The 49,280-nt window shown below is 45.5% G+C and carries 39 protein-coding genes and 1 pseudogene; 27 read left to right on the forward strand and 13 right to left on the reverse strand.

Features of this window, described 5'->3' with window-relative positions; genetic code table 11:
• Positions 1-258: 258 nt before the first annotated feature.
• The 6 genes from IKG78_RS19500 to IKG78_RS19525 all read right to left on the reverse strand — a co-directional run bounded on the left by IKG78_RS19500 (position 259) and on the right by IKG78_RS19525 (position 14,012).
• Positions 259-1,575, reverse strand: coding sequence for an FISUMP domain-containing protein (locus IKG78_RS19500; RefSeq protein ID WP_290947024.1), 1,317 nt, complete (start codon positions 1,573-1,575; stop codon positions 259-261).
• 8 nt (positions 1,576-1,583) lie between these two features.
• A complete protein-coding gene (locus IKG78_RS19505; protein WP_290947025.1) occupies positions 1,584-2,855 on the reverse strand; it encodes an FISUMP domain-containing protein in 1,272 nt (423 codons plus the stop codon).
• A gap of 145 nt (positions 2,856-3,000) precedes the next feature.
• The gene (locus tag IKG78_RS19510) at positions 3,001-4,179 is read right to left on the reverse strand and encodes a hypothetical protein (protein WP_290947027.1); all 1,179 of its coding nucleotides are present in this window, start codon (positions 4,177-4,179) and stop codon (positions 3,001-3,003) included.
• 12 nt (positions 4,180-4,191) lie between these two features.
• Positions 4,192-5,229: a hypothetical protein gene (locus tag IKG78_RS19515; protein ID WP_290947030.1), complete on the reverse strand. Its 1,038-nt coding sequence runs from the start codon at positions 5,227-5,229 to the stop codon at positions 4,192-4,194.
• Positions 5,230-5,628: 399 nt separating this feature from the next.
• Positions 5,629-7,704, reverse strand: coding sequence for a transketolase (locus IKG78_RS19520; RefSeq protein ID WP_290947033.1), 2,076 nt, complete (start codon positions 7,702-7,704; stop codon positions 5,629-5,631).
• 119 nt (positions 7,705-7,823) lie between these two features.
• A complete protein-coding gene (locus IKG78_RS19525; RefSeq protein WP_290947040.1) occupies positions 7,824-14,012 on the reverse strand; it encodes a VWA domain-containing protein in 6,189 nt (2,062 codons plus the stop codon).
• A gap of 114 nt (positions 14,013-14,126) precedes the next feature.
• Here IKG78_RS19525 and IKG78_RS19530 point away from each other — a divergent pair, with 114 nt between their 5' ends.
• The 3 genes from IKG78_RS19530 (at position 14,127) to IKG78_RS19540 (ending at position 18,499) form a co-directional block, all read left to right on the forward strand.
• A complete protein-coding gene (locus IKG78_RS19530; RefSeq protein WP_290947043.1) occupies positions 14,127-14,747 on the forward strand; it encodes a hypothetical protein in 621 nt (206 codons plus the stop codon).
• A 23-nt stretch (positions 14,748-14,770) separates the two neighbouring features.
• On the forward strand, positions 14,771-17,320 hold the full coding sequence (locus IKG78_RS19535) for an NPCBM/NEW2 domain-containing protein (protein WP_290947049.1): 2,550 nt from the start codon (positions 14,771-14,773) through the stop codon (positions 17,318-17,320).
• A 267-nt stretch (positions 17,321-17,587) separates the two neighbouring features.
• Positions 17,588-18,499, forward strand: coding sequence for a glycosyltransferase family 2 protein (locus tag IKG78_RS19540; RefSeq protein ID WP_290947057.1), 912 nt, complete (start codon positions 17,588-17,590; stop codon positions 18,497-18,499).
• 114 nt (positions 18,500-18,613) lie between these two features.
• Here IKG78_RS19540 and IKG78_RS19545 read toward each other — a convergent pair whose 3' ends face one another.
• A complete protein-coding gene (locus IKG78_RS19545; RefSeq protein WP_290947068.1) occupies positions 18,614-21,283 on the reverse strand; it encodes an FISUMP domain-containing protein in 2,670 nt (889 codons plus the stop codon).
• Positions 21,284-21,291: 8 nt separating this feature from the next.
• Entirely contained in the window at positions 21,292-22,650 is a 1,359-nt protein-coding gene (locus IKG78_RS19550) for a hypothetical protein (protein ID WP_290947072.1), read from the reverse strand.
• 96 nt (positions 22,651-22,746) lie between these two features.
• Here IKG78_RS19550 and gmk point away from each other — a divergent pair, with 96 nt between their 5' ends.
• A complete protein-coding gene (gene gmk, locus IKG78_RS19555; RefSeq protein ID WP_290947075.1) occupies positions 22,747-23,307 on the forward strand; it encodes a guanylate kinase in 561 nt (186 codons plus the stop codon).
• Between the two features lie 124 nt (positions 23,308-23,431).
• On the opposite strand, the gene IKG78_RS19560 is transcribed toward gmk, so the two are convergent.
• Positions 23,432-24,442: a hypothetical protein gene (locus tag IKG78_RS19560; protein WP_290947079.1), complete on the reverse strand. Its 1,011-nt coding sequence runs from the start codon at positions 24,440-24,442 to the stop codon at positions 23,432-23,434.
• A 431-nt stretch (positions 24,443-24,873) separates the two neighbouring features.
• Here IKG78_RS19560 and IKG78_RS19565 point away from each other — a divergent pair, with 431 nt between their 5' ends.
• From IKG78_RS19565 to IKG78_RS19585, 5 genes are read left to right on the forward strand one after another with little or no spacing between them, the layout of a single operon-like run.
• A complete protein-coding gene (locus IKG78_RS19565; RefSeq protein WP_290947082.1) occupies positions 24,874-25,092 on the forward strand; it encodes a hypothetical protein in 219 nt (72 codons plus the stop codon).
• Between the two features lie 21 nt (positions 25,093-25,113).
• On the forward strand, positions 25,114-26,058 hold the full coding sequence (locus tag IKG78_RS19570; protein WP_290947085.1) for a hypothetical protein: 945 nt from the start codon (positions 25,114-25,116) through the stop codon (positions 26,056-26,058).
• Between the two features lie 11 nt (positions 26,059-26,069).
• Entirely contained in the window at positions 26,070-26,369 is a 300-nt protein-coding gene (locus IKG78_RS19575) for a hypothetical protein (RefSeq protein ID WP_290947089.1), read from the forward strand.
• Between the two features lie 4 nt (positions 26,370-26,373).
• A complete protein-coding gene (locus tag IKG78_RS19580; RefSeq protein ID WP_290947101.1) occupies positions 26,374-27,267 on the forward strand; it encodes a hypothetical protein in 894 nt (297 codons plus the stop codon).
• Positions 27,268-27,322: 55 nt separating this feature from the next.
• On the forward strand, positions 27,323-28,198 hold the full coding sequence (locus IKG78_RS19585) for a DUF6544 family protein (RefSeq protein ID WP_290947105.1): 876 nt from the start codon (positions 27,323-27,325) through the stop codon (positions 28,196-28,198).
• 52 nt (positions 28,199-28,250) lie between these two features.
• Here the strand turns inward: IKG78_RS19585 and IKG78_RS19590 are convergent, their stop codons facing one another.
• Together IKG78_RS19590 and IKG78_RS19595 are read right to left on the reverse strand one after the other, a co-directional pair.
• Positions 28,251-28,475 (reverse strand): hypothetical protein, encoded by a 225-nt coding sequence (locus IKG78_RS19590; protein WP_290947110.1) that lies wholly within the window; start codon positions 28,473-28,475, stop codon positions 28,251-28,253.
• Positions 28,476-28,508: 33 nt separating this feature from the next.
• Positions 28,509-29,414: a PD-(D/E)XK nuclease family transposase gene (locus IKG78_RS19595; RefSeq protein WP_290947113.1), complete on the reverse strand. Its 906-nt coding sequence runs from the start codon at positions 29,412-29,414 to the stop codon at positions 28,509-28,511.
• 232 nt (positions 29,415-29,646) lie between these two features.
• On the opposite strand from IKG78_RS19595, the gene IKG78_RS19600 reads away from it, so the two are divergent.
• From IKG78_RS19600 to IKG78_RS19660, 13 genes are all read left to right on the forward strand, one after another.
• The gene (locus IKG78_RS19600; RefSeq protein ID WP_290947116.1) at positions 29,647-30,048 is read left to right on the forward strand and encodes a hypothetical protein; all 402 of its coding nucleotides are present in this window, start codon (positions 29,647-29,649) and stop codon (positions 30,046-30,048) included.
• Positions 30,049-30,138: 90 nt separating this feature from the next.
• Positions 30,139-30,378, forward strand: a complete 240-nt coding sequence (locus IKG78_RS19605; RefSeq protein WP_290947178.1) for a DUF4160 domain-containing protein — start codon at positions 30,139-30,141, stop codon at positions 30,376-30,378.
• A 7-nt stretch (positions 30,379-30,385) separates the two neighbouring features.
• Positions 30,386-30,799, forward strand: a complete 414-nt coding sequence (locus tag IKG78_RS19610) for a DUF2442 domain-containing protein (protein WP_290947126.1) — start codon at positions 30,386-30,388, stop codon at positions 30,797-30,799.
• A 45-nt stretch (positions 30,800-30,844) separates the two neighbouring features.
• Entirely contained in the window at positions 30,845-31,777 is a 933-nt protein-coding gene (locus tag IKG78_RS19615; protein WP_290947130.1) for a hypothetical protein, read from the forward strand.
• Between the two features lie 46 nt (positions 31,778-31,823).
• Positions 31,824-32,009, forward strand: a complete 186-nt coding sequence (locus IKG78_RS19620) for a hypothetical protein (protein ID WP_290947133.1) — start codon at positions 31,824-31,826, stop codon at positions 32,007-32,009.
• Positions 32,010-32,082: 73 nt separating this feature from the next.
• Complete coding sequence (locus IKG78_RS19625; protein WP_290947137.1) at positions 32,083-32,316, forward strand: hypothetical protein; 234 nt, start codon at positions 32,083-32,085, stop codon at positions 32,314-32,316.
• Between the two features lie 200 nt (positions 32,317-32,516).
• Positions 32,517-33,158 carry a hypothetical protein gene (locus IKG78_RS19630; protein ID WP_290947140.1) on the forward strand — a complete coding sequence of 214 codons (642 nt, stop codon included), beginning with the start codon at positions 32,517-32,519 and terminating at the stop codon, positions 33,156-33,158.
• Between the two features lie 70 nt (positions 33,159-33,228).
• Positions 33,229-36,198, forward strand: a complete 2,970-nt coding sequence (locus IKG78_RS19635; RefSeq protein WP_290947144.1) for a DNA methyltransferase — start codon at positions 33,229-33,231, stop codon at positions 36,196-36,198.
• 17 nt (positions 36,199-36,215) lie between these two features.
• Positions 36,216-36,959: an RtcB family protein gene (locus IKG78_RS19640; RefSeq protein WP_290947147.1), complete on the forward strand. Its 744-nt coding sequence runs from the start codon at positions 36,216-36,218 to the stop codon at positions 36,957-36,959.
• On the forward strand, positions 36,857-37,399 hold the full coding sequence (locus tag IKG78_RS19645) for an RtcB family protein (RefSeq protein WP_290947182.1): 543 nt from the start codon (positions 36,857-36,859) through the stop codon (positions 37,397-37,399). The genes IKG78_RS19640 and IKG78_RS19645 overlap by 103 nt, the downstream gene beginning before the upstream one ends.
• Before the next feature lie 96 nt (positions 37,400-37,495).
• A complete protein-coding gene (locus IKG78_RS19650; protein WP_290947150.1) occupies positions 37,496-38,398 on the forward strand; it encodes a radical SAM protein in 903 nt (300 codons plus the stop codon).
• Positions 38,399-38,414: 16 nt separating this feature from the next.
• Complete coding sequence (locus tag IKG78_RS19655; protein WP_290947152.1) at positions 38,415-39,668, forward strand: radical SAM protein; 1,254 nt, start codon at positions 38,415-38,417, stop codon at positions 39,666-39,668.
• Positions 39,669-39,726: 58 nt separating this feature from the next.
• Complete coding sequence (locus IKG78_RS19660; protein ID WP_290947156.1) at positions 39,727-40,308, forward strand: hypothetical protein; 582 nt, start codon at positions 39,727-39,729, stop codon at positions 40,306-40,308.
• A gap of 29 nt (positions 40,309-40,337) precedes the next feature.
• Here the strand turns inward: IKG78_RS19660 and priA are convergent, their stop codons facing one another.
• Positions 40,338-42,395 (reverse strand): primosomal protein N', encoded by a 2,058-nt coding sequence (priA, locus tag IKG78_RS19665; protein ID WP_290947159.1) that lies wholly within the window; start codon positions 42,393-42,395, stop codon positions 40,338-40,340.
• A 126-nt stretch (positions 42,396-42,521) separates the two neighbouring features.
• Between priA and IKG78_RS19670 the strand changes: the two genes are divergently transcribed.
• Both IKG78_RS19670 and IKG78_RS19675 read left to right on the forward strand, forming a co-directional pair.
• On the forward strand, positions 42,522-45,455 hold the full coding sequence (locus IKG78_RS19670) for a DUF349 domain-containing protein (RefSeq protein ID WP_290947163.1): 2,934 nt from the start codon (positions 42,522-42,524) through the stop codon (positions 45,453-45,455).
• Between the two features lie 150 nt (positions 45,456-45,605).
• Positions 45,606-46,568: an L-threonylcarbamoyladenylate synthase gene (locus IKG78_RS19675; protein WP_290947166.1), complete on the forward strand. Its 963-nt coding sequence runs from the start codon at positions 45,606-45,608 to the stop codon at positions 46,566-46,568.
• Here IKG78_RS19675 and IKG78_RS19680 read toward each other — a convergent pair.
• Positions 46,560-47,303 (reverse strand): SDR family oxidoreductase, encoded by a 744-nt coding sequence (locus IKG78_RS19680; RefSeq protein WP_290947169.1) that lies wholly within the window; start codon positions 47,301-47,303, stop codon positions 46,560-46,562. The genes IKG78_RS19675 and IKG78_RS19680 overlap by 9 nt on opposite strands.
• Before the next feature lie 252 nt (positions 47,304-47,555).
• Here IKG78_RS19680 and IKG78_RS19685 point away from each other — a divergent pair, with 252 nt between their 5' ends.
• From IKG78_RS19685 to IKG78_RS19695, 3 genes and pseudogenes are all read left to right on the forward strand, one after another.
• Positions 47,556-47,921, forward strand: coding sequence for a helix-turn-helix transcriptional regulator (locus IKG78_RS19685; protein ID WP_290947172.1), 366 nt, complete (start codon positions 47,556-47,558; stop codon positions 47,919-47,921).
• A gap of 40 nt (positions 47,922-47,961) precedes the next feature.
• Positions 47,962-49,035: a 23S rRNA (adenine(2503)-C(2))-methyltransferase RlmN gene (gene rlmN, locus IKG78_RS19690; RefSeq protein ID WP_290947175.1), complete on the forward strand. Its 1,074-nt coding sequence runs from the start codon at positions 47,962-47,964 to the stop codon at positions 49,033-49,035.
• Positions 49,029-49,280: pseudogene (locus tag IKG78_RS19695) on the forward strand (thiopurine S-methyltransferase); the annotation flags it as partial. The gene rlmN and the pseudogene IKG78_RS19695, both read left to right, overlap by 7 nt.

Genomic DNA, 49,280 nt, shown 5'->3' on the forward strand with positions numbered 1-49,280 from the left:
AGAACGTCGAAAAGTACTGATTTCAGGACTATTAATCGCCCACAGGCCTTATAGAACAAGGGGTAAACATGAAATCGGGTCTCCAAATGACACTTAAATGAAAATGAGGCCTTGTTCAGGTCTCATTTTGACACTTAAGCCCATTAAAAATACTTTGTAAAGAATTTGGGAATACCAAAAAAAATCACAAACCACCCCTTGCGGGTGGTTTGTTCTTATGATGCATCACGAATCCATTCCTAAAGCACTTTATCAAAACTAATCCATAACGCAGCGGACAGAAAAGGCACAATACTTATTGAAAGGCCCCAACTCAGCTTCGGCTTTAAAATACCAAAGCCACAAATGATACCCATGATCTTGGTTCTTTTCCGAGGAAGTCCATAAAAAGCCATAACGATGCAAATTGGTATAACCGTTACCGCAGTAATCCCCCGCAGGGAGCATCGCGAAGCCGTATTCATCAGTGCCAGAATTGTTTTCGTCTTCCAGCCAATCATCAACAGACTTCAACTTGATTGCCGCTTTTGATTCTCCCCCCGCAATGTCGATTAGGCGTTTCATTTCGTCCTTGTTAGGCAAATGCCAGCCTTTGGGACATACGCCACGAACAGTGTCCTTTGGCACACACTTCACACCTTGGCCGCAACCGGCCCCATCGGTACTAAACCACGCCGCACTATCCATAGCGGCACTCCACAAGTACAAGCGGCCATATTTTCCGCACGACGCGTTAAGTTTCTCCTTATAGCAATAGCTCGATGAATCCGCATCCGTACCGTTTTTTGTTTTCTGATGATACCGATAATTCAAATTTTCAGCCATCCAAACTTTAGAATAGCGGTAACTCCAACTTTCAATTGTTACTGTTTTATAGACGTGCCCATCACGCAAATCGGTTAACGTACTGTTCTCAGCATCGTAAATACTTTCATCGGGGCCAACGGAACTACTGGACATCGATGAGCTCGAAGCGAAAATAAACAAGTCTTTTCCATGAAGTAACACCCCCACAGAATCCTTGCCACAGACAACCTTATACCCGCTCCCGTCCTGCAACGCTTGAACAGAACAAGACGCCCCATCATTACCAGAATTACCCGAATCACCCGTTTTTCCCTTTTCGCCCTGAATACCGGAGTCGCCCTTGTCACCAGACTCCCCCTTTTTTCCTTGTTCACCATCATCACCGCGGTCACCTTTTTCTCCCTGGACGCCTGGATCGCCCTTGTCGCCTTTCACGCCTTTTTCGCCTTGGCGACCCGCATCACCGTTGTCACCCTTAGCGCCATCATCACCTTTGGGACCCGTCGGACCAACAGCACCGTCTTTGCCTTTAAACACCGACCATTCCCTATCAGCACAGTAATAGACCTTGGACGAGTCTTCTAGAAAAATCATCGAACCGTTATTATCGACCATACATTCTGGTCTTGATTCACCGGATTTTACAATCTGCACTCCGACAATCTCGTTCACTTTTGTAACTTCGGTAACATCATCTGAGCAAGCGCAGAAAAAAAACATTAGCAGAACAGCGATATACGCCATCACTCGGCTCCACAAAATCTTCATACCCACTCCTAGTAGTCCTTGATGCAACGAACAGAAAAGGCCTCGCTTTGCACTTTTATCCCACCATATTTAAAATCAGCTTCATCTGCATTTATATTAACTACATAAGCACCAGTACCACTAGATTCCTTAGTCGTCCAAAAAAATGCAGTTTTGCCCAGCAATTCATACGTTACATTAAGGCTCCTCTTGCCAGCAGGGCGTGCAGAAAAACCGTAAGAATCAATTCCATTACTATTATTATTCCAACCCGAGGTTGCTTTCAGCCGATAACCAAGAGAATCAGCACCACCAAGTTCATCTATCATATGAAGGAATTCCTCATAACTTGGCAAATGCCACCCTTCAGGGCAAACTCCCCTTACTCGTGTTTTTATATCACATTTAACGGAATAACCACAGCCCGCAGCATCATTGCTGAATTGAGCCGCGCTATCTGCCGCAGCACTCCATATATATAAACGACCAAAATTGTTACAATTCGAAGAAGAATTATTGTAGCAGTAACTAGAAGAATCAGCATCTCCACCCCCAGCCGTTTTCTGATAATACCGATAATTCAAATTTTGAGCCATCCACACTCTCGAATAATCTGTCGCGGTAATAGTCGTTGTTTTATAAGTTTGTCCATCACGAAGGTCCGTTAAAGTATTTTTATTCGCATCGTAAATGCTTGTGGGTTCGTACTCAATTGCTTTTCCATGGTGCAACACACCCACCGAATCTCCGGCACAAATAATTTTATAGCCGCTACCGTCCTGCAAATCCTTTACAGTACAAGATTTCCCTGCCGCGCCATTATTTCCAGATTCTCCCGGATCCCCTTTGGGTCCCTGCTCTCCGGTATCACCTTTTTCACCCTTGTCACCTTTTTCGCCCTGAAGACCGGGGTTTCCCTTGTCCCCCTTCTCGCCTTTTTCGCCTGGATCGCCTTTTTCGCCTTTATCCCCCTTTTCTCCCTTTTCACCCTGAATGCCAGGATCGCCCTTTTCCCCTTTTTTACCATCATTGCCCTTGGGACCAGCCGGCCCCACAGCACCATCTTCCCCATTCATCACAGACCATTTTTTATCAACGCAATAATAGACCTTGCCAGAATCTTTGACAAAAATCAATGAACCATCGTTGTCAGCAAAGCACTTAGGCATCGCCTCTCCAAATTCCAGCACGGGCATTCCCGTAACTTTGTTTACTTCGGTCACTCTGGTGATGTTTTCATCACAAGCTAAATAGAAAACGGCTATCAAAACAACCGTAAAAACGCTCCACAACTTTTTCATATAGTTTCCCTCGTATTTGCTAACAAAATATATAAAAAATTTCCGCATAGGAAGGAAGCTATTAGCAACCGATAAGGAGCTAACATGAGAAAAAGGAACCGATACAAATGTCGGTCCCTTCGATTTAATAAAGACAGAATCTTTTTTACTTCAGCCAGACACCTTTGCTGCCACGATTCTTGCCCACTTCCACAGAAACGGTGTAACGGCCACGGGAAATCTTGGTTGCATCAATGCGAGCGACATTGTAGCCAACTCTTGCGTTGTCTACACGCACACTAGCCGCACGGGTTCCATCCGCATTGAAGAAGGCGACAACAGCATTACCGCCTTTTTTCAGTTCAAACGCGACCATGTTGCGGCGGACTTCAACAATTCTTACTCCATTGTCGTTTTCGTCGGCGTAATCGTTAGCGGATTCGTTGCCGTCTGCCAAATCAGCAGAAGAGCCGAAGTACGGAGCATCAAAAATGTACGAGATGGTGTCCCCGGTTTCTAAGATTACAGAAGCCGTGTAGGAAAGGCACGGCTGGTAGGTCGTAGAATCTTTTTCTTCCAGACAATACGCTTCCGCAACACCGTTGATGTCGATATCCTTTATCTCGATAACGCTGTTATCCACGCTTGAGTATGCCTTGTTGAACTTTTCAGAAATCAGCTGATTCAGCGCAGTCATATTTTCCATGTAATCTTCGGAGGTCGGGACATATTCATCAGATACCTTCAGATTGGACATGCAAGCCACAACCATTTCCGCAACACCTTCCACGGATACGTAGATACTCATCTTATCCTTTCCGCGAACGACACGGTTGTTCAAAACGCGAACGAAATTAAAAACATATTCAGCGACATCGCTGGTACCGTCACTGTATTCATCCATTTCGGTATCCATCACCAAAAAGTCGAACTGCTTAGCGACATCTACGGGGAACAAGGACGAAATCAAGGCCGCAGCAACAGTCTGCGGATTCTTTTCAACAAGGCTCAAGTCCACCTTCACACCGTCTTCATTATTAACGGCAGCAAGGATATTTTCAGTCTTGTCGAAAACATGGTATTTATTCTGCACGAGAGCCTTTTCCATTGCACTGAAATCCGTAGCCCCAACGGATACAGAAACGACGGGGGCACGGGAAGCATCCTTTTCTGAGCCCATCTTCATCAAGCCCTTCTGAGTGATATCTCTCGTACGGTAACCATCGACAGCCCTCCTTTCCTTCAGGAAAGTCTTGGAGTTGTCAGAAAAATTAACGGATGGAGCAGCCATTGCAGACAAAGCAAAGGAACAGACCAAAACAATTGATGTAATAATTTTATTCATGATAAGACCTCATTAGTATCTTGGATTACCGTAAACGGCTTTTTTTCTGCCCAATGCTAAAGCTGATGAAGAATTAACCCTCATCGAATACTGATAAATGCTATTGTAATACTCACCATAGCCTTTAAACTGATGATGTTTTCCATCGTCACCAATCGCCGTTCCCGATCTAAAAATTACGGCCGGTTCAATACCACTCGCATGGTCATTGTATATATGACTCCATACAGCGTACTTGTAGGCTTGCCAAATTCTCATCTTTTCGTTGTTGACCCATTGATCGGCAAATGTTTCATAAAAACTAAGATCAGCAGCCTTTTGGTTTTTCGTCAACAAAGCAGGCACGCGCGAAGAATACCCGAACATAGCATGAAGTCCATTCTTAAAGGCTTTTACAAATTTAGAATAGTTTATATACTGCGGTTTTGCCTCCTTGGAATCCTCCCAGCCGTCATTGTTTATTACATATTTTTCGTCGGTGATGGGTTCCTGTGACATAATCGTAAGCTCTTTACCATAAACTTTTGTTTTGTAATATCCATAAATTCCACGACCTTTATCATCCGTGTAAAAGCTAAGGAAATTACATGCATCGAAAAAAGCAAAATACGTCTCTTCGGAAAATTCCATATCCTCAACCGGAAGATTATCGTCATACATTATCGCTATATTATTCGTACGAATAACATGTCCATTATCATCTAAGCCAAACGAAGTATCTCCGTGACCAGAAAAAAACACAATATTATAGTCACCATTTTTAATTTTATTTTTAAAATTCGCTACCGTAACTTGTGACGACGTTGTGTTTGAATAGATATTTTTAAAAGTCGTTTTTGAATACTTCTTGGAAACATGTTTTTGCAATGATTTCCTAAAACCCGTTGCAAAATCAATATTATACGGAAGATTATTCTCGCCCATTTTTGAATAATCAGAAATACCAAACGTAGCAATATTTAGATTTTCCAACCGCCCTCTATATGGGGTGGATGAACGAGCAAAACAACAAGCCACCACTACTAATACAGCGATAAGCACTCTTTTCATTTATCATCCTTTTTTAATTCAGACAACATTATCTGAACGGGGTGCAAATATAATACAAACTACAATTAATTTCAACTAAAAAAATTAAATAAACTATTATTAATTACAACATTTATAAATTTAAGCAAAAAAAAAACATAAAAATAATACCTTATCAAAAACATATCGTACAATTTAAAATTGAGTTTCCCTATAGAAAAAAAAAACGCTGAAGGCGACTTTTGCATTATAAACAACAAATCCCGGCACCATACCGGGATGACAGTGAAAGAATGTGGCTAGGGGTTTTATAAGCAGTGGTTAGGGGGTTGTAGATAGAAAAAGCCCCACTGGAACAGCGGGGCAAAATTTCAATGGATCCTATCAGCTCGTTGAGCCTCCAGGATGACAGGGAAATGCTTAAGCGTTCGCTTTCTTGAAGTCTGCGACGTTTTGAGCAAATTCAGCGAGGTATTCCTTCGCGGCAGCCACGACGGCTTCCGGAGTGTAGCCAAATTCCTTTTCGAGCACGCCAGCCGGAGCAGAGGCGCCAAAGCGTTCGAGACCGGAGACCTTGCCGAAGCCGCCCACGATTTGGGCGAACAAGAGCGGAAGACCGCTGGACTTTGCAAACACCGGAGTCCACGGAGCAATGATGCTGTCGCGGTAGGCCTTGTCCTGAGCCATGAAGAGGGCCGGGCTAATCATCGAAACCACGCGAACCTTGAAGCCTTCGCCACGGAGAATTTCAGCAGCGTCGTGAGTCAAAAGCACGTCAGAACCGTTAGAGACAAACGTCAAATCCGGGAGGGCGGAACCGCAATTGTCGCTTACGATGTAGGCACCCTTGCGGCAATCCTTGGAAGCTTCGTAACGCACGACGCCAGGGAGCGACTTCACGTTCTGGCGGGTAAGGATAATCGCAGTCGGGCGGTCGTTGTTTTCAAAAGCCATTTCCCATGCGGTCACGGTTTCGAAAGCATCTGCCGGACGGAGCACGAGCATTTCGGACTTGCCGTCTTTACGCTTGAGGCCTTCGAGCAAACGAATCTGCGTTTCGTGTTCAATCGGCTGGTGTGTCGGGCCGTCTTCGCCCACGCGGAAACTGTCATGCGTGTACATGAACTTGACCGGAAGCCTCATGAGAGCTGCCATACGGAGAGCGGGTTTCATGAAGTCGCTGAATACGAAGAACGTAGCGCAGATCGGATAAAGACCGCCGTGCAATGCGATACCGCAGCAGATAGCGCCCATCGTAAGTTCTGCAACACCCACCTGTACGAAAGCACCCTTGAAATCGCCAGCGCGGAAAATGCCCGTCTTGTTGAGGAATGCCTGCGTGTTGTCGGAGTTGGAAAGGTCTGCGGAGCTGCAAATGCAGTTCTTGACGTTGTCTGCAAGGTAGCCGAGCACAGCACCAGAAGTCACGCGAGTCGCAACGCCTTCCTTGATTTCGAGCTTGGAGAGGTCGAGCTTCGGAGCCTTGCCGGAGAGCCATTCCTTGAGAGTTGCAGACTTTTCAGGATTTGCATTGTCCCAAGCGGCCTTCGCCTTTTTCCATTCAGCAACTTCCTTGCGGAGTTCGGCCTTGCGGGCTTCAAAACCAGCCTTCACGTCATCAAAAATCTTGAATGCATCGGCGGGATCGCCGCCGAGGTTTTTCACGGTTGCGTCGGTAGAAGCGCCGGCAGCATTGAGCGGCTGGCCGTGAGTCGAAACGGCACCTTCAAAAGACTTGCCGTCTTCAGCGATAGCACCCTTCGCCATGGTGGTGTGACCGATGATGATAGTCGGTTTTTCAGTTTCTGCCCAAGCTTCCTTGAATGCCTTGCGGAGTTCTGCAACATTGTGGCCGTCAGCCACGTCAATCACGCGGAAACCCCAAGATTCATACTGCTTCTTGAAATCGTGGCTCATCACGTCTTCGACTTTGCAAGAAAGCTGCACTTGGTTCGCGTCATAGAAGAATATGAGGTTCGAAAGCTTGAGGTGACCCGCAATGCGGCCTACGCCGTAAGCGATTTCTTCTTCGAGACCGCCATCAGAAACGAGGCAAACCACCTTGTGCTGCAAGATATCGCCAAAACGTTCGACCATGAAGCGTTCGGCAATCGCATTACCGAGGGCGACAGCGTGGCCGATTCCCAGCGGACCCGAAGAGTTTTCAATACCGAGATTGACATCGAGTTCAGGATGCCCTGGAGTACGGGAACCGAGCTGGCGGAAGTTCTTCAAGTCGTCCATGGAGAGGTTTCCCAGCATGGCCAATTCGCCATAAAGAAGGGCAGACATGTGACCTGGATCCATAAAGAAGCGGTCACGGGCTTCCCAGTTCGGGTTTTCAGGGTCAAAGCGGAGAAATTCCGAATACAGGAGAGTAATAGCATCTGCTGCACCCATGGCACCACCCGGATGGCCGGACTTAGCCTTCTGCACCATGGCAGCGGAAAGGATTCGAATGTTGTCAGCCGCTTTTGTAACGAGCCTATCTTCCACTTTGTTAACCTCTCTTTAAAATCTAGGGCGATGAGCCGCACCTAAAATTAGCGACCCAAATTTAACTTTTTTACAATTTTCTCTCAAGGTTTTAATGCATAAATCACGATAAAACAATCTTATTTCTTTCTTTTTATGCCCGTTTTGACCAAACGGAACTCAGAATGGCCGTCCTTGAACTTGAAATTGATGTGCCAGAAATAAACTCCGGTCCCCACCTTACGGCCTCCATCGGAACGGTTATTCCAATCCAAAAAGCCCGTTTTTGCACGATGGCCCTCATTTTCACGGATTTTTTCGCTCATTTCGCCCTTGTCGCCAAACGCTCTCGTGAACGAAGTCACCACATTCGAGTACCCGTCAATGATAGTCACATTCGCCTTGTAAGGCATGATACTTGCAACTTTAATGACAGAAAGCGTATCCGGCACACGGCTCCAGTCATGCTCGTCAGGAGCAATCCATTTCGCCTTCGAATGCACGCCACTCACTGCAGGCGTAGGAGTCACCTCGTACAGATACTGATTTCCGTTATCACCTTCGACTTCAATCCCGCCACGTCCCATAGAGTTCTTGCGCCCATCAACGTAAGACGACTTGGGGCTAGTCCTAATGCAACTTTCCGTCATGATGCTGTAGTCGCCAAGAACGAACGCCCAAACAAGACCTGTCGAATCCCTTTCAATCCATTCCGAAATTTTAAACGAACGCTCCTCAGAATCCTTACAATCAGAAGAATAAGTAAACAGCTTTCTCCACGCAGCTTTTTTTCCATCACCTTCTCCACCCATATTCTGGACGGGTTCGGACAATGTGATTTCCAGCGTATCCGGCGGCACCTCATTCACGCAATCCAAATATTCTTCAATACCGATAACACCGGCTCGCTTGACCGCCTTCACGGGGACGGCACCAATCTTATCCTGAATTTTCACCTTCTGCGAGAATCCGCCCTTGGGCTTTGTCAACCTGAGATAAGGCGCATTAGCCCCGTCCGAAGACGTAACCCCATAATCAAACGGTTCCTCCAATCGAGCTTCAACCCAAGAACCGCCATCTACCACGCGGAACTTTTTCTTGGCCACGCTACGCCATGATCCACCCACTTTGTTCCAATACAAAGTGTCAACGCCTTCAATGCCATCCTTGTTGGGCACGGCAAAATGAATTCGGATGGAATCGGCACGACCATCTTTATCAGCATCGTAAATTTCAGCCTTATCTGCCGCGATATAGTTCGAGAACACCACTAAAGAATCGCGTTTGTTCCCCAAATTATCGTTATTGACTTTAGCCGTAATAATAACGCGATTATGGGCAGACTCCATATCAAACAAAGCATCAAGTTTTGAATTTTTAAGATCGTTCTTGTCATAGACAAAATTGAACGTTCCGCTATATTCAAAGGTAGAAGAGTACTTGTCCGTTTCGATAGCCTTTATCCGCAGTGAATCGCCCTTGTCCGTCAGCAACAGCACATCCAAAGTATCAATTTCATGGATAGACTCGCTGAATGCGGTCAAGCTGATTCGGAAGTTTGCGGACTCCCCTGTTTCCACAGAATCGAGGTCATTTTTGCCAGATTCGTCGAGGAACTTATAGCTAAATTCCACAGGATCGTTCAAATCCACTGTATCGCGTGCAATAGTGCCGTAAAGCGGGTCCTTGTATTCCGCAATAAGAATATCAAGTCCACTACACGAAATCGCTCCATCGCCGCTCTTTGGAGTACGTTCGTTCTTCGGAATGTCATTGCGTTCATAATAGCCGGGGCTTACTTCATAGAGTTCGATTTTTTCTTCATCACCTGAAAGCATGCAAGAAAGGTTGACCTTTACCGTATCCGTCACGTTCGAGAAATCTTCCGTCACCAAAGTCAACTTGATTTTATTCGTTTCTCGTGAAATCGAATCCTGCGTAGAATCCGCATTCACGATTCTAATGGTATCCGGAACATCCGGGGCGCGGTATTTGCGACCGCATACAGCCATAAAGGAATTTTGCGCTCTCGGCCAGCGGGCCGATGCTCCGACACCATCAACGGCTCGGACATAAAATTCAATGATGCCGTTTTCAAACGAACTCGACGGAACTGAAGCCTCCCAATAGCCGTTCACCTCCTTCATCAAAGTTTCGTCAAAGAGAACCACCATGGAATCCTTGTAATAAAACGTTGCATGGTCAATTTTGTCGTCATCATGGATTAAAAAACGCAAGGTCGCCTTGCCCCCCACTGTATCCACGCAAGTGAGCAAGTTCATACTGATAAAGGGCGCATCGTTCTTGACCGGAATCGTGTAAGGTTCCTTTGACGGATTAGCAACCGTAGGAGTCTTGCCGGTCAGGCCGTTTGAATCGGTCGCCACGACGTAAAAATCAATTCCCGGATACCGCACCATGCTATCAGGAACAACATATTGCCATAGGCTATCGTTTTTACGGGTCATCGCATACGGATTAAACGAACCGTTAGACAAGTTTACATCTCGCATATAAAGGCGAACGTCCGTAACCCCCGTCTTGGAACGTACATAAACATCAATCGTAAGACTCTTGTTTTGCTGCTGTTCTTTTCCCACCAAATCCCAAGTGTCCGGAGTCAATTCGACAACTGGCGGCGGAGCGTCTTCGTTCCAGTAAGCCGTATCGGCAGCATTCTTGTTCATGAATTTTGTCTTGACTTCGACCATGTGCGAATCCCCGTCCCAAATTGCATCCGGACTCTGGTAACAAAGGACATAGCGAGATTGCACGGAGCCGCGAATGGTCGTGTAAATTTCAGACAACTGCGATGCACTCGGGGCATCTGTATAAGTACCGCCCGTTTGATCGGCCAAATTTTTCAAAACCGTATTGGAGCCCGTAGTTTCCACACCGATGGAGTAGATGCTCGTATTGAGGCTATTGGCAAGATCGGCAACCTGACTTGTTGTCACGCTCTCGGAGCCATTCTCGCCATCCGAGAAAATAATCACCGTCGTCGGGTTCGTTTCGCCGATAATCTGTTGAACGCCCAACTTGGCACCTGTATTGATGTTGGTGTTGCCGGAATCCTTCAAAGCTTCTACCGCCTTGAAAAGAAGCGCCTTGTCCGAAGTCATGGTCTGGTGCACTTTTGCACTGGCACCACCGTTAAAGCCGACAATAGCCGTCCTGTCATAAGGTCCCATTTCGTTGATGAACTGACGAATGGCATCTCTAGCCGCATCCATTCGGCCATTGGTCCTCATGGAGCCGCTTTCATCGACAACGAGCGCGACGGACACGCCGGTAAAGTTTTGAATCGTCGTCGTTTGCGTCGGTAGCGTCACATTGTCTTGAGAGAGAATAAAATCCGTAGAGTCAAGCCCAACAATCGGCTTTCCGTTATTCTTATCGACGACAGACACTTGCGCGCAAATGCCGGGGTGGTTGCTCAAGTCAAGGTTCGTAATCGTCACTTCGGGAACCGTCGTGGAATCCAGCACATAATTCGCTCTTATATGGCAATAACCTGATTGCGTCTTAACGGAGACTCTTGAACTGGACGGATTGTCAATCGTTACATTTCCCGTCACTTTAGACCAAGAATCAAATACGTAACCGCCAAACGGAAGCACATACAAAGATGTATCTTTTCCCGGAGCGACATAGACATTGCCCGACGGGACGGCTCGTCCACGAGTCGATTCCACGTACAGCAAGTTCGGTACAATAATCTGCGCCGTGAAATTCTTGTCGCGAGACACCGTTTTCACGGAATCCGTCACAGAAAGATAGTAGGTCTTGCCCGGCGTCCCATGGATGGGCACATAAGTTTCTCCATTGAGAATATAAATTTCTGATTCTGTCATAAAAAGCGGATCCGTTCCATAGAACACGCTCTGTCCCTTAACAGAATCCAATTTCAGCAAATAGTAATTCGTATCTGAGGGAGTCCAGCTAAACCGAACAGTTCCCGGAACGCTGTCGGAATAATGATGACGCTGGAAATTGAACGTTTTTTCTGTACTCGTCAATGGATAAATCTCGCCATGCTTAAACGTGGCCTTTATCGTCACCGATTCCGTTGCATAAGCGACCGTCTTTAAATTATACGGATCGTCAACAGATCCATTTCCCGTTACAAACACCCACTTGTCAAAACGGTAACCACTATTTGCTGTTGCCGTAATGGGGTAAGCGGCCCCTCTCCAAGCCGTCGGATACCCAGTATCCGGCACAACCTTGCCATTGCCATCTGTAATGAGCTCGATACCGATTTTAGATTGCGAATAATTCACCCAGAACGATTTTAACGTATCTGCAGTATTGTAATTTTTCACGATGTAAAACACGGAATCCCCGGCAGAAAGGGTCAGCGGATCAAATCTGGACGTTACCCCTGTAGTTCTCGTCGTGTAAGAATTAAACTGGCCGGTCGTATAACGTTCGATAATCAAAGGCATGTCCAAACTGCGGAAAACGAATGTATAGGAACCTGCCGCAGGGGCGACAAATGAAAACCTTACGCCATAGCTAGGCAATCTAGAGTAATAGTTGTCTTTGAGCGTATATTTAGTGGCGACATCCGTTATTTCATAAACTGTACCCTGGATAAATTCAGCCTTGACCGTGCAATCCCCGTCAGGGATAATAGAAGTGTACATCTTGGTCGGGTCAAGAATCTTGCAGGATCCCGAAGACACGCTCCACTTGTTAAACTTAAAATTCACGGAGCTCGTCGTAGCCCTTATAGGAACCGTATCTCCAACTACGTAAGTTGAATCATAAGTGTAGGAGTTCGCACCGACATATGCATACCCCACGCCCGAAGTATCCGTCCGCAATTTGACGGTCTTTAACGCTCGAACCCAAACGCTATCGCCCAGAAAATCTTGCGTATTTGAAATAAACTGGAAATACCTCTTTTGACCAGCATTTACGCTAATTCTTGTTCTGCATTTTCCATTAGAGCAATACGTACTGCTATAAGAATAGAACGTGGAATCCGCTGTAAAATTGTATATGTAGGATGCATGGGAGGTTTTCATCTGTATGACATAAAGTCCATCCGTCGTAGGTTCAAGATAAGCACGGATTCCGTAAGTATTTCTTCGACTGAGGGTACTGTTGTTCACAAAAGTGTAACCCTTAAAATCTTCGGTCAGCTTATATAAAGGCAACCTGGTCGTATCAGGCTTAATCACTGCCGACTCTTCAAGAATGAACCGGGTAGAACGCAACGTACTGTCAACAAACTTTCCTTTGCCGGACAACACAGTCCATTTATTAAAATGCGCCCCCGTATCCAAAGTCACTGATACAGACAAGGAATCACCAAAGGCAAGCGTATCGACTCTCGTCTGACCGTCAATTTTTACGGTCCCAGCCCGGAGCGCCACCACAGAAACAGAATCGTCCCAATACGAAGTTGCATTCGGGACAACGCTTGCATAGAATTTTTCGCCAACAGACGAGGCCACAACATTAAAAGAGGTTTTTGCCGATGTAGTGACAGACCTTTTCGTCATCGAGAACGAAGAATCCGAGCCGTAAAAACGGTATGCACCATAAAGACCGTACGGTTGGAAACGCAATGCATATAAGCCTGATGTCGGGGCTTCGTAGCGGAACCTCATGCCGCCACTTGGCGATTTTTCATAAAAGTCATTATAGCCAACGTAAGTCTTGGGCTTGTCGGTCACATCAATTATCTTTGCGGCTCTGCAAAACAATTTGATTTTCGTATCCGCATCAACCGTATCCCGAATAGAATAAGCTGTAGAATCTCTAAACCTGTGCGAACCACTCACAAAAGCCCACCCGTCAGGGCGATACCCCACTTTAGCGGTAGCTTCAAGATAAACGACATTCCCTTTCAAAACATTCCGCGTCGAAACACCCGTAGAGCATTCCGGGGACGTACCTTCGACCGTAACTTTTAATGTCGGCACAGATGCGTAACTCATGCGAAAAGACATCAAGGAATCACGTTCATAGACGCTCACCACCTCGTAAAAAACGGAATCACCGGCAGCAAGCAGAAGCGTGTCCGTAGAAGACGTGGTGACTGTTTTTGAAAAGCTGTAACTTGAAAATGCACTCGTCGTATAGCGCGTAAAAAGGCTAGACTCGGTACTGTCCTTTTTATAAGTAACGACATATCCGCCATCTGCAGGTGCGACGAAAGAAAATCGAACGCCCCCCGTCGAAGTCCCTAAATACGAATTTTCAAACGGTGTATATGTTTGAGGAGTATCCGTTATCGGAAATACAGTGCCATGCTCTTCTGCGGCATGTGCAAAAAACGCCAAAAAAACAACGAACAACGTTGTCCATCGATTCATATTACCTCTTCCAAGTATTTTTTTTAATCCTTAATATAACAAAAAAAACATTTTTACACAAATCATTTCAAAAAAATTTTATAATTTATCATTCAATACAAAAGAGTACGCCAAATGACATCCCTATTCAAAAAAAAATATCTGGCAGCAGCAACGCTTGCCCTTGGAATCTGCACATCGGTAAACGCCATGGAAATCCGCCCCTTGGCTCAATTTGATTTCTTTGCCGATGTCACAGCCCACAAAAGAATCGAAAACGTCAAAGAAGAAAAGACTTGGAATAGCAATTCCTTGTTCATAGTCGGCACGGAACTGCTTTTTTCGGCAGAATTCGCACCATTGCGTTACGGAATCGGACTAGGATACAAGAGCAGCCAAAAAAAAGGCAGCAAAACATTAACGCCTGCGTTCCTACCCATTTGGGGAAATTTTTCTTTCGGTTTTTACGGTAAGGACTGGCTCGCCGTTCCATACGCAGTCGTAAGAGCAGGAACCATGGGTGCACTGACTGGAGAAGGATGCTGGTGGGAACGCCCCTTCAATTTCTTCGTAGTAGCAGGCATTGGAGCTATATTCCCCTACAATATCGGCTTCGAAGTCAACTTCGATTATTCCTCAGTCCACAAGTCATTTGAACACCGCGATACCAAGTTCCGAATTTCTTCGGGACGCATCGGACTCCAGCTCTCTATCGGTTTCGAACTGACTCACGAAAGGATTTACACCTCTGACTAATTTGCTTTATTTATATTTAATCCATGAAAAATTACATTCTTAACCTGCTTAAAAATTTACTTCATCCTGCCGGTATTGCAGGAACCGTCATCGCTCTAGCAATTCCATTCTTTATTTACCTCGCACCAAACATCAAGCACCGCGAAACTATCCGGCAGCTTGACTTGTACCTTCCTCTCCCGCTTTTTTGGGTACAGCTCGTTGCAGGCATCGTCCTCTTTTGCCTTTTAAGCAAAGATTTTCGGGAATGGGTCAAAGGAATCCTCCCCGAAAAGCCTGTAAGCCTTATGGTAATCGTCTTTACGGCTGTAGTAACCATTTTTGCTGGCATGCAAATCGAAGCACGTCACCGCGTCCAGAGTGACGAAAGCGTATTCATGTCCGTCGCCCAGAACATGTACTACAACCACGAATCCGCTACCTGCAACCAAGGCGTATTCGAAAACGGCGGCCTTACTTGCAAATCGACGTCGAACAGTTTCAAGACAAAAGGGCTTTCGTTCCTGTACTACCTCGGCATGCCGCTTTTCGGCAACGATCTCCGCTGGATTTTCAATGCGGAATTCGTGATGCTCCCGCTTTCGTTCTTACTCATGTTCCTCGCAGTTGTCGCATGGACGAGGCAACCGCTCCTTGCGTTCTTGGCATCGCTCCTCATGGCACTGCAACCGACGGTGCTGTTCCAGTTCCGCTCGATGTCCGTCGAACCGCTCTACATATTCCTCTCCGCGCTCTCGCTTCTCGTTTTCAAGTGGGCTTACGATAGGAACACTGTAAAGCACTGGGCTCTTTTGGCGCTCGTCCTCGGATTTTTTGCGCAGACACGCCAAGAAACAATATTCTGCCTCTTTGCGTTTATCCTCTTTGCATTCCCGAAACTTTTGGACAAGCAAGATGCAAAAGCTCCCGTTTTCTTTGTCGTGCTATCGCTGTTCTCTGTGCCTGCGCTCCTCACCATCAGCTATTTCCAAGGGTTCGGTTTCCAAGGGGGCGAATTCGAAGCCCACGGTCACTTCTTTGAGGACCTCGCCAAGAACTGGGAAGTGATGACCACAAAGCTCGGCAATAACGGAGAACTCACGAACCCGTTCCTCAGCTACTTCAACTACTTGTTCGCGATCGGAGCCATTTATTTGGCCTACCGTGCGATTAACGATGCAAGGAAGAGCAACTTCTATTATCTTAAGATTCTCGGATTCTTGCTCCTCTACCACCTGCAGACTTATGTGATTCTCGAAAACGTTTCAGGCGACTTCAGCATCGAAATCAACCAGCGCTACAGTCTCGTGATGCTTCCCTCGATGGCTTTTGTCGCAGCCCTCCCGGTAACACACATGGTCCAGTATTTCGCAACCACAAAGGATAAGGAGCAAAGTTCCACCAACGTTTTAGTCGGCATTCTAATAGCCGCTGTCGCATTCACCGGTTGGACATTCCATTACAAGAAAGATTTCAACAACAATATCATGTATAACAGGAACCATCTGACCATTGAAGAACATGAAATTCTCGGATGGCTCAAGACACTGCCCCCAGCAGACCGATTCTTCATTTATGGTCGTCCATGGCACTTCGTCGGTTACGGAATTTCGTCCATCCATTACGACAACGCCCGCCAGATGAAAGACAGCGAAATGAAGGACCTCATCGAAAAGTACAAGGGCGAAGTCTATTACATCCGCGGGCTAGACTGCTGGAACAGCCAAACCTACCACAAAAAAGCCGTGGAACACCGCATCGCGACGACTTGTGACGTCTTTGAACGCGAAATGGATATGACAGGAGTCAAGAACATCTTGGTGACGAACAACTACTGGGTGCAGATCGCGAAGTTCAACGGACGCAAGAACTACAACCCGGAAAAAATCATCAAGACCGGCGATATTGAAGCTGTTCCCGCCGACTCCGCTTCGAAATCAACCTCACTCAAAATTCACTACGATCTCAAAGAACAAGGCAAAGCCGCCGCTAACTGGGTTTTCATGCTCTTTGTCAACAATTCCACAGTAAAAAAAGGCACCTACAACTTCGGCTCGTACGATCAAGAAATCGGGGCAGAACTGTTACAGCCGGGCTTTAACCAAGTGCGTTTTGTCGTGCAAGACAACGCGACCCACAGCAAGCTTGCCGATATTTCGAAATTCTACTTTGAAAAGGCAAACGGAGCAGTAGCCCTCGTCGATTGGCCCATCGAAAGCCACCAGCAGGGATGGGGCAGCATGCACAAGAACGAAAGCATCGAAGGAAACCGTTTCAACATCAACGGGCTGCGCTTTGACAACGGGCTTGGAATCCACGCCGCATCGACCACAGTCTTTGACATTGACAAGAAGTACTCGACACTCAAGTTCTCTACAGGGCTTGACGACGAATCGCTTTGCGGCAACGGAGTTGCTGTGGAAGTCCTCGGCGACGGGAAATCGCTTGCAAAGACCGATTTCTTCCAGAACGGCACTCTGCAAGACGTTGTGGCCAATGTTACTGGAGTGACGAAGTTGACCATCAAGACCATCCCCAAGGAAGGTATCGACTGCACGCACGTAGATATCATCAACCCGGTATTGGTGCCGTGATTAGACGAGAGACGAGAGAGGATAGACGAGAGACGACAACCAATAAAGGCGAGAGACGCGACCAACAAAGTTGGGCATGACCGAGCCGATTGGTTGGGACTTGAGTGAAGCGAAAGTCCAAAGACGAAAGAGAATATGGATCCTATCGGCCTTCGGCTCCAGGATGACAGATTCTAGGATAACTGATCCCGGAACAAAGTCCGGGATGACAACGCAGCAACTAATGACTATTGACTAAAGACTAATGACCAACCCCTAAGAACTAACATGCTTTTATCTGTAATTATTCCTGTTTTTAACGAAGAAGAAATTGTGGCCGAGACGTTCCGCGTCTTGGAGGAAGAACTCAAGGACATCGAGCACGAACTCATTTTCGTGAACGACGGTTCCAAGGACCGCACTCGCGAAATCCTAGAAGAACTGCTCCCGACAACGCCAAGCAACAAGATTATCAACTTCAGCCGTAACTTCGGGCACCAAGCCGCATTCAGTGCAGGCCTCGACCATGCACAAGGCAATGCAGTCGTCATTATTGACGGAGACCTTCAAGACCCGCCAAGCCTTATCCCGGTGATGATGGAAAAGTGGCGCGAAGGCTATCAAGTTGTCTATGCGCAGCGCAACAAGCGTGCCGGAGAAACGCTTTTCAAGCGCTTTACGGCTTTCTGTTTCTACCGCCTCATCGGCAAGCTCACGAGCATCGACATTCCGCCAGACACCGGCGACTTCAGACTCATGGACCGCTGCGTCGTCGATCAGCTCAAAAACCTCCCCGAACGCAGCCGCTTCTTGCGTGGGCTCGTGTGCTGGGTTGGCTTCAAGAAGATTGGCGTCAAATACGACCGAGCAGAACGCACGGCAGGTACATCGAAGTATCCGCTCAAGAAGATGTTGCGTCTCGCGTTCGACGGCATCACAGGTTTCAGTTCCGCACCGCTCAAAATCAGCTTTTACATGGGGCTTGTCGCGACGGTTGTCGGATTCGCTTTGCTCGTCTGGTCGATTCTCGAAAAGTTCCTCTCCCCTGCCACCACCGTTCCCGGCTGGGCTTCGCTCATGACAGCCATCGTGTTCTTCGCAGGCGTGCAGCTTTTGACGATTGGCATTCTCGGCGAATACATCGGACGCATCTACGACGAAGTCAAGCAGCGCCCGCTGTACATTGAGGATAAGAAATAGACGAGAGGAGAATCCTGGATGACTGGATGAAAAAAAGCCGCCCTGCGGGGGCGGTTTTTCAGTTCTTTAAACGCATTAGTTTAATTGGATTTATTAATCGCATATGCAGAAAAGCTATTTGCAGCCTGGACTTCGTATTAAGCGAATTGGATGATATTCAACTATAGGGAGTTTAACTATAGATCCAGTGAGATCTTTTTTAATACAATATGCATCCGCCACGTTATCTGGAGCATTAGCTGTAAACAACCAGAAACACGACGCATATTCAGAATCTTCCGCAGTTTTGAAAGACCCAGAATTCACAAAATGGCCCGATGGAACAAAATCAAATTCAGAGACATTCGTCCCTCCCATTCCAACAGATGCAAGTTTATCTGCACCACCAACCGTTTCCAATAATTTATTAATATCAGCTTCTAACGGAAGAACCCAGTTACTTTGGTATTTGCCGCACGCATTATTAACATCTCCTACAGAACTATTCCAAGTAAAATAGTTGCCGTATTCCCTACAAAGAGCATCATTTCCATTATAACATTTTGCTTTACCGCCAAAGTTGTAATAATAGAGCAGGTTCTCCGCCATCCAAGTCTGGTCGCCTATTGTTACAGTCACGTAAGTACTGTCATAGAAGGTTTCCTTTGAAAGCTTAATCGACAGAGAAGAACTTCTCGGATTATTAAACACATTACCAGGTTGCACACAACGAATTGGTAACTTAATCGAATCCTTTGCAAAGCTTATATTTACACTGACAATTTTACCAGCCCCACCATTTTTCTTGAGCGAAAAGACTTTGGCATAACCACCTGTAGTGTCGCTGGTCCAATACATGCCCTCTTCGCCTACTTTGTGCCATTTAGTATAAAGGAAATAACCCGGCAAAGCATCACTATCACCAAAAGACGTACTATCTTCTAAAAAACGTGACTTGTTAATTTCATCTGCACGCGGCAAGCGCCACCCATTCGGGCAAGCTTTCCGGGCATTTTCCCATGTAAAATATTTGCGTCCTTGACCATAGAAATCGGTGCCAGAACCACCAAAATAACCACCCAAAAGATTGTTTTCCAAATCCTGGTTCATCCAAATAAGACCGTTGTGCCTCACATAACTTGAAGTGTATGTTTTATTATTGATCACATAAGTGAAGCTACCGCTCGACCCGAAACTGGACGACGAAGATGAAGCCGCAGAACTGCTCGATTTTACAGAACTGCTGCTTGCTGGTTTTGCACCCTTTATGCAGCGGACGGATCTACGATCATTTATATTGCCTTCTATAAATTCCGGATTTTTGTCTTTCCCATATACACTCACAGAACGCGCTTCAGAGTCACCTATTTTTTCATTTGTCCAAAAAACGGCGCCATTCGTCAAACTAGAATAGTACACGACACCACCTGATATTGAACCTCCCCCAGCAGGAAGCACAGAAAAGCCAGACGCATCGTCTCCATTGCCGGCCGTATTAGAATCCCAGCCCGACGTTGCCTTGAGGTGTGTCGCAACATCCGTTCCCACCGACTTAAACAGTACAGCCCATTCCGTCGAATCCGGCAAGTGCCAGCCTTCGGGGCAAGCGGTCGTAGCAGCATTCCACAAATAAAGACGACCGTACTTATCACAATTTTTGGCAGAATTCATATAACAGGAACTACCATCAACTGCATAATTCAGGTTTTCCGCCATCCACTCCTGATCACCGATTTTGACGGTCCTATACTTTTGTCCATTGTATTCAATTTCGCCGTAATTCTTCCCTGAAGGCGGAGTGTAGCTAGACATCGGAGCTGTTGAAGAAGACGAAGACTTGGCCGAACTGCTAGACAAGCGCTCGCCTTCCACGCAGCGGACGGAAACCGAGTGATTTTTATCGAAATCTGTTCTAAAAGTAGCGTCCTTAGCACTATAGAGAAGATTGACAACATACACAGTATCTCCAGCCTCTGTAGAACTCATAAAGAAAGCATTCTGGTCTTTATATCTAAAACTTGACCCCTGGGATTTTATGCCACCAGGGAGAGCCGAAAAGCTAAAGTCGTCAACACCAAGATCAGCAGAACTTTCATCCCAGCCGGTTGTCGATTTGAGATGAGTTCCCGCTACGTTTCTTCCACCCACAGACTTGAATAGGACTTCCCATTCCGTTGAATCCGGCACATGCCAGCCTGCAGGGCAAAGATCTGATGCATTATAACCATTCTTTATCGTATAAAGACGACCGTACTTTTTGCAATTTTCATCAGAATTTTCATAACAATAGCTGTAGTCTGCTTTATACTTCAGGTTTTCCGCCATCCACACCTGATTGCCAATCTTGACCTTCTTGTAAGTCTGGCCATCGCGACTATCCTTAAAGCAATCAATGTTACCCGTTTTACATTGAGTGTCTAAAATTTCTGTGCTGGAGGTGCCTTCGGAACGGCTCGACGACAAGGCCTTACCTGATGAAGAACTGACCTTGACACTAGAACTTGTTGCTGATACAGGACGAGCAGAAGACGAACTCACCTTCGCGCCAGAATTAGTTGTCGAACTAGAAACGGAGACTGAAGTGCCGGCAGAAGACGAGGAGTCGTCTGTTTCTTTTGTATAATCCAAAGCCCCGAACGCATCGTCAAATTCTGACTGGTAATCGGTACAAGCGGAGAAATACATTACAGCAGAAAACGCAGCAAGTACACTTATTAGACGCATGGATCCTATCGTTCGCCAAAGGCTCACTCCAGGATGACAATTCATTCTTTCGTCTCTCGTCTTTCGTCTTTCGTCTAACATATTCCCTCCTAAAATGCGATACTCAAGCCAAGACCAAGGCCGCCTAAAATGGCAATGCCGATGCCGGTCATGCGAAGTGTCTGGTAGCTGCCGATGTCATCGTAACGGCTATCAAATTCACACTTCGAAGTTGGCTTTTTCTTGCTTTCGTCCTTCGCTTTACTGTTATTGACAATCGCAAGCGTCGTACCGGCAATAAGCGTTGCTGCCGAAACGCCGACGAGCACCCACCGCATTTTTCCTAGCTTGCTCTGCTTTGGCAAGCCGTTATCCACTTTGTCGCCCGGCAGTACTGCTGAATTGCCAGATTGCACGGAATTGCCAGAGTTGGCCTTGGAATCGCCTGTCTGCACGGTGCTTGCATTTTTCGTCCCGACGTCTTCAGAAGAAACGTTTTTCGTATTCATCTTCGGCATCGAATTGATGGCAGAAGAATCTCGGCTCCAGATCCAGCGGCCAACGAGGTCGTCGCTAGCCTTTTCAAATTCCACGCGGCCTTTGTAAGCCGCCATTTCTCCATTGCGCCCTTTCGGGAAAATGACAGCTTTTTTCTTCATGTTCACTAGCATGTGGGCGTTTTGTCGTCCTGAAGGAATCTGAGTCACGTTAAAAAGCTCAGCCCCGCTCAAATAATACGCGCCAGCCACCGGCCTGTTCAAGTCCAAATAAAGCGAAAGGTCCGTCGAATCGAGCACGACCTTCAAGTTCGTCTTTGTATGCACAAGCGAATCGTTCATGTGTTCGAGAGCCTGCACGAACAGCGGAGCAAACTCGTCGCCAGACTTGCGAAGCACGATGTCGCCACACTTGGATAGCCAGAGTTCCGCAAAATGCTTTTGCTGGTCCATGCGGCGTTCATCATAACGCAGCTTGAAATTGTACGAAGCATCGAACGCCCCCGAATGCGAAAGCGGCTCCAAATCCACGCTGCCTTCGATTTTCAAAAGATTCTCTTTAGAAGCGACAATTCGCGAAAAAGCATCAGTACAGGCATCAATCTGCTGTGTTCGCTGTTCCAAATTATCAGCCATGGTCATCACGCCCAAACGCAGCTCGCCGGTGACTTCCATGTAACGGGACTCGAATTCCGGGAGTTCAACCGCATAAAAGTGGCCGCACTCTTCGTCCAGTATATCGTTGATGGAAATCATGCTGCATCGGTCATTCATCTTCGCGATGCGGTTTGCGCGATTAATCAAGGAATCCACTTCGGGGTTGTTGCTACCGATGCCCGCTTTCAACTGTCGCAAGTCATTCTGAATCGCCTGAAACTCGGACGCATCTTTTACGAAAATGGAAACTGTAGGGTCGGCAAATGCTATCCCCACAAAGCACATCAAAGTTATAAGAGAAATATAAGATTTCATGTAGTAAATATAAAAGTTTGCTCAGCAGACAAGGCAAGGGCGGTCGCGAAAAACGAGCACTTTGGCAATTTTTCAACCATTTAGTATATTTGAATCATGAAGAACAAGCTTTTCGTTATGAGTGCCGCGAGCGGCGCAGGGAAGACCACCCTCAAGGACCTGGTCATCAAGGATTTCCCGGATATCAAGTATTCCATCTCCGCAACGACACGCAAGCCACGCGAAGGCGAAATCGACGGAGTCCACTATTTCTTCAAGACTAAAGAAGAATTCGAGCAGATGATCAAGGACAACGGTTTAATCGAATGGAACGAAGTCCACGGCAACTACTACGGAACACCTAAGAGTTTCGTCGAAAAAACTCTCGCCGAAGGGAACCGCGTGCTGTTCGATCTCGACGTTTTCGGCAAGGTGAACTTCGACAAGGTCTATCCTGACGCAACGGGCATTTTCATCATGCCGCCGAGCGACGAAGAACTGGAACGCCGCCTCCGTGGTCGTGGTACCGACAGCGAAGAAGTCATCCAGCTCCGCCTCGCAAACGCCAAAAAAGAAATCGAATTTGCAAAGACCAAGGGCAAGTACGAATACACGATTATCAATGACGACCTGCAAAAAGCCGCAGACGAACTCCGTGCTATTTTAAGCCAGAAGTAAATTGGTTGATGGACCGATGAAATTCCCGCCCCTCACTCAAAAAACGAGACTTGAGGCGGGAATTTTGGATGAGGTGTAAATTTCGCCAAAGCAACTGCGACTCAGCTTTTACACGAGTCCGCAATTAAAATTTTATCCGCAATACAATCGCATTTTCGAAGTAATCGGGATTTGCCCCCAAACGCCACAGTTTGGAATCATAAGCAAATAAATTCGGACGAGCCTTACGCAAAATTGCAGCAGCCGTCGCACGCAGATACCCCGCCTTGCTCTTGGTTTGCATCCCCTTGAGAACCGCACCCAAGTCATCAATGCTCACGCTAATGGCGTTATGATCATGAGGATTATACGGTTCCGCTTGCACTCTTGTCGTGAGCGAATCGTAAACCGCTTGACTTTTAGCCCCAACCCTAGCCGAATCGTCAAAGAAGTGAAATGTCACCGCAGCTTTTGCTGCTGATTCGAATTTTTCAATGCTAGCAACCCACGGATGGTTCGTCGCACCGACAATGCCAATTGTAAAATCTGCACTTTCACAATCCTTGAAATAGCGGACAAACATTTCTTCAGGTGATTCTTTGCTTGGATCCGGTTTGAGAACATCGCGAGCTGCCGCCAAGAGAATAGCAGAAACATCCGTTTCTCCAGTTGCAATCGGAGCATTCGCCTTGTAAACTTGTTCAAATCCGCTGTCGCCACGGAAACCGCCATAGACATTCGCAAACAGAGCTTCAGCCGCCACAGGCTTTACGAGATGCAGCACGAGCGGCAAGAAGTTTGCAAACACCGTCGGACGGCGACGCAAAAGTTCCGCCACAAGCAAGCCATCGCGTTCTTGAACCGCAAGCAACAACGCCCCCACATGCAACAAGAACGAATACTGGGAGGCATCCAGATTCTTGATGTCGTGCGGCAAATAGACATTGACTGTCGCCTGCAATTCCTTGGGCAAATAGGTGTACCACGAAGGCGTAAAATAGGCACTGCCTTCAACGCACTGCATGTGCGAAAAATCATATTCTACAGCAGGAGCCGATCTCGCATAATCGAGAATCCCCGTTACGCTGCGTGTGAACGCATAAACCATCGCATTTTTGGACGATTCAACTTTGACATAAAACATTTCGTTTGCCATTGCAGGCCTCCTTTCTGAGGGTTACAAAGTAAACTTAGATTTTAGCAATGTCATATTATGACAATTTCAAAATTTCTAAAAAAATTTCCTAATTCAAATATCTTTCTCGACATAACAAGTTCTAGAAACATCTAAAATTAAGGTATATTTAAAGCATGTTCGTTATACTATTGTTTTCGCTCTTATTTCTAACCGGATGCATTTTTGAGGCACCATGCGCATTTTGCAGTGTAGGATTTCGCGGAACAATTGACAACCTTGATTCTAATCAAGATTTACAAATGAGATTGGCGAGTCCTGATTCTACAGAATCAGAAAGATTTGTTTTCGAAAAAACAAAAGACCCCCAAAATGAAGATCATTTAAACAACCAAATATATCAAAACGGGAACCATTTTTCATCCAATTTTTTCATCCACACAAGTTGCACCTTGGAACCCTGTATAATCGAATGGCTTGTTGACGGGAAAGTAATCAAACGAGCACAAATTCAAGAAATCCGTGATAGAGGGATCTTCTTTGACGACATCTATTTAGAAGTCACGACTCTGGAAGACAATAAAAAATACAAAATCGGAACTCCAAGCGACTCTAAGCAGTGCCCTCATTCATGGTGCGTTGATTTTGACCACTTGCCGAACAATCCCTAATGCCATACGACAGATACTGAAATGAAGATTTTCTACCACCTTCCCGGACTATTTGAATTTTACGAACTTTACAAGGCGTTCTTGCCGCTATTCCGCGAGCACCGGGAATATTTTTACGATTGGTGCGAAATCGGTTCAATATACGGCGCGCCCAACGACTGCTTATGGGGTGGCGGGCGCGTCGGCTTTGGCGATGCGCAACCGGACTCTGTTGCAGCCCTCATGAAAGAATACGGAATTTCCGCACGGCTCACTTTCAGCAATTCATTGATTCGCGAAGAACACCTCGCCGATAGAAAGTGCAATAAGTTGTGCGAAATATTTGAAAGCGGCGCAGATACCAATGCAGACAAGAGTCGCGAGAATCCCAACGTAAACGAAATTCGTACGAATCAAAACAGCATCATCGTTCATTCCGACCTGTTGCTAAATTACATCAAATCAAAGTACCCCAATTATTACTTTGTCTCTTCAACCACAAAAGTCATTACGGATTTCGAGCAGTTCAAAACAGAGCTAAGCCGCGAAGAATTCCGCTATGTCGTTCCCGATTTCAGACTCAACAAGCAATTCGACAAATTGAACGTACTCACAAACGAACAAAAGCAAAAGGTCGAATTTCTGTGCAATGAATGTTGTTGGTTCGGCTGCTATGACCGCAAAAAATGCTACGAGAACGTGAGCAGGAAAAGCCTTGGCGAAAACTGCGAAGACCACATTTGCGTCTCGCCCACAGCCCAAAGGGGCTACCGCTTCTCCGATGCAATGAAAAATCCCGGTTTTATTGGAATCGAGGACATTCAAAACATCTACGCACCTGCGGGATTCCGCCACTTCAAAATCGAAGGTCGCAGCCTCGGCAGTGCCCTCATTTTAGAATTTCTACTTTATTACATGACAAAGCCCGAGCACCAGCTCAAAGTTCGTGAAGAAATTTATCTGGACAGTACGTTAGATTTATTTTAAACGGAGATCAAATGAGTTCTACTATAACGGCAGCAATCATAATAATTACGTTATCTTCGTTTATCATAGCAAAGATTCTTAAAAAATTTGCAAAGAAGGCGTCTCCCTATTTGCTATTTGCCATCGCAGATATCATCATAGGCCTTTTGATATTAGGCTTTGCCATCTACGATTTCAATACCGCCGAAGGAGAATTCGCAGGAATCTTAGGCGAATTGGCTTTGCTGATTGGAGAGCCGATTGTCGTAGTACTTTTAATTATAGATGCCATTGCATGGTACATGTCGCGCAGAAAGATTAAGAAGGATTGAAATTATGGAACCGACAGAAACATTATTCATGACTATTTTAAAGATTGTACTTATTATCATTTTTTCGATAATTCCATTTTTATTAGGCGTTTTCGCGAACATTTCTACCAAGCATCACAGGGCATTTCTCATTACGGGGAGAATCGTATCGATTCTACTAGCCATATTCATTGCCGTCATTCTTTCGTTTTTCATTACATTTGCGATCGATGAGTCGCATTCCACACAGCAAACATATATTTTAGCTTGCTACGCTTGCGGACTTACCGTTGCATTTCTTCCTTTATCTACGTTTTACTTTACTACATGCAAAAAAACAAAAAAGCAAAGAGTCCGTTATCTCATCATTTCTTTTGTTACATTTTTCTTAATCCTTTCAGGATTTGAATTTCTACACAACCGAGCTTTTGGATACGTTTTTCAAACGGAACGTTATGAACTATCCATAAATGAATTTTATACAGACCACCCTAAAGCCGATAAGAACAGTGATATCAATATATTCGCATCTATGCAAAACGGAGTAAGTGTGTTCACAGCGAATATCTCCGTATATAAAGATTCCATCATACTAAAGACAATAGAAAGCAATTATATTGGCGACGGCAAATCGGAAATTGATTCATGTTATCGCAACAATTTGCCTCCAGACTTGATCCAAGACATCATTGAAGAAATCACCTACTATCAACAAGAGATTGAATATAGCCTTTTTGCAGATATGTGCCTTCATCCATCAGCAACTATTGACCTTGTCAACAATAAAAACGCAACAACAATAAAATTGCACCTTCCAGACATTGATGAATTTCATCCCAACGCCCGACGTTTAGTAAAAAAAATCAACAGTCTTGTAAATGATTCTAAAATTGACCCTACAAAAGGTTGTTCCAATTAATTTCAAACATTCAAAAAAAATCATGCAAAAAATGAAACCCGCAAAGAGATTTTTCATGACTATCCTGATTATCATCGCTGCCATTATTTTGCTTTTAGCAATTTGGTTCAATATTCCCTATTCACCCGTCAAGACGCTGTTTCAGAACGATGTCGAGGCTAGGTTGCAAAGTGCCGCGACTCTTACAAACGCAAACGCCGACAGTTCCGCGACAATCTCCAGAACGCTAGACTCTGCGGCCATCGCAAGCCTCCCACCCCTCATTCAAAAATATCTGAAAACGAACGGTTACATCGGCAGCAAAAGGCGTACGCACTTAACCATGGAATACAAAGATGTCGATTTTGGCATGGGCGTAAACAAGCCGCGACTCAAAATCGATTACACGCATGTGGACTTTGCCGATTCGCCAGACAGACTCGCTTTCATCGACAGCAAGATGTTCGGAATCCCGTTCCAAGGCTACGATTACTACATGAACGGCAAAGGCGGCATGAAGGGAGTTCTCGCGAAACTCTTTACGCTATTCGACCAAACAGGCCCGGCAATGGACAAAGCTTGCCTCATCACTTATCTTGCCGAAGCATTCTTTTTGCCAGAAGCTCTCCTGAAAGATTTCATCACGTTCAAGCAAGTTGACGACCACACCGTCGAAGCGACAATCACAAACAAAGGCGTAACTGCAACCGGAATTTTCCATTTCAATGACGCTTACGAAATGACCTCGTTTACAACAAATAATCGCGGTCAAATTTCACCCGACGGGACCATAGAATACACCCCATGGGAAGCGCAATGCGAAAACTACAAAACCTATTCCGATGGCATCAAGCGTCCCACCGTTTTCCGCGCCGTGTGGAAAAACAAAGACAGCGACTTCGTCTATTTTGACGGAGAAATCAGTAAAGTGAACGGAGCAAGGCTAAAGTAGCAGCCTGACAGAAACGGGCAAAAAAGCAGTCTGCCCAAAAAAATTCAGGACATTAGCGCTGAGTTCGACGCTTCCGTATTTCTTCCTGCGGAATTCCTGAAATGACCGCGATTTTCTCGATAGGAATATCATTAGCAAGCATCGCATCGACCATTTCATAGCGAGTTTCAATTTTAGCACCAGCCAAACGGCATTCAATCTCTTCTTTTGCAATCATTTCTCGCTCCAGTTCGGTCAAGGTGGTTTTGTCCAAGTTCTCGATTTTGATGCGTTTCAAGGCTTCGTTGACGATTCCGTTCCCAAAGTTTTATTAAATTTCGGCAGTTTTACTCTTTTTAGAGAGTAAATCTTCTTTACGTATTTTGAAGAGTTCTGCCGCTTTTTCAGCAGTCAAAATGCCTGCATCGACCATAAGCTGTGCAGATTCAAGAATTCCATCGCCTTTTCCTTGTAAATAAGATCCTTGTTTTTCGTAAAGCAAATTTGTCATTCCGTCAACCTCATTCAAAAGCGTTTCGTCCGTGTACCCTGTCAAAGATACATCCTTGATGAAGTCCTTGTCAAGAAGGTTCTTCAGTTTTTCAATAGGGATTTCCTTTTCTTCGAGTACGGCACGGAAAATTCGAAGCATTTCGGCCCTATTTGTTATTTCCCGCTTTTCGGGTTTCGTGCGATCATCGATTGTGAAAAATTTTTCTACTTCCACAAGGTAAATGTCCAATTTTTCGTAAAAGAAATGCCGATTGCGAGCGAGCTGGGAATGGTGCAAGTAAGTGTTTCTTTCCAAAGGAAACTGGTTTTCTGTCAGAATCGAAAGTACATAGATATGTGGCAAGTTATAATCTTGCGATTTTTTGACCGTTCGAGAAATCACTCGAGATGTGTAGTAAATAAGCCTATCAACGAACAGGGTATTAAAATTCTGCTGGACTTCGATGAGAACAGGGTTGCCAGCTTCTGTTGTTCCATAAATGTCGAAAATCGCGGTTTTATCATTGAGAACCCCCGGACTCTCGGGAACACCTAAGGTAAAGGTTTTGATGGCATTTTTTCCATTCAAATCAAGCATTGCGTTCAGAAACTTCACCGTACGTTCAGGTTTAGCCTCATTCGCCATAAGCATTTTAAAAATGCCGTCGCTGAAAGGGTAAACGTTAGTGTAGTTTTTTCGATACTCGGGTAAACGTTCAGGATGTTTATGAAGATCTTTAACCATAGCGAAAAATTCGTCTCGTGTCACAATTATACCTCCGTTAAGTTTAGAGGCTCTAATCTACAACGAAAAAAATCGAAAAGCAAAACTTTGCAAATTTTGCAATCAGTTGTTTGCAAATACGTTTATTTTGCCAACTATAGAATTACTTTGACGAGAAAGTTTTTATCTCATGGTTAAAATGTCAGAATTAGACATTACAAGATTATATATTTGATCAAAAGGATAATACAAAATGCAAAAAGAATATTCAGAAAACGATTTTCCGCAATCATTGCGATGGCAAAACATTGATAAGTTCTTGAAGAAATTCCTGCACCGACTTGTCAACGAAACAACACCCTGCGAAACAATCATAGATGAAAACGGTCATGAAATCAAAAAAGTTTTCCGCCGCAAAAGATTTATCTGCTGGTACTCTCGCGTATTCGAAATCAACGAATTTTACCATACATACGGGACACCCGGCATCTGCTTTCACGGATACTTGCCCCAAAACGATTTTGGCGAACCTGAATTTGATAGCGTCGAACCCGGCTACGGCTACTATGATTTTAGAATCAAGAGTTTAGAGCACTTTAAGCAGATTCTCGAAGCCGTGATCAAGGCAGATGAGTATTTTGCCACAGTGGAATAATTCAACAAAAAGGTCTCATTGAATCCCATTTTGAGCAGGGTTAAACAAGAAAAGTATTGACGGTTATTAAATAATAACCTATATTAAAGTATTGGCAAGGTATTCGAAAAAAACGGTTTTTCTTTCTTCTTCTACATGAACGAACATGTGCCAGTGCACGTCCACGTAATGCGTCAAGGGAAGAAAGCAAAAATAGAGATCATTGATGGCAAGGCGGTTGTGAAGCTTCCTGGCAGGCTTTCCGCTGCGGACTTGAAAAAGGCAACAGCACTCGCAGAAGAAAACCGCGAACTTATCGAAACCAAGTGGCATGAAACATTCGACAAGTGAGGTCAAGATGGAAATTACTGAAAAAGATGTAAAAAGAATCTGGGTAGATGATGATGCTGTCTGTGTCGAACTGAACGATGGCCGTGTCGGTCGAGAACTCATCCGCGATTATGAACCGCTCAGAAACGCGACAAGAGCACAGTTGGAGAACTGCCGCGTGGATCTCGACGGAGTGTGGTTTGACGATCTTGACGAAGGTCTTGAGCTTTCTGGATTTTTCGCCCCCAAAAAGATGAACCCTGTGGGAAGAGTCTTTTGGATGTTCCCGGAGCTGAATGCCGCAGCTTTTGCTCGGAGGCTTGGCATTCCACAACCACTTTTTGCAGCCTATATAAACGGTTCTAAAAAGCCATCTGTCGCCCGAAGAAAGAAGATCAGCGATGAATTGCACCGCATTGGACGAGAGCTGGAGTCAGTCTGATTCAGGCATAGGTATTTTTGCTACTGGAAGCAAAGGAAAACTATAATGGGAGCTTATATAAATCATACAAACTTGGTTCATGTAACGAACGAGACACGGACTGACGGTTGTTTCGAGTTGCTCGGGTATAAGGACATTGATGACCAGGTAATCCGTGCAATCGTTGACAACAAGAAAATTGAACGTATTCAGATTTCATATTTATTGCCAGACAAAGCATACCAGATAATAGACGATATTCTTTCTTTACGACCAGACATCACTTTCAGGCTTTTTGGTTTTTATGATGAAGATAAAGTAGATATTTCGTTCCTTTTGAAAATGCCTCATCTGAAAAACCTTTGTATCGACCGTATAGATTTCAGAAATGATCAACAAAAGATTAATTTTGATGTGCTGGTCCGATTACGATTAAAACAATTTTATATCGATTGTTTTGATTTGAGAAACTACGAATTCATCAAATATCTTTCAGACGATTTGGAAGAATTGATTATTATCGCTGATACGATGGGGCCGGGAGTCGTATTTGACTGTGCATGGCTTTTGAAATATGTAAATCTGAAGAGTTTATGGCTAGGCAAGAAAGCGAAAAAGAATATTGAACTGTTGAGTCAACTTCCTAAGCTCAAGGACTTGACTTTAAGGGGAATTAAGATTGCGGACTTTTCGTTCCTTCATAAGATGAATCTGGAAAAACTGGCACTTTTTTGGAATTCAAATAACGACTTGCATGAATTGGGAAAGCTTAAGAATCTTCGTGAGATTGAACTTTGGCGAATAAATAAGCTGGACGATATTTCATTCATTGAAGATATGACAAACCTTGAGATCATAAGACTAGAGGATCTTAAACACGTTACCAGTCTTCCAGATTTAAGCAAGCTCACGAAGCTCAAAAAAATAGTCCTCAACGGAACCGGCATCGATATGAAATCATTACCTGACAGTATTAAGCCCTATTGCGCCTCTTTTTGAGCGGTGTTAAAACGAAAAAGTGGTATATTATGGGGAGAGGTTGAATATGAAAAGCATCGAAAACATGGATTATGAAGAACTTTTTGAGTTGTGCTATGATTGGTCAAATCATGATGCAGAATGTTTTTTGGACTGTTCGCTCAAAGACAACACTCCTGAACATGTAAGAAAAGCTTTTGCTGAAATGAAAAAAATGCAAAAGGAATTTGAAAAACAAGGACTCACCGTTTAGCTTCTCCTTTCAATCGAAGGTTTTTGTCTTATAGGAACTCTTTAGAGCTCAGTTAAAACAATAGAGGTTAATCATGATTACGGTCGACAAAGAAACAAGAAAGTTTGAGTTCTACAAGGAAAACGAAGGTGATAAAATCTGGTGGGTCGATTATGTCGATTATCGCGGTTTCTTTGCTGTATCGTTTGATAAGAAAAAGATCTTGTTTATTTTTGGTGATTATCCTCAGAACTTCACCAAAGAAGAAAAAGCTCTGTTTGACAAAGAAAATCCTTATTGGGCAGATTTTTTCGATAAAAAGAAATAGTCTTTGTAATTATTTCATACTCCTTGTGTGTTCAAAAATCCAAGTAGCTCCCTAAATTTTGGGGAGTCTTTTAATTTTTCAATGTCAATCAAATAGTCGTGCAATTTAAGTCTTATAGGGGCTCTTTTTGAGCGGTGATAAAATCGAAAAAAGCTAGCAGTTAGCCCTCTTGCTCCGCAATAAGGCGGCAATATATATTTGTGGAAAAACACAAACAGGCAACAACATCCATGAATCGCTACTTAAGCACCCTACTCAAGTTTACTTCAAAAGACGCTCATTACCCGCACCTTTGCGGAGTTCACTTTAACATTTCTAACGGGATCGCTTGTGCAACAGACGGTCGATCCGCACTTATGCTTTCAGCAACGTCAGATACAATCCGCAGTTTCTGCAACGAATTGGCTACAGAAAAAGGATTAAAAACATCCCAAGACGAAGTGACTATCATAAAACTGAAAAAAACTTGGTCCATAAATAACAATCCATACCCAAACTTATTCCAAATAATCCCCATAGGCCACTACGAAGAGTGGAATGGTTTTGCGTTTTACAACAACATAGAGTTTTCCAAGAGGATAAAGAGCATCGCAAACCTATGTGGTTCATATCCAGATTTTTCAACAAGCCAAAAATCTCCTTACAAAGCCTTACAAAACTACTCTACAAAGAAAAAGGGAAACGAAACGATACACATACTCACCAGCATCATGCCATCCAACATTGAAGAGCACTTTGAGGAAGAAAATTTCGAAATAAAATACAGCAAAGTTTTGGGTTCAAATAAGCCGAATATGGAAGAAGTCGAGTACTGGAAAGAACTTCAAGCAAAATTCAAATAAAGGTAACTTTTGACACTTTGTGCCATTTATATTTATTATATTCGATAGTATGATTAACACGCAGAAAAAGATGACTGAGAAAGAAAAGAAAGCAGCCGCCAAGGCATTTGTAGAACGTTGGTCCAGCAAGGGCTATGAGAAAGGTGAATGTCAAAAATTTTGGCTTGACTTGCTATGCAATGTGTTTAACGTGCAGGATTTCGCAGAATTCATCTTTTTCGAAGAGCAAGTCAAAGAACGTCTCCAAGATAAAACCATCACTAATTTTATAGACGCCTACATTCCTTCGACGCGCGTGATGATCGAACAAAAATCCAGCGACAAGGACTTGCGTAAGCCGATAAAGCAAAGTGACGGCCGATATTTGACGCCTTATCAGCAAGCAAAGAAGTATGTGGCAGATTTGCCGCTGAGCCAGCACCCCAAATGGATTGTCTCATGCAATTTTACGGAATTTCTGATATACGACATGGAGCATCCAAGCGGAGAACCCGAACAGATTTTATTGAAAAATTTGGGTAAAGAATACCACCGCTTGAATTTCTTGGTGGATGCTCGCAGCGAAAACATTAAACGCGAAGTCGAAATTTCCATCAAAGCCGGTGAAATCGTTGGAAAAATTTATGATGCCCTATTACCCGAATTTGGCAAAAATCCAACAGCAGCAGACCTTCACGCACTGAACGTCTTGTGCGTACGTCTCGTTTTTTGCCTTTATGCCGAAGATGCGGGAATTTTCAAAAAAGAGCAATTCTATAGCTATCTTAAGAGTTTCCGCGCCGAAAACATGCGCGTTGCCCTCCGTGAACTTTTCCGTGTTCTTGATACAAAGCACGAAAATCGCGACAGATTCATGGAAGAAAAGCTTGCAGATTTTCCATACGTAAACGGTTCGCTATTCCACGAAAAAGAAGGCGAAACGATCCCGCCTATTTCAGAAAAGACCGCCGAAATTATTTTGACTCACGGAAGCTTAGACTTTGACTGGTCTGAAATCAGCCCCACGATTTTCGGAGCAGTTTTCGAAAGCACATTGAACCCCGCTACTCGCAGAAGCGGAGGAATGCACTATACTAGCATTGAAAACATCCATAAAGTCATCGATCCGTTATTTTTGAACGATTTAAACGCAGAATTTTCAACAATTTGCGAAACAAAGACCGCCAAAATTCGCAATGAAAAATTGGAGAATTTTCAAAAGAAGCTCGGTTCACTCAAATTTTTGGACCCAGCCTGTGGTTCCGGTAATTTTCTTACAGAAACCTACGCCAGCCTTCGTAAGCTAGAAAACAAATGCGTTCAACTTCGTCTCGGTTCAGACCCCGCATTTGACGTGTATGGAGACGAATTCAAGCCTCAAGTGAACATCAACCAGTTCTACGGCATTGAAATCAACGACTTTGCAGTAAATGTGGCTAAGGCGGCACTTTGGATTGCCGAGAACCAAATGATGGAAGAAACCTCACAAATTCTCCACCGCAATTTGGAATTTTTGCCTCTAAAAACCAATGCAACCATCGTCGAAGGCAATGCCCTAAAGATGAATTGGGAATATTTGCAAGAGAGCGATCCCGAACCCACTCTGTGGGCAGATAAAGTCAATGTTGTTTCTCCCAAGGACATCGATCCAAAGAAAATGATTCTTGCCGAACCAGGAAAGCACTACGATGCAGTAACCGTTATAACAGAAGACTTGCACATAGGAAAAGCAGCAGAACAACCTCGCAAGAGAAATCATTACGATTACTTAATCAGCAATCCCCCATTTGTGGGATACGGTTTACAAACCAAAGAACAAAAACAAGAAACGCTAGACATTTTCGTTGACAAAAACGGCAAGTCCTACAGTTCAGCAGGCAAAATAGACTATGTTGCCAACTGGTATTTCAAAGCAGCCAAGCTGATTCAAGGAACAAATACAAAATGCGCCTTCGTTTCCACAAACAGCATCACACAAGGTGAACAAGTTGCAGGCATTTGGAAACCTCTTTTTGACAGGTTTAAGTTACAAATTGATTTTGCTTACCGAACATTCCGTTGGGACAGCGAATCCGAGCAAAAAGCACACGTTCATTGCGTAATTATAGGCTTTTCGGCAAACGATACTCCGCAACACCCCAAACGAATTTACCTTGCCAACGGGAAAACCTGCGAAGCAAAGTCTATCAACCCTTATTTGATGGACGCACCGAACATTTTTGTAGAAAGTCGAAAAAATCCGCTGTGTAACGTTCCTTTAATGACAACAGGCAACCGTCCTGCCGATGGTGGACATCTCATTATCGAAGCGAATGAATACGAAGATTTCATCAGCAAAGAACCCGATGCAAAACAATTCATCAAACGTCTTATCGGTTCTGAAGAGTTCATCAATAACAAACCACGTTACTGTTTATGGCTCGTAGATGCGACTCCGGCACAAATCAAAGGAATGCGTGAAGTTTACAAACGTGTTCAGGCTTGCAAACTTGACAGAGAAAAATCACCCGATGCAGGGCGACAAAAGCTTGCGTTAAGACCGGCTCTTTTCCGAGAAACAAACAATCCCGAAAACTATATTGTCGTGCCTGCTGTTTCATCAGAAAAACGTCGTTACATTCCGATAGGAATGCTAGATAAAAATACAATTCCGACAAATCTTGTCACAATCATCCCCGATGCAACACTTTATCACTTCGGTGTACTCATCTCAAGTGTTCACATGGCATGGATGCGTACCGTTAGTGGTAAACTAAAAAGCGATTACAGATACAGCAAAGACATTGTTTATAACAACTTTCCTTGGTGCAATCCAACGGAAGCACAAAAAGCAACTATTGAAAAAACGGCACAAACAATTCTTGATGTACGTGCGAAATATCACGACAGCAGTCTTGCCGATCTTTACGACGAGCTGACAATGCCCACAGACCTTCGCAAAGCCCACATCGACAATGACAAGGCCAATATGGAAGCCTACGGATTCAATACTAAAATGACTGAAGCAGAAATCATAATAGAATTGCTCAAAAAATATCAAGCACTTGTAGATAAAAAGTAGTCAAAGAGGGTTCACACATGTTCACCATCGAAGGCAAATACGGCAAGGCTTCAATTTATTTGAGCGACAAATCCGAACTGGAAGAGGCTTCCGTCCAACAGTTGAATGATTTGCTGAACATTCCGTATGCCGAAGGGGCGAATATCGCCATCATGCCCGACGTACATGCCGGAGTCGGTTGCGTCATCGGCTACACGCAATCCATCGAAGGCAAGGTCATCCCGAATCTAGTCGGTGTCGATTTGAATTGCGGCATGTTGGTGCGTAAAATTGCGAAGAGTTTTGCATTCGACTTCAAGACGCTCGACAAGCTGATTCGTCACGAAATTCCGCATGGCTGTTCGCACAGGCGTGAGCCGCACCCCTATGCGGACAATGTGGATTTCACGGGAATTTTCACGCCCGCGAACGAAGAATATTTAAAGTTGTCCGTCGGCACGCTTGGCGGCGGCAACCATTTTATCGAAGTTGATGTCGATGAAAAAGGCGACCATTACATCGTCATTCACTCTGGCTCTCGACACTTGGGCGTTGAAATTTGCAAATACCACCAAAAGCAAGCATGTTTCCAACGAGATGAACGTGCAAAAGACGAACGCGAAAATACATCAAGTTCGCACAAGAAAACCACACAGCCCCAAACGAACAGCCGCTTAAAATTCCAGATCATTTGGCATGGCTCGAAGGCGAAGCTCTTGACCATTACATTCACGATGTCCAAATCGCGGAACAGTTCGCCCATTGGAATCGCCGTGCCATGATGGATACAATCTGCAATGCTCTCGGCATCAAACGCAAGCACATTCTTGACGAATTCGAGACGCTCCACAATTACGTCGATACCGTTGACCGCGTCATCCGAAAAGGTTCAATCCGCTTGCACGACGGAGAGCGTGCCATCATCCCGATGAACATGCGAGATGGTTCGCTTATCGTTTGCGGCAAAGGCAACACTGCCGCGAACAAGTCGGGGCCACACGGAGCAGGCCGCCTCATGAGCCGCACGCAAGCCCGCGAAAGCCTTAAAATGGAAGATTTCAAAACGTCCATGAAGGGCATTTACACGACAAGCGTCTCGACCGAAACCATCGACGAAGCGCCAATGGCATACAAGCCAATGGACAAGATTCTTGAAAACCTCACCGACCTCTGCACCGTCGAAACCGTCATCAAACCCGTGTATAATTTCAAGGCATCGTGATGCCTTCGACAAAATTACGTCAAAAATAATTTCGCAGGACATATTTTCATCCTGCGAAATTTTATATAATAAGACATATAACAAAAATTGAGAATCATGAAAACATCTTCATTTTTATACTTCGCCAAATTTTGGCTAAAAACAGTTCTTTTCAAGAAAAAAGATCCCATTCTCGGTACAGTCATCGTCTCGGATCGCTGCAATCTGAAATGCAAGCATTGTTCCGTAAACAATATTACGGCAATCATGCATCCTTTTGCCCAAATCAAAAAAGAAATGCAGACTTTATACGATATGGGAGTCCGAATCCTGTTTTTCTGCGGCGGCGAGACGTTCTTATGGCGAGACGGCGATTTAACCGTCCGCGATTTGGTGATTGAAGCGAAGAAAATGGGGTTCATGATTGTAAACGTCGTCACGAATGGAACATTCCCGATCGACTTGCCAGAAGCGGATTTAATTTTATTGAGTCTTGACGGCGACAGAGAACGCCACAACGCCATCAGAGGCAACACGTTCGACACCATCATGGAAAATGTCAAAAATGCGACATCAGACAACATCTGCTTTTACATGGCCATCAACCAAATCAACAAAGACGCTGTGCGAGACGTTTGCAGGATTGCAAAAGAAACGAAACATGTCAGGGCAGTTTCGTTCAATTTCCATACGCCGTACCCCGACACACGAAACCTATTCTTATCCCGTGAAGAAAAGGAATCCATAAGCAAAACCATCTTGCAGATGATGGATGAAGGAGCACCGATATTTAACCTGAAAGCATCCCTTCCTTATCTTGTCAACAATACATTCCCGACTCCTTGCCATCAATGTCTAGTCATCGAGAACGGCAAAATTTCTGTATGCGGAAGATGCATCGACGTGCCGGGACTTTGCGAAGAATGCGGATATTTCTTTGTCGCGGAATACACACTTCTCTTCAAAGGGAACCTCAAAATCGCATTCGAAGCGTTAAGAACTTATCTAAAATACGTATAGCATCAAGTAAGATTTCATGAGTTTAATAACCACTTTTACAAGATCGTGGCTGACCCGTTCTCTCAAGCCGTTTCTGTTCCAGAACGAATACGACAACATTCTCCCTTTTGAAGAATGCGAAAACCTCGGCCTGTACGTCCACATTCCTTTTTGCAAAAGCATCTGCAACTTTTGTCCATACTGCAAAATAATTTACAACAAAGCGTTATGCGATAAATACATCGATTCACTCATCAAAGAAATCCATAAAGTCGGCAGTCAATACAAAGGCAAAAAGGAAACGACTAGCTTGTATTTTGGCGGCGGCACACCCGCTTTAATCGCAGATAGAATTGGCGAAATCATCGAAACAATTCAAGAGCATTTCATCATCACAGAAGGAATTGGCGTTGAGTTGCACCCGGACAATGTCAATGTAGAAACGCTAGAAATGCTTAAGGCTGCGGGCATCACAAAAATCAGCATTGGCATCCAATCTTTTCAAGAAAAATACCAAACTGTACTCGGGCGAAAAAATGTTGACGCAAACAAATTAAAACCAGCGCTACAAGCAGTCGAATTCGAGACGGTCTCCATGGATTTTATATTTGCGCTCCCGGACCAAACATACGAAGACATCAAAGCGGACATAGATACGGCATTTGCAAGCGGTGCAAACCATGTGGCGATTTATCCGTTCATCGATTTCTCTTTCACGAAAAGCAAAGTGAAAGCAATGAACAAAAAACAAAAAAGAGACTTGCTAGACCAAGTAACGGCGTACTTTAATCAAAAAGGCTACCATCGCAGTTCCATTTGGACATTTTCAAGCAAAGCAGACGCCAAATATTCCTCTATGACTCGCGATAATTTTCTTGGCTTCGGATGTTCCGCCACGTCATTATTCAAAAAGCAATTCAAGATCAACACGTTCTCTGTCGAAGAATATTGCAAGCGGATTGACAACGACGAACTGCCGACCTCCTTGACCATCCGCTTTACACCACGGCAACGGATGGTGTATTACCTCTTTTGGACGCTTTACAGCATGCATCTGGACGAAAAGAAATTCGAGAATTTCTTTGGCGTGTCGTTGAAAAAAATGTACGGCTTTGAATTTTTGTTAGCGCAAAAAATGGGATTTTTGACAAAAGAAAATGGCATTTACACAGTCACAACGAAAGGTGCATTTTACTACCATTACTACGAACAGTTCTATACGCTTTCGTACATCGACAAGATGTGGGGAATCATGCGAAAAGAAGCGTTCCCCAAGCGTATTGAATTTTGACCGCAAAAAAAGATATATTATAGATACTGAATAGCAAGTACAAATCTAGGGGGAGATTTTGAAACGACTTTTATTCCTTATCATCGTAGCATTGTTGACGTTCGCAAGTGCAAACATGGTCGATGAGCTTGTATTCGACAACCAAGAAAGTAATGTACGAATCATTCTTTTCCGTTGCAATAAAGCATTTATCGCCTACAAAGAAAACGAAAAGAAATGGATTGGTTTATATACGAAGCCTAAAGATATCCATCTGGAAGACGGCGAATTTGCAGACATCACAGCAGATGTCGAAAAAGTTTACGGAGGCATCGTCGGATTTACAGGTGAATTATATCTAACCAAAATCAAGAGTTCACAAACCGTAGCCTTTGAAGAACTTGTCAACAGGGGCGATATTGCAGATTACGATCCTATGCAATACCGGTTTGGCGGAGCGCGTATGATAAGAACGAAAAAAGGTTTGTATTGCGTCGGAAGCGTTTATGGGAAATACCAGCTATATAAAGACGGGAAAATTTTGGGAACGTACAATACAGCCTTGGAAGTCGAGAACGCAACAGGATTACATGTTTTAAAAGACCCAAGCGTAAAACAAGAACAAGTTTATAAAGCCAACGAAGTGTTGAACGAGAAATAACAAAACAACTAGGCAAACAATACTGAGTTTTATTCAAATTCTGTTTTGATTTCTACGCCGGGAACCCACGGTTTTGCGGCATTGAGAATAGGTGCAAGCACCTTACGCACAGCCGAAAGATTTTGCGTTTTAATATAAAGCTTGACCCAAAACACGTTTTGCACTTTGGGGACAAACGCATCAACAGGTCCAAGCACTGTCATCGACGATTCTTTGCGCAAAATTTCTTCCAGACGTTTTACCGTATCGCGGAGCAAATCTTCATCACGCGCACCGCAACTGATTTCGACCAACTTGCAGAACGGCGGATAAAAAGCCATCTCACGGTTTGAGGATTCAAGATCAGCAAAACCCTCAAAGTCATGGCGTATGGCATATTGCATCACGGGTTCTGTCGGGTTTAGCGTTTGGATGAACACGCGACCGCCTCCCCCTGCACGCCCCGCACGGCCTGCAGTTTGGCTCAACAGCTGATACAATCTTTCGGAAGAGCGAAAATCGGGAATGCCAAGCCCGGAATCCGCGCCGACAACCCCGACTAGCTTTACGCCCGGAAAATCGTGACCTTTCGCGACCATCTGCGTTCCAAGCAAAATGTTGTACTCACGATTCCTGAACGATGTCAGGATTTTTTCAACAGAACCCACATTCTGCGTCGTATCGCGGTCCATGCGAATTACCTTGGCATCGGCAACCCATTCATGAATTTCTTCTTCAAGCTTTTCAATCGCGCCACCGACAAATTCATACGTTTCAGCGCCACATGATGGACACGGCATATCTAAAGGATACAAAGCCGCACAGTAATGGCACATCAACGCATGGTACTGTTTATGATACACAAGCGGAATATGGCAATGCCTACAATAAAGCGTTTCGCCGCATTTAGTACAAACTCTAATTTTTGAATAACCGCGGCGGTTCATGAGGATAATCGCCTGGTCGCCGCCCGCAATACAATCCGAAAGCGCTTCACGCAAAGCAGGAGACATGAGTACGCCTTTTTGCTGGCGCACCTTCCCCATATCGACAACCGTCACATCCGGGAGCGGTGCCGCCGTCGCTCGATTCTTGAGCGTCAAAAGCTTGAGGTTTCCCGCCTTCGCATTGCGGTACGTTTCAAGGCAAGGTGTTGCGGAGCCAAGCACGACGAGCGCCCCATGTTTTTGCGCCAAGTGGAACGCCAAGTCGCGTGTGTGGTAACGTGGAGCCGGATCCTGTTGTTTAAACGATGAATCGTGTTCTTCGTCCAAAATAACAACATCAAATTCAAACGGCGAAAGAATAGCACTGCGAGTTCCCAAAACCACATTTGCAGAACCATCCAGCACAGACAAATAACCTTCACGTTTTTTCGGAGCCGACAAAGCCGAATGCAGCACGACCACGGGAATATTCAAATAATCCGCAAACCGAGCCGCCGTCTGAGGAGTAAGTCCTATTTCGGGCACCAAGATCAGCACGCGTTTTTTCCGAGCCAATGCCTCGCGCACCAATTCCTGATAAACTCTCGTCTTGCCACTACCGGTTACACCATGCAAGAGCGTTCCGCGAAAACCTGTCCGGTCCAAATCCTCTACAAGACTGGCAAGCGCCGTCTTCTGTTCGTCTGTCAAGGGGGGCAAGTCCGAACAAACCGCCATTTCAGGTCCATTAGAGAGAGCCTCGCCCCGTGGTTCAGCTTTTTTTTCAGCAAACAACGCATCGAGGTACTTGTCGAAATCAGCTGGCCAAAACACGTTCAAAGCACGCATAGGCGTACTTACATAATACTTAGCGACCCACTCCAGCGATTCCATATAACGTTCGGAAAAGACATACCCGGATTCGTGCGGGCACGCATAACGCACATCAAACGCCGGCTTTTCACTATGCACACGGCTCACCAAAGCAAGCATCGGTTTACGGCGGGCAAGTTGCACCCATACGACACTTCCACGAGTAATGTTTGCATTTTCGGGCACCCCATAAGTAAAGACCGATGGCGCAAGCGGAATATAGACCTCGCAAAAAAGCGAAACAAGCGCCGAATTACAGCGTTCCTTGACCATTTCTGGAGCAGAAGTCTTGGGGATTCTCTTTGCCACGGGGGCAAAGATAGTTATTGTATGCAAATAGGCGTAAAAATGCACAAAATTTTCTTACCATAACATTTTTTTAGTTAGATTATGCTATACGGAGCTGAAAAGCCCCGCCTACCCTTTGGAGATATTATGAGCATTTTTGACGCATTTAAACCGAAATGGCAACATTCCAACCCTGCAAAGCGCATCGAAGCGATTGCCGACTTGGATGAACTCAATAGTCAAGATATTGTCGAACGAGTCGCCCTTTCCGATGATAATGTTGAAGTGAGAATGGCAGCAATCAAAAAACTTGCAATTATCAAAACACTTCAGGAAATTTCTAAGAACGACAGTGATTCTGGTGTACGCCGTTTGGCCGAAACAAAAGCATTCGAAGAAATCGTCAAAAAGCTAAAAGCATTTAACGAAGCTAGCTTGGATGATGAAGTTCGCGAGTATATAAATGCAGTCAAGGACACCCGTTATGCCGAAGACGTACTCAAGGCTACGGATAACTTAACACTCAAGCATGAATTGGTCAATCTGTGCAACAAGCAGTCTCTCCTTGCACAAATCGCCACCCGTGACGTGAGCGAAGAAATCGCACTGGCAGCGGCAGACCGCGTTGTCTCTGAATCCTTGCAAGCAGACCTCATCAAGAATTCCAAGCACAGTTCCGTCCGCAAGAAGATTTCGGATAAAGTTCGTGCAAAACGTGAAGCCGAAGACAACGGCAAAAAAGCCGCAGAACTTTTGCAAAGCAAGCGCGAAGCTTTGATTAAGCAAGCCCACTTCCTTGCGGCTCAGAAAGATGCCATTGCAACAAAGCCGCAATTTGAAGACTTGATGAAAGAAGCTCAAGCACTTGGCATGGGCGAGAGCGCCGACAAGCTCAACGAAATTTATGCAAGCTTCAACAAGTTCTACGACGAAGCGAACGCCGAAAAGATTGCCGCCGAAAATGCAGCAGCAGAAAAGCAGGCCAAAATACAGCACTTGACGGAAACGCTTGCCGAACTTGAATCCATGCTCGAAGCGAACACGACCGAAGAAAACGCCGAACGCGTGAATGCGATCATCGAGGAATGGACCGCAAACAAGTCCATCATGGACGCAGCCTCGACCAAGCGTTTCAACAACGCCTATTTCAAGACGCAAGAAGCAAAGAAGATTGAAATTCCAACACCGGAATCCGAAAATGCGAACGAAGAAGAACTCACAATCCGCAAGAGCCTTCTCGAACGTTTGCAAGCACTCTCCGACACGGAAATCGACGAAAATACAGGCAAGCATTTGCATGCAATCGTCCGCGAATGGGAAAAGATGCCGCTTCTCGAAGGCGACGACCCGGTTCTTCAGTCCTACAACGCACTGCGCACTAAGTTGAACGAACTCATCTCTGCGTTTAACGAAAAGACTCAGCAAATTGTCGAAGAAAATTCGAAGAAGCTTCGCGTCCTCATTGAACGCATCCAGAACATCGACGAGAATCAGGAATTCCGTGAAATTCACAAAATTCTCCGCGACACTTATCAGGAATGGAAGGAAATCGTCGGCGAACAGAAGTTCAAATACCACGATCTCTGGCAAGAATACAAGATTGCCACCTCCCGTTTCCAAGAAATGCAGCAGTGGGAAAACTGGCACAACGAGAAGGATCGCGACACTATCATCGAAGAAATGGACGCGCTCACCAAGGAAACTCCGAGCCAGGATGTTTTGACCAAGTTCCGCGAACTCTGCGGCAAATGGCGTGAAATTGGCCCGATTTCGGCAGCCAAGTTCCAGGATTACAAGGATCGTTTCCAAGCTCTCGTTGACAAGGTCAAGGAAAACTGCGCTCCGTTCATCGAAGAACAGAATGCAGAACGTCAAAAGAACTTGACTGAAAAGGAAGGACTTTGCCAAAAAGTCGAAGATCTCGTCGCGAACGCAGAAATTTTCTGGAAGGACAAGTTCAAGGCCGTTCAGGAAATCCAGGAAAACTGGAAGAACATCGGCATGGTGCCGAAGGAAGCTTTTGCCACATTGAACAAGCGCTTCAAGGACGCCGTGAACGCCTTCTACGCACAGCATAAAGAAAATGTGAAGCACGAAGACGAAAGTCGCGAAGCCAACTACGAAAAGAAGGTCGCTCTCTGCATCGAAGCCGAAGCGATCAAGGATTCGACCGACTGGAACGCCACTTCGACCAAGCTCAAGCAGTTGCAAGAAGCATGGAAATCTACAGGTCCTGTACCGAAGAGCAAATCCGACGAAATCTGGACACGTTTCCGTACCGCTTGCGATTCCTTCTTCGAAAAGAAGCGCAACCACTTTGAAGAAATGGATGCAGCCAAGCAGAAGAATTTGGAACAGAAACAGGCCATCTGCGAAAAGCTTGAAGCATTTGACTTGGACAACATCACTCCAGAAATCATCGATGCATACAAGGCTATCGACGAAGAATGGAAGAATGTAGGCATGGTTCCGAAAGAAGCCGTCGAAGGAATCAACGACCGCTACAACGCGATCGTGAACAAGATTGTCGCCAAGATGGCAGAATCCGATCCGGAACTCCAAGCTAAGATAGCAGAAATCAAGAAGAAGAAGCAAGACTCCATCGAAAAAGTCCGTCAGTTCGCCGAAAGCGCAGGCTCCAACCAGCTTGCCGATGCGGTCCGCGAAATCCAGAAGGAATGGGGCACGCTCGGTTCTTGCGGTAATGACGACGCCGAATTGCAGAAGGCATTCCGCGATGCTTGCGACGATTTCTTCACACGCCGCCGCGACCAACTCGACATTCAGGAACAGGCTCGCCAGAATAACTTGCAGAAGAAGATTCTCCTCTGCGAACAGGCAGAAGACCTGCTCACCGACTTGAATGACCAAACGGTAGTCGCCTCGATGAACAAGGTCAAGCATTTCCGCCGCTTGTGGAAGGAAGTCGGGGCCGTTCCTCGCGAACATTCCGAAAAGATCTGGAAGCGCTTCAACACGGCTTGCGACCAGGTATTTGCTTTCGGACGCAAGGACGAACCAAAAAACGTTGAGGCAGCTCCGGCTCCGGCAGCAGCTCCAGCAGCCGCCACTGAAGCATAATAGAAGTAATCAGTAAACATTGGTTAGTAGTTAGGATTTTACTCTTGACTAACGCCACGTTTACTCCATCATCCCGACTAAACAATTGTCACCCCGGCCATAGTGCCGGGGTCTTCTTTTTTCTATCTTTGGTGCCGTAGGTAGCACAAAATGAAATTTCCACCTTGGACAAGTGTAAGCGAAGCCGCCCGCCTCCTTAAAGACGGAGAGGTAGTCGCCATCCCGACAGAAACGGTTTATGGACTCGCCGGCAACGCATTTGAACCCAAAGCGCTCGCCAAAATTTTTGCGGCCAAAGAACGGCCCACGTTCGACCCGCTAATCGTCCACATCGCAGACATTGCACAGCTTACCGACATCGCAAAAGACATTCCCGATAGCGCCTACAAGCTCGCCGAAGCCTATTGGCCGGGGCCGATGACCATCATCCTCCCCAAAAAAGATTGCATCCCGGACCTTTGTACAAGCGCACTCCCCTCTGTGGCGGTGCGCTTCCCGAGCCACCCGATAGCTCAAGCGATCATCAAAAAATCGGGACTCCCGCTTGCCGCTCCGAGCGCAAACCTCTTTAAGCATGTGAGCCCGACAACCGCCGAGCACGTTGCCGCCCAGCTCGCCGACCGCATCGCGGGCATTGTCGATGGCGGCCCTTGTTCCGTCGGTGTAGAGAGTTCCATCATCTCGCTTGCAGGCGAAAAGCCGACAGTCCTCCGCCCAGGCGCAATTACGCCCGAAATGTTCGCGAAAGTTCTCGGCGATGTCACTATCAAGGAATCGACCTCCAAACCAGGCCAACCGATGCTAGCCCCCGGCCAGTGCGACACACATTACCGCCCACAAGTACCGCTTTACTACGGCAAAATTCCCGCAAGTTTCACGCTGCCCGAACATACAGTCCGCATTGCATTCGGAACGCAAGCAGGCCCCATCCCCGCTACAGTAAACTTGTCTGCTACAGGCGACATGGTCGAAGCGACTTCAAAGCTTTACGCCTTCATGCACGACCTTGACGACCCCAAGTACGACTTAATTCTCGTCGATCCGATTCCGAACACCGGTGTCGGCATGGCGCTCAATGACCGCCTGAAACGCGCAAGCATCAAATTAGGATGAAAAAGAGACTTTGCGCCCAGCTTCAACAGCATCGGCAACAGTCATACCCACATAATCCTGAGCACTGAACCAGCGGCCACTCTTTTTATCGTCAAGGAGCACGCTCACAAGAGCACCAGGCACAACAGTTTCCGGAGCATTCGGTGCATTCGGGCCGCCAAGGTCCGTGCGGAGCCAGCCCGGATCCATCACATTCATCATCACGTCCGTGCCGTTCAACTTGCAGGCAAAATCCTTCACGAACTTCGTGAGAGCGGCCTTGGCACAGGCATAAGCGGCAAGTTCCGGCTCATTGGCAATGCCGCTCGTGGTAAGCTGCATACGTCCAAAACCGCGCTTGATCATGTCCGGCAAAAAGTAGTAGGCAATCTTCATCGGAGCAAAGAAGTTCACCGCCATCGCTTGGCGGAAATCGTCCATCGTATTGGCGAGGTAATCGCTAAAATAATGGCTCATGAGACCAGCGTTGTTGAACACGAGATCGACCTGCACGCCGAAAGCATCAATCTCGGCTAACGCAGCATCAATTTCCATTTCATTTTCGAGGTTGCAGCCCACAGCCTTCACCTGCACGCCATACGGGGTAAGCTCCGCAATCACCTTTTCTGCATGGCTCTTGTCGCGCCCTTGCAAAATAAGATTCGCACCGAGTTTCGCCATTTCTATAGCAATGAGGCGCCCGACACCACGGCATCCACCCGTCACAAGGCACCATTTTCCTTTTACATCAATCATTACAGCTCCCTATTTAAAGCAATGAAACAATCTTTATTATAAAAATAATCACGAAAAGTTCCTTGATAATTATCACACCAAAACGATTTCGTTTACAACGGTAAATATTTTTGTATATAAAAATTTAATGTCAAATTATGTCTTAAACAATTATGAAATCAAAATAATTCGTTAGAATAACAAAGAATTAACATTTTTTGCAAACTATCGCATGCACCAAATTATCATGTATTTTCTTAAAATTTCATTACAATGAATTACGAGACTATCTTACTACATGAAGCCATCAGGCTACTCCTCATTTCGGTCAGACAGCAGCAACGTTACACACAACGTTCTCTATCCATCGAATCAGGAATTTCGAGACAGTTCATATCGCAGATGGAATGCGGGAAACGAATTCCATCCATCGATACGCTCTCCCAGCTCGCAATAACACTCAAAACTAGCATCAGTTCGCTCATGGTGGAACTAGACAGAATCTATCAGCACCTTCTGTGGCAAAGGCATGCGAAACAAGGCTTGAGTATTACGGATTTAACCACCGGATGCACAGCCGAAAACAACAGCCCAAGCATGGAATACGTTCGCAAAGCGAGAGGGGTACATAAGCCTTAGCCCTTAACAAGAAGCTTAAAATTTTCTATCTTTACAGGATATGGAATGGCAGCGCAATATAAAAACTTTGACAACCGACGAGCTCAAAGCTTGGCTTCGGGACGTTGACGAAAAGCCCTACCGCGCTGACCAGATTCAAAAATGGCTTTTTTGCCAGCAGGTGCGTTCTTACGACGATATGGTGAACGTACCCCCTGTACTTCGTGAAAAACTGGCTAAACAGTTTACGCTTTGCGGTCTCAAGGAAAATCAGCGCTCTGTTTCTGTCGATGGGACAGTCAAGTGGCTTTTCGAGACCGAAGATGGTCACCACATCGAAACCGTGATGATTCCGGCCAACGGTCGCTATTCTGTTTGCGTTTCGACCCAGGTCGGCTGTGCCATGAACTGCGCATTCTGCCGCACCGCCAAGATGGGGTTCACGCGTAACCTCGAAGCAGGCGAAATCCTCGAAGAAATCATCAACGTCAACTGGTACTTGAAGGACAACGGATTCAAGAACGAAGAAGGCGGCACGGCCCAAGTCACGAACATCATCTTCATGGGTATGGGCGAACCGCTCAACAACCTTGAAAACGTCCACCGCGTCTGTTGCACGCTGCATAACCAGAAACTTTTCAACATGGGTGCGAAGCGCATGACCGTGAGCACTTCGGGTGTTGTCCCGAAAATCAAGGAGCTCGTCGATCGCAATACGCCCTGCTGCCTCGCCGTAAGTCTCAACAGCACGAACAACGAATACCGCTCGTCCGTGATGCCAGTGAATAAAACTTGGCCCATCGAAAAACTTTTAGAAGCCATTGACGATTACATCCGTCGAACCGATAATTATGTGACGTTCGAGTTTGTGCTCATCCAGAACATCACCTGCACACCCAAGGCCGCCAAAGAGCTCATCCGCATTTGCGCGCCGCGCCGCGTGAAGGTGAACGCCATCGTGCTTAACGACGGCGACGACCCGACGCTTCACGCCCCCACCCCCGAAGAGGTGGAAGATTTTCTCGCCATCGTGCGAGCTGCTGAAATTCAAATAACGATCCGCAATCCACGCGGTAGGGATATCCTTGCTGCGTGTGGACAATTAGCGTACAAAAAGGAAGGTAAGAAATGTTAACGCAAAACCTCCCGGAATTCTGGGACAATCTTTATGCCGAAGGCAAGGACTACTGGAATTTCAAGAAGGCGACTCCGGCCCTGCTTGAATTTTTCAAGCACCCCTCCTGCCCCGCAACCGGCTCTGTGCTGATTCCCGGCGCCGGGTTCGGCTACGATGCCGAGGCATGGGCTTTGCGTGGACACGAAGTTTTGGCAGTCGACTTTGCTCCGACCGCAGTCGATGAACTGGACCACTTGAGCCGC

This window comes from Fibrobacter sp. (assembly GCF_017545445.1).
Classification (GTDB): domain Bacteria; phylum Fibrobacterota; class Fibrobacteria; order Fibrobacterales; family Fibrobacteraceae; genus Fibrobacter.

What these genes read in the sequence shown, in the direction of transcription:
- IKG78_RS19585 (WP_290947105.1), top strand. Translation starts at nt 27,323, where the DNA reads ATGACTATCCTGATTATCATCGCTGCCATTATTTTGCTTTTAGCAATT.
- IKG78_RS19515 (WP_290947030.1), bottom strand. Translation starts at nt 5,229, where the DNA reads ATGAAAAGAGTGCTTATCGCTGTATTAGTAGTGGTGGCTTGTTGTTTT.
- IKG78_RS19535 (WP_290947049.1), top strand. Translation starts at nt 14,771, where the DNA reads ATGAAAAATTACATTCTTAACCTGCTTAAAAATTTACTTCATCCTGCC.
- IKG78_RS19670 (WP_290947163.1), top strand. Translation starts at nt 42,522, where the DNA reads ATGAGCATTTTTGACGCATTTAAACCGAAATGGCAACATTCCAACCCT.
- IKG78_RS19525 (WP_290947040.1), bottom strand. Translation starts at nt 14,012, where the DNA reads ATGAATCGATGGACAACGTTGTTCGTTGTTTTTTTGGCGTTTTTTGCA.
- IKG78_RS19680 (WP_290947169.1), bottom strand. Translation starts at nt 47,303, where the DNA reads ATGATTGATGTAAAAGGAAAATGGTGCCTTGTGACGGGTGGATGCCGT.
- IKG78_RS19510 (WP_290947027.1), bottom strand. Translation starts at nt 4,179, where the DNA reads ATGAATAAAATTATTACATCAATTGTTTTGGTCTGTTCCTTTGCTTTG.
- IKG78_RS19570 (WP_290947085.1), top strand. Translation starts at nt 25,114, where the DNA reads ATGAAGATTTTCTACCACCTTCCCGGACTATTTGAATTTTACGAACTT.
- IKG78_RS19615 (WP_290947130.1), top strand. Translation starts at nt 30,845, where the DNA reads ATGGGAGCTTATATAAATCATACAAACTTGGTTCATGTAACGAACGAG.
- IKG78_RS19625 (WP_290947137.1), top strand. Translation starts at nt 32,083, where the DNA reads ATGATTACGGTCGACAAAGAAACAAGAAAGTTTGAGTTCTACAAGGAA.
- IKG78_RS19505 (WP_290947025.1), bottom strand. Translation starts at nt 2,855, where the DNA reads ATGAAAAAGTTGTGGAGCGTTTTTACGGTTGTTTTGATAGCCGTTTTC.
- IKG78_RS19545 (WP_290947068.1), bottom strand. Translation starts at nt 21,283, where the DNA reads ATGTTAGACGAAAGACGAAAGACGAGAGACGAAAGAATGAATTGTCAT.
- IKG78_RS19640 (WP_290947147.1), top strand. Translation starts at nt 36,216, where the DNA reads ATGTTCACCATCGAAGGCAAATACGGCAAGGCTTCAATTTATTTGAGC.
- gmk (WP_290947075.1), top strand. Translation starts at nt 22,747, where the DNA reads ATGAAGAACAAGCTTTTCGTTATGAGTGCCGCGAGCGGCGCAGGGAAG.
- IKG78_RS19610 (WP_290947126.1), top strand. Translation starts at nt 30,386, where the DNA reads ATGGAAATTACTGAAAAAGATGTAAAAAGAATCTGGGTAGATGATGAT.
- IKG78_RS19560 (WP_290947079.1), bottom strand. Translation starts at nt 24,442, where the DNA reads ATGGCAAACGAAATGTTTTATGTCAAAGTTGAATCGTCCAAAAATGCG.
- IKG78_RS19635 (WP_290947144.1), top strand. Translation starts at nt 33,229, where the DNA reads ATGACTGAGAAAGAAAAGAAAGCAGCCGCCAAGGCATTTGTAGAACGT.
- rlmN (WP_290947175.1), top strand. Translation starts at nt 47,962, where the DNA reads ATGGAATGGCAGCGCAATATAAAAACTTTGACAACCGACGAGCTCAAA.
- IKG78_RS19595 (WP_290947113.1), bottom strand. Translation starts at nt 29,414, where the DNA reads ATGGTTAAAGATCTTCATAAACATCCTGAACGTTTACCCGAGTATCGA.
- IKG78_RS19550 (WP_290947072.1), bottom strand. Translation starts at nt 22,650, where the DNA reads ATGAAATCTTATATTTCTCTTATAACTTTGATGTGCTTTGTGGGGATA.
- IKG78_RS19575 (WP_290947089.1), top strand. Translation starts at nt 26,070, where the DNA reads ATGAGTTCTACTATAACGGCAGCAATCATAATAATTACGTTATCTTCG.
- IKG78_RS19580 (WP_290947101.1), top strand. Translation starts at nt 26,374, where the DNA reads ATGGAACCGACAGAAACATTATTCATGACTATTTTAAAGATTGTACTT.
- IKG78_RS19655 (WP_290947152.1), top strand. Translation starts at nt 38,415, where the DNA reads ATGAGTTTAATAACCACTTTTACAAGATCGTGGCTGACCCGTTCTCTC.
- IKG78_RS19620 (WP_290947133.1), top strand. Translation starts at nt 31,824, where the DNA reads ATGAAAAGCATCGAAAACATGGATTATGAAGAACTTTTTGAGTTGTGC.
- IKG78_RS19600 (WP_290947116.1), top strand. Translation starts at nt 29,647, where the DNA reads ATGCAAAAAGAATATTCAGAAAACGATTTTCCGCAATCATTGCGATGG.
- IKG78_RS19685 (WP_290947172.1), top strand. Translation starts at nt 47,556, where the DNA reads ATGAATTACGAGACTATCTTACTACATGAAGCCATCAGGCTACTCCTC.
- IKG78_RS19530 (WP_290947043.1), top strand. Translation starts at nt 14,127, where the DNA reads ATGACATCCCTATTCAAAAAAAAATATCTGGCAGCAGCAACGCTTGCC.
- IKG78_RS19540 (WP_290947057.1), top strand. Translation starts at nt 17,588, where the DNA reads ATGCTTTTATCTGTAATTATTCCTGTTTTTAACGAAGAAGAAATTGTG.
- IKG78_RS19650 (WP_290947150.1), top strand. Translation starts at nt 37,496, where the DNA reads ATGAAAACATCTTCATTTTTATACTTCGCCAAATTTTGGCTAAAAACA.
- IKG78_RS19675 (WP_290947166.1), top strand. Translation starts at nt 45,606, where the DNA reads ATGAAATTTCCACCTTGGACAAGTGTAAGCGAAGCCGCCCGCCTCCTT.
- IKG78_RS19500 (WP_290947024.1), bottom strand. Translation starts at nt 1,575, where the DNA reads ATGAAGATTTTGTGGAGCCGAGTGATGGCGTATATCGCTGTTCTGCTA.